This window comes from Desulfatitalea alkaliphila (genome assembly GCF_022968795.1).
GTDB lineage: Bacteria > Desulfobacterota > Desulfobacteria > Desulfobacterales > Desulfosarcinaceae > Desulfatitalea > Desulfatitalea alkaliphila.
This window is the reverse complement of the sequence record NZ_JALJRB010000011.1, coordinates 1-57506: the sequence shown is the minus strand read 5'-3', so window position 1 is coordinate 57506 and position 57506 is coordinate 1. Positions and strand designations below refer to the sequence as shown.

Below are 57506 nucleotides of genomic sequence, written 5' to 3'. Positions count from 1 at the left end.
CGGTGATTCCATTTTTGCGCTGTCGGGTGAAATTCACAATGAGTTGGAGCGCCTTTCGGGAGAGCGCTACCGTGACTACGCGGTCAGCGGCGCCCAGTTGGACGGGGGATCGTTCGTAACGCCCATTCCCGATCAATACGCCAGGGCCGTGCGGGCGGACGGCAACATCCGGACCGTCATCATGGACGGCGGCGGCAACGATGTGCAGGTGGGCGCCCGAATGTCTTGCTCCGGCGGCACGGTCAGCGCGGCCTGTCGCCGTGAGCTGGCGCCTTCCCTGGAGGCGGCCGATGCCCTGTTTGCAAAAATGCGCCGCGATGGTGTGGAAAATATCGTATATATGAACTACTTTTTCATTCTCGACACTTCCATGCGCCCGGCCTTTCTCTATATGCACGACGAGATGGAAAAGCTGGTGCAAAAACACGGCGGCGTTCTGGTGGAACCCATGCCGATCTTCAACGCCAACCCGCAATATATCGGTCCGGACAGAATCCATCCCACCGATCAAGGCTCGCGGGTGCTGGCCAACCTGATCTGGGACACCCTGCAGGCCCATTGCATCGAACAGGGGCCCGGTTGTGTGCCGGACGTGGATAACGGCAATAATGGCAACGACCCCGATCCGGGCCCCATCGGATGCAACTGAAAATCGACGGTGCCGGTTGAGGCTTGGATCTCGTCCTATCCCCCACGGTGGCTGCTACTCCAAAAGCGAATACCCCGCGGCCGGATGTCAAATAGGAAAAGGGCGCTTGCTTGGCGTAATCAAGGGAGCGCCCTTTCCGGTTTTCCCCTTTACATGGCAGCGGCGTTTGGTACATGATGGTGGTGTAAACCCTATGCTGAATCCATGTGGAAAGGAATGTGTCAATGACCACCGTTGCTCAGCAGTTGGCCGAACGTCTCAAGGCTTTCAACGATGAATTGATCCGGTTTGTCCAATCCCTCGACGCGGATGCTTGGCAAAAAACCTGTGCCGGCGAGAACTGGCCCATCAATGTGGTGGCCCGGCATATCGGCGTAACCCATTACCGGGCCGTCGATTTGGCGAAACTGGTGGCCGCCGGCCAACCTCTGCCCGACTTCACCTATGCGCAGATCGACGCCATGAACAAGGACCACGCCGCCAAGCACACCCAATGCACCAAGGAGGAGGTGTTGGACATCTTGCAAAAGCAGGGTGCCGCAATGGTGGACCATGTGTCGGGCCTGGACGATGCGGCGCTCAACCGCACGGCCACCGTGGCGGCCCTGGGCGGTACGTTCAGCGCCAAGCAGATCCTCGAAGCCATGGTGATCCAATCGGGGACGGAGCACCTGGAGAATATGAAGCGGGCCGCGGGTGCCTGATGGAGGGCTCGCGCAAAAATTACTTCCCATTTTATCCAAACCGCCATTCATCGCCGATCAAACGGCGGACGGCATAGGTTCGCACACCCCATGGATATCTGTTTCCACTCCATCGGCCATGTCCGCACCGCCACGGCGGACAGCGCCATTCCCCACCACTGGAGCGCCTCCGATATCGAAGGCACCCTGGACATCCATCCCCGCTACCGGGAAGGCGCGCGGGACATCCAGGCCGGACAGAAGATCGTCGTTCTGTTCCACTTCGACCGCAGTCCCCCGTTCAGCGACGACCTGCTGACCCAAATCCCGCGCCAACGGCGGCATCGCAAGGGGGTTTTCAGTATCTGCACCCCCAAGCGGCCCAATGCCATCGGCATGTCGGTGTTGTCGGTGCTGTCGGTGGACGGCGGCCGGATTCGCGTCAAGGGCGTGGATATGTTCGACGGCACGCCCATCTTCGATATCAAGCCTTATGTCGCGGCGGAGTACTGAGCGCCCGACCAACCCCCGAACCCTAAAAATGGTAGACGAAGCGCAGCTGGAAGCGCTCGCCTTCGGGGCGGTTTTCGGCCTGGCTTTCGAAATAGGCATTGAAGAACAGGTGGGCATCCTTGCTGATGTGCAGCAAAAGACCGGGGCCGATGCCCAACGCCTGCTCCTTGGTGCCCGGCTGTTTGTTGCCGTCGACTTTGTCGTCGCTGAGCTGTTTGAGGTAGTAGCCGCTGATGCCCAGGCGCAGCATGGGCAGCACCTGGTAGGCCGTGGCGAAGTTGAGGTGCACCGCCTGGCCGGCCTGGCTGTCATCGGCTGCGAGGCGGTGGTTGGGGTTGCCGTTTTTAGCGTTCCACAGATAGTGGATGCGCGTGGAGACGGTCCATTTGGGCGTGATGAACAATGTGCCGGCCCAATAGGGATTGAAGGAGAAGAAGTTGCTGCCCGGGTTCAACTCCTTGGTGCTGCTGTACTTGCCGGTGGGCAGGATCAGGGACAACTCGACCCGGTGCATGAACCGCGGGCCATTGGCGCCCATGACGGGGTCCCATTGCAGCAAGGGGCCGACCGTCAGGTCGCCCAGGCCCGCGCCGTTGTCTTCGGGAAATCCGGGGACCGCATATGAGGCGTCCAGCGAAACATAGGGGACGATCACATTGAGCCCCCATTTGCCGCCCGCCAGAACGGCTTGATCGGATTGATAAATAAACTGGGTCAGGCTGATCCAGGCTTCCAGATCTTCATCGGCAAAATCCGGAAAGGCGCGCTTGCCGTTTCCATCGGCAAAGTAGTCCGACGTCCAGCGTTGCACGTACTGGCTGATATAGAGTCCCGGTCCGGCCGGCGGACCGCCGTCCAGGAAACTGGTGACGCCCAGGTTCACCGAGGGCAGGTTGTAAGCATGGACCGGCGTGCCGGCCATTGAGAGCGTCAACACCATGATCACCATCGACAGCCGGAGGCAAAACCGTTGCATCTTCTTTCTCCTTGTTGTGGGATTGGGGGGTGGGGTGCCAAGGGCGAGAATATGACAAAATCAGCCGGCCGGGTCAACGTTGAATGCGCAACCCGGACGGTTTCCGTCCAAGGCCGGACGATGCGACTTTTGGACTTCGGCATCGGCGCTTTCGGTGATATGGTGGGCGCCATCTATGGAAAAGCGATCCCTGCAAACCTGGTTGCATCAACAGGCGGCGTCGCCGGTCCGGCGGCGTCTGATATTGGCCGTCGCCCTCGGGCTGAGCGCAGGGGTGCTGTTGATCGTTCAGGCCGGCTTGCTGGGCGCGGTGGTGCATGACGTGGTGTTCGACGGCCGCACCGTGGGCGATGTCGCCCACATGCTGATCCTGCTGCCGCTCCTCATGCTGTTACGTTTCGGGCTGGTGTGGTTGGCGGAAAATTTCGGCGTTCAAGCGGCGCTGCGGGTCAAGGCCGATCTGCGCATGCGACTCTACACCCATCTGCAGCGGATGGGGCCCGAGCGGTTGCGCACCCGGTCCATCGGTGCGTTGACCCACCAGGTGGTGGACGGCGTGGAGGGGCTGGAGGCCTACTACGCCCGGTTCCTGCCCCAGGCCGCCTTGGCGGCCTTGATTCCCCTGGCCGTGCTGGCCTTCGTCTTTCCGTTGGACCTGACCAGCGGTCTCATCCTGCTCGGCACCGCTCCCTTCATTCCCGTGTTCATGGTGCTCATCGGCGGTTATGCCGAAAAGCTCAATCAGCGCCAGTGGCGTCGCCTGGCGGCCCTGAGCGCGCGTTTTCTCGACAGCTTGCAGGGTTTGCCCACCATACGGGCCTTCAATGCCGTGCGCCGGGAGGCGGACATCATCGCCCGCATCACCGATGATTATCGCCGGACCACCATCGGGGTATTGCGGGTGGCCTTTCTTTCGGCGCTGGCATTGGAATTTTTGGCCACCATCAGCCTGGCCCTTGTGGCCATCTTCATCGGTTTCAAGTTGCTGGCGGGGGACCTGTTGTTTCAACACGGGTTTTTCATCCTGTTGTTGGCGCCTGAGTTCTACCTGCCCTTGCGCAACCTGGGCACGCAGTATCATGCCCGGCTGTCGGCCCTGGCCGCCGCCGAGGGGTTGATGGCCATTTTGGCGGAGCCCGCCGCACCCGCCGCACAGCGCCGGGAACATGCCCGGCCACGCTGGCGTTCCGTGGCGTTGCACCTCGATGGGGTCCGGTACCGCTACCCCGGCCGGCAGCCGGTGTTGCGCGGCCTGCAAATGACGGTGCCCGCCGGCACCCTGGCGGTGCTGGCCGGGCCCAGCGGCAGCGGCAAAACCACCGCGCTGCGCTTGCTGCTGGGCAGCCTCGTGCCCGATCGGGGCACCATTGCGGTCAACGGCGCCGATCTTGCCCGTTTGTCCAATGCGGCATGGCTGGCCCACGTGGCCTGGGTGCCCCAGAGCGCATTTCTCTTTCAGGGCACCTTGTTGGAGAACCTGCTTTTGCCCGAAAGCAGTGGCGCCGGGGCACCGGACATGGGCGCATTGGACCGCGCGGCCGCCCTGACCGGCTTGGACCGCGACCTGGCCGCACTGCCGCAAGGATGGCACACCCGGCTGGCCGAAGGGGGCGAAGGGCTCTCCGGAGGTCAGCGCCGCCGTTTGGCGTTGACCCGCGCGGTGCTCAAGGACGCCCCCCTGTTGCTCCTGGACGAACCCACGGCGCACCTGGACGCCGCCGGCCGCGGCGCCATCGTCGCCACTCTCCGCTCCCTTGCCGGCCGGCATACCATCGTTGCGGCGTCCCATGATCCCGAGCTGATCGAAGCGGCGGACAAGGTGGTGTGGATGAATCGCGATGGTGACGGTGGCGCTGCGATCACCGATCCCGGCGCCGCCGACGGTCGGTGCTGACAATGGGGTATGAACGTGAAGCGTACAGTACAATGACTTGTCTGCATTTGACATTGAACATCGGGCATTGGGCATGCGCCTGCCGGTTTGGCGACGGTACCCGGACCGCAGGTGCGCTGGGACCATCCCCGCCCGGCTTCGGTAAGTGGCAAAGGAGGGAGGCGACATGGCGGTCCTGAGGCTGTTGTTTGTCATCGCCCTGGCGCGCTGGCCCTGGTTGTTGCTGGGTCTGGGGTGTGCGGTGGTCGCGCTGCTGGCCAATGTCGCTTTGTTAAGCCTGGCCGCTTGGTTTTTGGCCTCGATGGCCCTGGCCGGCGTCCAGGGGCAGGTCTTCAACTATTTTCTGCCCGCCGCCGGCATCCGGCTGCTGGCCATATTGCGCAGCCTGGGGCGCTACGCGGAGCGGCTCTTTGCCCACGATGCCACCTTGCGCCTGTTGGCCGACCTGCGGGTGCATTTCTTCAAGCGCTTGGCGCCCCTGGTCCCCGGTGGCTTGCCCGATATGCACAGTGCGGAGCTGTTGAGCCGTTTGCGGGCGGATATCGACACCCTGGACCATTTCTACCTGCGCATGCTGCTGCCGGCCCTGGCCGCCATGGCCGTGATGCTGGTCGGCTATCTCTTCTTGAGCGCCTATGATCGCGGCATGGCGCTGACGGTTTTGGGCCTTTGGCTGGCCGCAGGCTTATTGTTGCCCCTGCTGACACTGCTGCTGGGCCAATCCGCCGGTAAGCGGCAGACCGAGACCGCCGCCCGCTTGCGGCGCCGGGTGGCGGACAGCCTGCAAGGACTTGAAGAGCTGCGGGTCTACGGTGCGGTGCGGTCGCAACGGGAGCGGGTGGCCCATTTGAACCGTACCCTGCTGCACAGCCAAGGCACCCAGGCCCGCCTGGACAGTTTCGCCCAGGGGGCCGTCGGCCTGGCCGCGGGCTTGGCCGCCTGGGCGGTGCTGCTCTTCGGAATCCCCCGCCTCGCCGTCGCATCCTGGTCCGGTGCCGCCTTGCCCATGCTGACCCTTTTCGCCCTGGCCAGTTTCGAGGCCATGCAACCCTTGCCCGGTGCATGGCGCATGTGGGGCCAAATCCGCACCGCCGCCGAGCGCATTCTGCAGGTCACCGGCGCAACGCCACCGGTGCCCGACCCGGCGATACCCGCGGCACCGCCCCAGGGCGCGGATCTGCGCATCCGGCAGCTGCGCTTCACCTATCCCGGCGCCGCCGGGCCGGTTTTCGATGGCCTGGATCTCGAACTGCCGGCCCTGTCCCGCACCGCCCTGGTGGGACCGGCCGGGGCGGGCAAAAGCACCCTGCTGCACCTGCTGTTGCGTTTCTGGGATTGCCAGGCCGGCGAGATCCTGCTGGACGGCCGTCCACTGGGACATTACACCGGAGAGCAGGTGCGCGGCCGCATGGCCGTGGTCTCCCAGCACGTCTATCTGTTCAATGCCACCATCGCCGAGAATCTGCGGCTGGCGGACCCGGACGCGGACGACGCCGCCTTGATGGAAGCCGCCCGCATCGCCCGCATCGATACTTTCATCCGATCCCTGCCCGCCGGACTCGATACCCCCGTGGGGCCCCTGGGCACCCGCCTTTCGGGGGGCCAGGCCCGGCGGCTGGCCGTGGCCCGGGCCCTGCTCAAAAACGCCCCCGTTCTGATTCTGGATGAACCCACCGAAGGCCTGGACCATTCCACGGAAGAGGCCCTTTGGGAAACCCTGGCGCCGGTGATGCGTGATCGGACCGTGCTGCTCATCACCCACCGCCCCGCAGGGCTGGAATACATGGAACGCATTGTCGAACTGAAGCCGAAGCGGTTGTGACCTTGAAAACCTCTGCCATGGTTTTCGGCCCATGCGGTTGCCCGTTCCGCTCCGGTTCCGGTTTGCGCAGCCCGGCCGCTCCATTGACACATCGCCGCCGCTTTGGCATATAAGACAGCGCCGTTTTGGCGGTGCAAGTGTCTGGTTCGCTCAACGACGGCATCCATCAACCCTCATCCGCGGAACAGTACTATGAAAACCCCATCCGTTCTTTTCGGCCCCATGAAAATTCCCTTCTTGTTGCTGACACCCGTTTGCGTATTGGTGGGTGCGGCCACCGCCTTTTATGTCCAGGGGACATTGCGCATCGATTGGCTCCTGCTGGCCCTGGCCGGCGGGCTGCTGGCCCACATCAGCGTGAACGCCATCAATGAGTACGAGGATTTCTGGTCGGGCCTCGATTTACAGACCACCCCCACCCCCTTTTCCGGGGGCAGCGGGGCCCTGCCGGCCCAACCGGACAAGACGCACTGGGCCGCGATTGTGGGCTGGGGAACCCTGGTGCTGACATTGCTGGTGGGCGCCTATTTCCTGCGGGCAAGGGGGCTCGGCCTGCTGTGGGTCGGCGTGCCGGGGGTGCTGGCCGTCGCCTTTTACACCCGCTGGGTGACCCACAGCCCCTTGCTGTGCCTGGTGGCGCCGGGCCTCGGGTTCGGCCCCTTCATGGTCATGGGCGTGGATTTCGTGCTGACCGGATCCTATGGCCTGACGGCCTTCGCGGCTTCCCTGGCGCCCTTTTTCCTGGTGAACAATTTGCTGTTGATCAATCAAATTCCCGACCTGGGGCCGGACGCCGCCGTGGGCCGGCGCCACTTGATGATCGTTTACGGCAAGCATACGGGCGTGGCCTTTTACGGACTGTTCATGGCCTGTACCTATCTTTCCGTGGTTGCCGCCTGGGCCCTGGGCCTGCTGCCCGCCCCGGCGCTGCTCGCCCTGGCCACCGCCCCCCTGGCCGCCCGCACCGCCCTGGGCCTGGAGCGCAACCGGGATGCGGCCTTGGAACATCTAATCCCTTATCTGACCAAGAATGTGATTGTGGTGCTCACGACCCCCGTCCTGCTGGCCATCGGTATCATCGTTGCCCGGTTGTTGGGTGTGTAGGTTTGCAATACAGCCGGCGGGAGCTTTTGGGGGACAGTTTTAAGTGTTAAGTGTTAAGTTTTAAGTTAATGAATTCTATCTATTTTTATGTGGGGCGTGTTGGGTTTTGGTGAAGAACCAACCCAATCAACCCAACCCCTTACCCCCGTACCGTAGGGGCAGACCTATGTGTCTGCCCGCGCGCGCTTATCCCCTGGGTGGCACCGGCAACTGGTTGCCGGTGGCCGAAGGCCAAGAGGTTTTCACTAAAAACGAAGTCAACTTCAACGGGCGCAAGGACCACGCCTTTTCATTGGCACATATGGCGGTTTTGCGGACAGCCTCTTGTTGCTGCGCAACACCCAGCCCGCCATGGCGGGCCAGTTTTAAGTGTTAGGTGTTAAGTTTTAAGTTAATGAATTCTATCGGTTATATGGATTTGAGGGAGTTAGAGAGGGTTTGAGTTGAAAGGTTACACCAATCAACTGTGATGGTGATCACGTGGAATCCCTTACTGCCGCGCCGACCACAAAGGGTATTGTTCCACCGCAAAAGTGAAATTGTCTGTTCTCGCACGGAGGCGGGTGGGTCGGGGGGCTGGGTGCTGCAATGCGTGCAGGCGCGTAGGGGCCGTTATGGGGTGGGCGTAGGGCGTTCGGCCCGCACCTGTTTGAGCGCAGCGAGTTGTGCGGGCCGCCCGGAGCCCACCCCATTATGGCCCCTTGGCGCCGAAACGCGCAGCACACAGGCCCCCGCCCCACCCGCCGGCGGTCGTTCAGCGCTCCCGACGCACCCTGCGTCCCCTATGCTCCCTACGCATCCTGAACGCCCTGCGAACCGCTTCACCATTCGCGCCTTGCAAAGACCAACGGATTGAAAATCATCGCAGAAATGAACACTTCCGGTGAAAAAAGCGTGATTCTTGGCAATGCACCTTGTTTCGTTCGATGGCATGCCCTAATAGATACCCCGACTGCGAATTTCGTTTTCTCACGGACACATTATTTGTCCGAAATGGAACATTTCCAGATGCCGTCAATTGTGGTACAGGGCAATGTGGTGTCGGGGTTGCGCTGGAAACGGTCATGCCGCAACGGTCCGCCAATGCATCCAATCAACTGAAACCGTGTATGGATACATTTTTTATAATCCACCACCAGGAGAAGGCCAATGGCTAAAAAGTATGTGAGTCGTCGCAATCTGGAATTCATGTTGTACGAGGTGTTCGATATCGTGGGGATGACCCAGTATCCCTATTACAGCGCCCACAATAAAAAGATGTTCGATATGACCCTGGATGCCGCCTTGAAGTTGAGCAAGGACCTGCTCAATCCCATCTTCGAGGAGATGGACCGCCAGGGGCCGGTGTTGGAGAACGGCAAAGTGAAGGTGCACCCCATGGTGCGCACCATCATGCAGCGCTTCGGCGAGGGGGGGTGGATTGCGGCCAAGTTCCAGGAGGAGTTCGATGGCGCCCAACTGCCCTATCTGATCGCCGACGCCTGCAACTTCATCTTCTCCGCCGCCAACTACTCGGCGCATGTCTTCCCGGGCCTGACTTCCAAGGCGGCCCGGCTGATCACCTCCTTCGGTTCACAAGAGCAGATCGACACCTATGTGCCCAAGATGCTCAACGGCGAATGGCAGGGCACCATGGCCCTGACCGAACCCCAGGCGGGCAGCTCCCTGGCCGACATCACCACCACGGCCGTGCCCACCGACAAAGGATACTACCTGTTGCAGGGGCAAAAAATCTTCATCTCGGCCGGTGATCACGACGGCGTCGACAACGTGGTGCAGATGCTGCTGGCCAAGATCGAGGGCGCGCCGGCCGGGGTCAAGGGCATCTCCATGTTCATCGTGCCCAACCAGCGCATCGCGGCGGACGGCGGACTGGAGCCCAACGACGTGACCATCACCCAGATTTACCACAAGATGGGCTACCGCGGTGCCCCCATCACCGAGCTGAGCCTGGGCGAGAAGGGTGACTGCCGGGGCTGGTTGGTGGGTGAACCCCACAACGGATTGTCCTACATGTTCCAAATGATGAACGGATCGCGCCTGGGCGTGGGCATGGGGGCCATCGGCATCTCCTCGGCCGCCTACTATGCGGCCCTCGACTATGCCCGGGAGCGTCCCCAGGGTCGCCTGGTGCCCGATCCCGCCACTGCCCAGGTGCCGATCATCGAGCACGCCGACGTGCGGCGCATGCTGCTGTTCCAACGGGCCTTCGTGGAGGGCGCCTTCTCCTTGCTGATGCAGTGTTGCCGTTACAGCGACCTGGAGCTCGCCGTGGAAGGCGAGGAGAAGGAGAAGGCCTCCTTGCTGTTGGACCTGTTGATCCCGGTGGCCAAAACCTATCCTTCCGAAACCAGCATTCTCTCCACCAGCCAGGCCATCCAGATCTTCGGCGGCTACGGTTACTGCGAGGATTTCCCGGTGGAGCAGCATTTCCGCGACACCCGGATCCACGCCATTCACGAAGGCACCACCGGCATCCAGGGCATGGACATCCTGGGCCGCAAGGTGCGCATGAAAGGCGGCAAGGCCTTTACGCTGTTCGTGCAGGAGGTTAACGCGACCATCGCCGCCGCTCGCGCTCTGGAAAAACTGGCGCCCTATGCCGACCGTCTGGCAACGGCGTTGGAAGAGTTGCAGCAGGTGACGGAGCAGTTGAAGGGTTTCGGCGAGGAGAAGGGGACCCGTGCCATGCTGGCGGATGCCACCTTGTACCTGGAATACTTCTCCCTGATCGCCATCGCCTGGCAATGGCTGCTGCAGTCGATTGCCGCCGAGAAGGCCCTGGCGGGCAAGCCGTCCCAAAGCAACCAGCAATTCTACCAGGGCAAACTGCACACGACTCGTTATTTCTTCCACTACGAGCTGCCCAAAACCGCGGGTTTGGCCCAACGGTTGAAGGAGCAAGAGGCCATCACGCTGGAAATGGAGAAAGACATTTTCAACGATTGATTGATGGCCGTCGTCAGGACGGAACCGATGCAATACCGCAGGCGTTTGAACCGTCTTCGGCCATGACCCGTTGCACCGCCCGGGACAGATCGTCCCGGGTGAACGGTTTTTTGAGGAACTGGTGGGGGCCGCCTTGCAGGATGTGCCCCCACCGGCCGTTGGGGGCTTGGCCGCTGGCCACGATCACCCGTAAGCCGGGATGAACAGCCGTCAGGCCATCGAACACATCGCGTCCGTCCATGTAGGGCATCACCATGTCCAGCAGCACCAGATCGATGGAAGCGTGGTGCTCGCTATAAAGCTTGACCGCCGCAGGCCCCTCGCCGGCCAGCAGGGGGGTGAAACCGAGGCTCTGCACCATCTCGCCCAGCAGCTCCAAAATGGTACTTTCGTCGTCCACGATGAGGATCTTGCGGCCGTTGGACGGATCCTCGCCCCCGTTCGCCGCCGCGGCGCATGGCGCCAGCGCCTTTTCGGCCGATGCGGGCAACAGCAGGGTGAAGGTCGATCCCTCGCCCTCCTTGGAATCCACCTGGATGTGCCCCTGGTGGTTTTTGACCACGCCGTACACCGAAGCCAGTCCCAGTCCCGTGCCGCGCCCGATCTCCTTGGTGGTGAAAAAGGGTTCGAAAATGCGCGCCATGGTTTCGGGATCCATTCCCTGCCCCGTATCGCGCACCGTTATCTCGATATAGTTCCCCGGCGCCAAGTCGGGCCACCGGTCGGCCGCTTCACCATGGATCACCGGTCGCGTGGCCACCTGCAGCTCGCCTCCCTTGGGCATGGCATCCACCGCATTGACAAACAGGTTGAGCAGCACCAGTTCCATCTGGCCGCGGTCGGCCTCCAGCAGGGCCGGTGAGGGGAGCGGGGTGTGGCGCACGGTGATGTGCTTGTTGGTGCGCTGGACCACCTCCAGGGCCTCTTGGATCAGGTGATGCATATCGACGGTGGTGGTCACGTATTTGCCCTTGCGGGCATAGCCGAGCAACTGACGGGTCAGGGCGGCGCCGGACTGAATCTGGTTTTCGATGCGCCGCAGCTTTTCGCGGGCGGGACCGTCGGTTGCGGCATCCAGCCGGAGCAGGGACACATTGGCCTGCATGCCCATCAGCAGGTTGTTGAAGTCGTGGGCGATGCCCCCGGCCAGGGTGCCGATGGCCTCCATTTTCTGGGATTGCAGCAACTGCTCCTGCAACCGGCTCTCTTCGGTGATGTCCCGCAACAGGACCAGGTGGCCGAGGCGGCGCCGATCATGGTGCAGCACCGATTCAGTGACCTGCATGCGCCGCTGGACACCGTCGCTTTCCAGATCGATGACCGCGGGTAAACCGAGTTTGCCGGCGGCGCCGGAAGAGGTCGAAGGCGGCCACCAGCCGAACACCCGGTTGGCCTTGTGACCGATGGGGGCCTTGTCTTTGGCGCCGGTGATGGCGAGGGCGGCTCCGTTGAGGTCGAGAATGCGCTGGTCGTCGTCCAGCACGATCAGGGCGTCGCTCATGTGCTGCACGACCACATCCCGCGCGATGGGCACCACATCCAGCAAACGATAGCGCACCAGTCCCCACATGACCGCCAGGCCGCTGATACTGAAGGCGAAGGGGGTCAGGTCGAGGTGGGGCATTGGTCCGGCGCCGGACAGAAACAGCAGGTTGAAAATCCAGGGGGTCAAGACGGCGACGATCAGGGAAACGACCTGACTGCGGTAGAGACGGGGCGCGTCGATCAAGGATTTGGCCAGAAAGACGGACCCCAGCAGCAGCAGACTGTAGGAATAAGCGGTGTGTACCCAGAACCAGGGCCCGAAGGTGCGCTGGACCAGGGTGAAATGCTCGGTCTGGTGCAGCCCCAGTGTTTCAAACATCAGGTGATGGTGGCCATTGGTGATGACCATCAGCAGGGTCACCACCGGAATGACCGACAGGGCGGCCAACAAGGCCGGACGCAAGCGGCGCAGACGGTTGGCGTAATAGAGGGCGAAAATGAAAAAGGCCACCGGCACGATGACGATGAACAGATATTTGAGGCTGCCGCTGAAGGTTTTGGTGGGCAAATCGGCGGCGATCACTTCGAACAGGGTGACGAAGGCCCACATGGCCACCGCACCCATCAGCACGGCGAAGGCGCGGGTGCCCAGGTTGGGTCGATATCGCAGCACCCCGACCACCAGCGCCATGGAGAGGCCCACGGCGGTGAGGAGCAGGATCGTATACGGTTGATGCAAATGGGGCATGAAGCCTGGATCGAGGGTCGTGTGCAATCCGTTCATCCGTTGAACACCGAAAGGTCACCCATTGCGCCCCACGGAGATTCAGTGGATCGATGATGTTTCCATTGACCGCCGGACAGGTCCCGTCCACTCCGTTGCAATTGATCCGCGGTCACCCGAACAGACCCTGATGATATGCTTTCTTGTAACGGGCGGACATGAAATTGTCAAATGATTCGTGCTGCCGGCCGACCGCCGGCGCTACGATCTTCCCCTGCATGCCCGCCCTGTAGGGGCACGGCACGCCGTGCCCTCGGCGGTGGCAATAAGAATAATGCCGTGAAAACAAGCCGGCATCATCGCAGGGCAGGCGCCTCTGCAAGATGGATCATGTTCCTGCAATCGGATGGAACGGCGGTGGCGGAATGCGAACCCGGGCACGGCATGCCGTGCCCCTACGGGGGAAACGCGAGCCCGTTCGGGGTGCGGCATGCCGGGCAATTGCAGTGGATCATCGACCGTTATGGGGTGCGGCATATCGGACCGTTGCGGGGGATACCCGGTCGTGGACAGATAGGAGGCACCCATCCTCGCTCTACGGAATGGCCCGCGTGAGCACGTCGCCCACCATGCGGGAGAAGCGGGCCGGGTTTTCCAGTTTGCCCCCTTCGGCGACCACCGCCAGGTCGTACAGCATGTGGCAGTAGTCATTGAGGGCGGGGTTGTCCCGGTCGTTTTCGTAGAGGGTTTTGATTTTGGCCATCACCGGATGGGCCATGTTGAGTTCCAGCACGCGCTGCACTTCGGGCGGTTTTTGGCCCGCGGCCTTGAGCAGCTTTTCCATGTAGGCGCTCATGTCGTAGTTGTCGCCCGAGAGGCAGGCCACCGAATCCTTCAGCCGGGCGGAGGCTTTGACTTCCTTGATTTTGGCGGCCAGTTGGCCTTTGATAAAACCGAACAGCGCGTTGTAGGCTTCCTTGTCGGTTTCGTCGGCGGCATCTTCCAGCTCCAGGTCGCCCTTTTCGGCGCTTTTGAACGGCTTGCCGTCGTATTCGGTCAGCACCTGCATGACCCATTCGTCCACCGGATCCACCATCAGCAACACTTCGTAGGACTTCTCCTTGAGTTTTTCCAAATGCGGGCTGTTGATCAGGGCGTTCATGTCATCGCCGGTGATGTAGTAGATCGCCTTCTGATCCGGCTGCATGCGCTTGATGTAGTCGTCCAGGCCGACCCAGGCGCCGTCGGAGCGGGTGGTTTTGTAGCGCGCCAGGGCGGCCAGCTTGGTGCGCTTGTTGCTGTCGCTGTAAATGCCCTCCTTGATTACGGCGCCGAACTGTTCGTAGAACTTCTCGTAATCTTCGGTGGTCATTTTGCCCAGCAGCTCCAGCAGTTTGTTGACCAGGTTGTTGCGGATGTTGATCACCAGGCGGTCCTGCTGCAGGATCTCGCGGCTGACGTTGAGGTTCAGGTCGGGCGCGTCGACCACCCCTTTGACGAAACGCAGGTATTCGGGCATCAGGGCCTTGCAATCCTCCATGATGAAAACCCGCTTGCAGTAGAGCTGAATGCCGTGGCGCCGCTCCGGCTGGAACAGGTCGAAGGGGGCCTGGGAGGGGATGTACAGCAGGGCATCGTATTCGGTGGCGCCTTCGAACTTGAGGTGCAGCCGGGCCAGGGGCGGGTTCCAGTCGTGGGCCAGGTGCTTGTAGAATTCCTCGTGGGTCTTGTCGTCCACCGTATCCTTGGGTTGGGTCCAGATGGCCTTCATGGCGTTGAGGGTCTCTTCTTCCACCACCCGGCGCGTGGTTTCGCCGATGGGCTTGCCCTCCTTGTCCTTGATTTGTTCGTTGTCCGGTATGGGCACCTCTTTTTCTACATCCATGACGATGGGGTAGGCCACGAAATCGGAGTGTTGTTTGACGATGCGGCGGATCGACCATTGATCGGTGTAATCGGGATCGTCCTTGTCCCCCTTTTTCAGCGCCAGGGTGATGGTGGTGCCGCGCTGGTCGCGGTGGGCCGGCGCAACGGTGAAGGTGCCGTCGCCGCTGGATTCCCAGCGCACCGCCTGGTCCGGCGTGGCGCCGGCGGCGCGGGTTACCAGGGTGATCTTCTCCGCCACCATGAAGGCGCTGTAGAAACCGACGCCGAACTGGCCGATCAGTTCCGGGGTGAGCACATCGGCGCTTTTGGCCTGTTCGAGCATCTCCAGAAAGCCTGCCGTGCCGCTCTTGGCGATGGTGCCGATATTCTCCATCACTTCGTCGTGGGTCATGCCGATGCCGTTGTCGCTGATCTCCAGGGTTCGGGCGATGCCGTCGGGGCGAATCTTGATTTTGAAGTCGCTGTCGCCATTGAGGATGTCCGGATCGGTTTGGGACTGGAAACGCACTTTGTCGATGGCGTCCGATGCATTGGAAATCAACTCCCGCAGAAAGATTTCCTGGTTGGAATAGAGGGAGTTGATGATCAGGTTGAGGACTTGGCGTACTTCGGTTTTGAATTCGTGGGTCTGTGGGGTGCCTTCCATGGATGCTCCTTTGCTGCCGTTTGAAAAAATGTCCTTTTTACAGTTATTTCGAGGCAATAATGGGGCATTTTTCCGATTTGTCAAGGTGTGCGCGAGTGGTTGTGTTGATTGTGTTTATCGGGTTTGTTGTGTTTGTTGGGTTGGTTGTGTTGGGAGGTTGTGATTATCCCCGGTGCGTTCGATCCACCCGTAGGGGCACGGCACGCCGTGCCCGGGTTGCCCCGAATGGCCCGTTCGAGCACGGAACGTCGTTCTCCTACCGATCCCGGTTAGCGAGGAAGGGCTGCGCCATGCGCTTGGGCCGCCTCGGCGGCGGCTTCGATGGCCATGATGTGGTTCACGACGGTGGAGGCGGAGACCAGGGTTACTTGCTCCCTGAGTTGCGGCACAAAGCTTTTGAGCACCTGGTAGGTGTTTTCGTGGGGGTGGGCGATGCCGATGGCGTGGCCCTGCTTTTCCGCCCGCTGGATCAGGCGCTCCATCTGGGCCTGGATGAAGCCCGGATCGTCCAGGTGATCGATGAAGATATCCCGCTCGGCAAAGGGCAGTTGCAGCAGGCGGGCCGATGGCTTGGCCACGGTTTTGGCCGTGGTGCGGCTGTCGATGTAAAACAAATCGCGCTTTTTGAGAATGGAGAAGATTTGGCGCAGGTGCTCCGGGGAGGTGGACAGCTTGGAGCCCATGTGGTTGTTGACGCCCGCCAGATGGTGGAATTGATCCAGGTTGGTTTCCAGTTGGGCGATCAACTGGTCCGGGGTCATGCTGCCCAGCAGCGCGCCGGGGCCGGGTTGCACCGCGGGATATTCGTCGGGCTCCATGGGCAGATGGAGCATGATTTCGATGCCCTTGTCCCGTGCGGCGGGCAGAATGGTGCGGTTGAAGGGCGCATAGGGCAGCACGGAGAAGGTCAACGGGATGTTCAGATCGAGAAACCGACGGGCCATGGGGCGATCATAGCCGATGTCATCCACGATGATGGCCACCAGCGGCGGGCTCACCCGCGGCACCCGGGGGGTGACGGGTGGTGGCTCGGCCGGCGGCGGGGTTTTGGGGAACACTTCGTAGACCGGTTTTTCCGGCGGTTGCACCGAAGGTGGCGGCGGCGGGACGGGCATCCGCTGCACCGGTGCCACGGCGCTTCGGGCGGGCGGCGCCGGGCGGTGCAACAGCTGCCGGGACAGAACGCCGGCCGCGATCACCAGCGCCAGCAGCACAAGCACGACGACAGCGGCCTTATAAAGTTGCGGTGCCGGTGAAGCCTTGCCGGTGGGCCGCTTTTTGCGCGGTGCGGGCTTGGCGGCGGAACGCTTCTTCCGTGGGGCGGACTTGCCGCTGGACTTACTCATTGCCCAGTTTGTTGAAGATGTCGTAGCCGACCAGGATGTCCAGCGCCCTTTGCACCTGGTTGTCCTTCTTCAACTGCTCGGCATCCAAGGGACCCAGCCGCGCGGAGATCGCCTTGAAAGCATCCGCCGGGGATCCGTCACCGGGGGGGTCGGCGGCATCCGAAGCCTCGTCGAGCAGGTGGTTGGCCAGATCCCGCTCCTTCACGCGGTCGGCCTGCACCACCGCCTCGGAGATGGGTTCGCGGGCGACGGCGATGTCCGGTTCCACCCCTTTGGCCTGGATGGACCGGCCGCTGGGGGTGTAGTAGCGGGCGATGGTCAACTTCAGGCCGTAGCCGTCGCGCAGGTTTTCGATGGCTTGCACCGATCCCTTGCCGAAGGAGGTGGTGCCGATGATCAGGGCCCGTTTGCTGTCTTGCAGGGCGCCGGCCACGATTTCCGAGGCGCTGGCGCTGCCGGCGTTGATCAGCACCACCATGGGATAGGTGCGCGGCGTGGCGTTGCGCGTGGCGCGGTACACTTTGGTGTGGCGGGCCAAGCGGCCCTTGCTGGTCATGATGATGCCGTCGTCCATGAAAAGATCGGAAATGCGGATCGCCTGGTCCAGCACGCCGCCGGGGTTGTCCCGCAGGTCCAGGACCAGCCCCTTCAACGGGGGCTGGGTGTTTTCCATTTGCGACAAGGCCGCCACCAGATCGTCGTAGGTGTTTTCGCGAAAGTGGGTCACCCACACGTACCCGTAGCCCGGACTGAGGATGGTCGCCTTGACGCTGTGGATGGGGATCACGTCCCGGATCAGGGTGAAGTCCAGGGGTTTGGGTTCCCCTTCGCGCACGATGGTGATGACCACCTTGGTGCCCTTGGGGCCCCGCATCCGTTTGACCGCTTCCGTCAGGTTGTCCACCGGGGTGTCATCCACTTTGACGATCCGGTCGCCGGCCGCGATCCCGGCCGTGTAGGCCGGTGTGCCGACGATGGGCGAGATGACGGTCACCAGGTTGTCCCGCATGGTCACATGGATGCCGATGCCGGAGAATTCGCCCTGGGTGTCGATCTGCAGTTCCCGCAGCGCGTCGGGGGTCAACAGGGCGGAGTGGGGGTCGAGGCCACTGACCATGCCCTGGATGGCGTTTTCGATCAGCTTTTTGGACTCCACTTCTTCCACATAGTTCTTTTGCACGATGTCCATGACATCGGAGAGCAGTTTGAGGCTCTGGTAGGTATCTTCCTTGTCGGCGGCCAGATTGTGGTAGGCGCCGGGTCCGAACAGGGCCAGGGCGATGGCGATTAGGCCGGCCAAAACCCAGCGGGCTTTATCGGGGGAGCGAAACATGACGCGTTCTCCTTGAATTCATCCTTTGTTCATCCATTCCAGCGGGTCGACGGGTTTGCCGTGATGGCGCACCTGGAAATGCAGCGCCGGTCCCATGAGCGAGCCGGTGTCGCCCACGGTGGCGATCACTTCACCCGTTTCGATGCGGTCGCCCTTGACCTTGAACACTTCCTCCAGGTGGGCGTAGACCGTGTAGTAGTGATCGCCATGGTCGATGATCAGCATGTTCCCGAAGCCTTTGAACCAGCTTGCGTAAATGGCGTATCCGTCGGCCACGGCACGGATCGGCTCTCCCCGATCGGCTTGGATGTTGATACCGCTGTGAAAATTGACCAGATCGGCCTTTTCGTCGCGGTAGGGTCCGAAAAACGTAATGATCTTACCTCTTACCGGCCAATTGAGCAACCCCTTGGATTGGGCGAAGGGGCCGCCGCCGGTGGCCGGCTGGTCCGTTGCGCGGGCCGCGGGCCGCTGCACCGATGGGGTGGGGCCCAAGGCGGCCAGGGCGCCGTCCAGGTCGCGGGTGGCCTGTTGCAGCGCTTTGTGGGCGGCCTGCTCCAGGGATTTGGCCCCGCGGACCTTGCGCAATAGGGCGCTGCGGTTCTCCTGCTCGGCAGCGAGCCGGGCGATGCGTTGATCGAGGGCCTCGTTCAGCGCGCGTTGTTCCGCCCGGGCGCTCTGGATCTGCTGCACCACGGCCGCCAGGCGGGCATGGTCATTGTTCAATTGTCGCAGCAACGCTTCGTCCTGGTCCAGGATCTGTTCCAGGGATCGTTTGCGGTCGACAAAATCGAAAAACGAATCGGCCGATGCGAGCAGATGCGCCCGGCCCACCTGCTGCAGTTTGTAGAGGGCCACCAACCGTTGGGCGGCATAGGCTTCACCGCTTCGAATCGCTTCTTGCAACGCCGTCTGCTCCTGCTGCGCGGACGCCCGTTTTTCTTCCAGGGCCGCCAGGGCCGTCCGGGTTTCGCGCACCTGGCGGCGGGCATCGTCCAGGGCCTTCTCGGCCGCGTCCACCGCATCGACCAGCGCTTGTTCCTGGTCGCTCATGGTGCCGATGCGTGCCGCCGACGCCTGCAACTTCTTTTGGAGTTCATCGGCTTTTGCGCGCAAGGCCTTGCGTTTTTCCGGATCCGGCGCAGCGGTCCGGTCGGCGGCAGGCGCCGGCGCTGCGATGACGGCGATGCGCACATAACGCTCGTCGTGCAGAATGTAGCCGCTTCGGCCGCCATGTTCGATCTTCAGCCAGCCGCTGTCGCGCCCCAGCACCCGCACCCGGGTTTCCGCGGGCAGGCGCATCACCACGCGGTGGGACCTTCCGGGGCCGCTGCGCACGTTCAGATTGGACACCAGGATGGTGCCCACCTCCGTGGCCTGCTCGGCGGCCGCGTCCTGCCGCGGCGGTGAAGCAAGCAGCAAGAGGGCAACGAGGGCGAGCATGAACAAGCGCAATGGTGTCATCACAACCCTATTTGAGAAACTGTTTCAGGGACACCCAACTGCCCAGCCAGCCCACCACCATCCCGCCCAGCACGATGCCGGCGCAGGTGAGGACCGGAAAAAAGCGGATGGTGAACATCTCCGTTGCCATTGGGTCGCCGAACTGGCGGGTGAGGTAGAGGTATCCCAGCAGGAGGCTGCCCAGACCCAAAAGCGTGCCCAGTCCGCCCTGGATCATCCCTTGCAGATAGAAGGGCACCCTGATGAAGCGGTCGGTGGCGCCCACCAGGCGCATGATTTCGATCTCTTCCCGGCGGGCGTAAAGGACCAGCCGGATGGTGTTGGCCACGATGAAGACGGTGGCCATGAAAAAAAGGCCGCCGATGGCGTAGCCGGCCAGGCTGAAGAGGTTGACGATGGCCGTGAAACGGCCGATCCACTCCTGGCCGTACTCCACATCGGCGACGGTTTCAAGATTGGCGATCCGTTCGGCCAGAAACTGGAGCGAGGTGCTGTCGCGTCGATCCGCTTGCAAGGTGATCTCGAAGGCTTCCGGCAACGGATTCCGGCGCAGGTTGTCCAGCAGGGCGTCGTGGTGCTGCATCTGGCCGCGCAGCCGTTCCAGCGCCTCTTCGCTGGAAATGTAGCGGGCTTCCTGCACCCCGGCGATGGATTGCAGTTGCGCCATGGTGTCCTGCCGCGCCGCTTCCGAGACTTGCGGCGTCAGGTAGACCATCATGCGGATCCCTTGTTGCCACATGTTGAGGATGCCGCCGGCATTGACGAAAAAGAGGGCGAAAGCAGCGGCGATCATGATGGACAAGGCGACGGTGATCACCGTGATGGCGGTCAGAAACCGATTGTCCCGGATGTCTTTGAGGGCGCGCAAGAAAAAACGTTTCATCGGTGTATCCCTGCCATCAGACCGGCGCCGGCGGCAAGAGGCGGCCGTCGCGCAGCTGCACCACCCGGGTGTCGGCCCGTTTGAGCAGCTCCTTGTCGTGGGTGGCGACGATGATGGTCGCCCCGCGGGTGTGAAAGGTGTCCAGATAGCTCATGATCAGGCCGGCGGCCTCTTCATCCAGACTGCCGGTGGGCTCGTCCGCCAAAATGATCTTGGGGTCGCCCGCCGCGGCCCTGGCCACCGCCACCCGTTGCTGTTCGCCGCCCGAGAGGCTGGGCGGGAAAGCGTTCATCCGGTCCTCCATGCCCACGATGCGCAGGACACTGCGCACTTTCTTGGGGATCACGCTCGGCTTGCGCCCGGCGGCCTCCAGGACCAGGGCCACATTTTCATATACGGTTTTGGTGGGAATCAGCTTGTAGTCCTGAAAAATGATGCCGAACTTGCGCCGCAAGGTGGGCACGCGGGCGCGGGGGATGCGCGACAGGTTCATGCCGTCCACCAGAATCTGGCCTTCGGAGACCGCCTCGCCCAGGTAGAGCAACCGCAGCAGGGTGGTTTTACCGGCGCCGCTGCGACCGGTGACGAACAGCAGTTCGTTTTTGGCGATCTCCAGGGTCACATCCTGCAACGCCGCTTTGGCGCCGTACCGCTTGTGCACATGAAACAAGCGGATGATGGCCTCGTCGCGGGTGTCCGTCATCGTCTTCCTTTGGGTTTGACCGATCCGGCCCAAGCTGTTATGAACGGCATCGAGCTCAGGGAGTGCCGTCCCCGGTTTTCCCTGCTCCGCCTCCACTGAAACCCATTCTATGGCTTCTTCCCGTCAGTGGAGGCTTTATTATCTCATAAGTCCCTTAAAATCAAGTAGTTCTTAGGAAACCACCACCCCGGAGACGACATGAAACAGGAGCTGATCGCCCTTTTGGCCCAAAAATCCTTCAAATACAGCCCCGAACCCGTTTTCAAATTGGTTTCGGGTCGCATGAGCCATTTTTATGTCAATTGCAAACCCACGGTGATGCATCCCCGGGGCATGTACCTGGTGGGCCATCTGATGTTCGCCGCCATCCGGGATTTGCAACCGGCCGGTGTGGGCGGCCTGACCTTCGGCGCCGATCCCATCGCCATGGCCACCGCCTTCGCCTCCGAGCTCGAGGGGCAGCCCATGCGCGCCTTTTCCATCCGCAAAGCCAAAAAGGATCACGGCATCGCCCGCTGGATCGAGGGTGATCTGGCCGCCGGCGACCGCGTGGTGGTGATCGACGATGTGGCCACCACCGGCGGTTCCACCATCAAGGCCGTGGAGCGGGCCCGCGAGGAGGGTTTGGAGGTGGTGCGGGCCGTGATCCTGGTGGATCGGCAGGAGGGCGGTCTGGAGAACATCCGGCAGCACGTGGCCGATGTGCGGGCCTTGATCACCCGGGACGAGTTGATGGCCGCCATCGGCGCATAGGGTTCGCGTTTCATTTATTTCGAGAGCCCCTTCGGCCACTTCGATGGAGGTCCATATGACGGCGATCCGACGCATTGGTTGGTCCCTTTTTTTACTGACGGCGCTTTTCACCGGTCTGTGCGCCGATACCTTGGCCGATGCGGGCCGCGACCGGTTCCGCTACAGCGGTGATGGCCGCTTGCACCTTTTCAATCCCAAAAGCGGCGCGGTGTTCGACGGCGTCTACCGACAGGCCGACGGTCACATCGATCCCCAAGCGCGCACTGCCATCCAGAAAGTGTTTGACGCACCATCGGAGGAGCCCCTGGCGGCGATCTCCATGCGCCTGATCGCCTTTCTCGACTATTTGGAGGACCGCCTCCGGCCGGGGGCGCGCATCGAAATCGCCTCGGGCTGGCGCAGTCCTGCCTACAACACCCGGTTGCGGGAGAGCGGCCGCCTGGCGGCCAGTGCCAGTTTGCATCAATACGGCATGGCGGCCGACATCCGCATCGAAGGTGTCGATTCCCGGCAGGTGTGGCATTTTGTGCGTGAGCTGGGCTTCGGCGGCGCCGGTTATTACCAGGGGCGGCTGGTGCACGTGGACGTGGGGCCGGCCCGCTTCTGGGACCAGGACAGCTCCGGGGTGGGCAGCGACATTTCGGTGGACAACAAATTGATCGGACTGGTCACCGATTTCGACCGTTACCGTGCCGGCGATCGGGTGGTGCTGCGTTTCATCCGCATGACCGGTTTTCCCATCGGCGTTCAGGCGGAGTGGATTCTCGAGAAGGAAATCGAAGGGGGGCGGCGGGAGATGGTGGCGCCTTTTCATCCCCGTTTTGCAGCACCGGTCGACGGCGCTTGTCCTGTTTTCAACGATATCGGCGCCATGATGGATATTCGTGGCCGTTTGCCGGAGGATCTGCCGCCCGGTCGCTACGCGCTGCGGGCACGGTTTTGCGACACCCGCTGGGAGGCCATGCCCGAGGCGGTGACGACACCGCTTTTCGAGGTGCCGGACCGGGCGATGCCCTGACAGAACCACGGCCGGCCGGCTTGCAAACGGCTCACGGCCCGTCGCCGGGCGGTGGCGCTGCGGGTGCCCAGCGGTTTTTGAGCAGCCAGGGCGCCAGACCGCGCAGGGTGACCGCCGAGATGATGGTGACGGCCCCCACCACGGCCAGGGGTCCGGGGGCTTCGCCCAGCAGCAGCAACACCCAGATGGGATTGAGGATCGGCTCCAGGATGGGAATCAGCAGCGCTTCCAGGGCGGTCACGTGGCGAATGGCGATGGAAAAGAGGGCGTAGGCCATGCCGATCTGGACAATGCCCAACAGCACCAGGCCGAGCCATCCCTTGGCGCTGGGGGCATATTCGAACATGAAGGGCAGTCCCACCAGGGCGGCCAGCAGATTGCCCAGGATCACCGAGTGGATGGGGTCGGCATCCTTTTGTTTGCGCAGGAAAAGCGCCATCCAGGCAAAACCCACTCCCGACATCAGCGCCGCCAGGTTGCCCCACAGACCGCCCAGCGTCAGATCGTCCATGAAGAAGAGGGTCATGCCCCCCAAGGCCATGGCAAGGGTCAGCCAATCCACTCGCCGTGGCCGTTCGCCCAGAAACCAGTAAGCGAAAAAGGCCACATGAATCGGCGCCGTGTATTGCAGCACGATGGCATTGGCGGCACTGGTCAGTTTGTTGGCGATCACGAAGGTGGTCACGCACACCGCATAGGCCAGCGCACCGCCCAGCAGGTAGCGGTTGACGGCCACCAAGCGCGGCCGGAACAGCACGATCAGGAACAGCGCCGCAATGGCGCTGCGCATGCCGGAGATGGCCATGGCGGGCCAGTCCACCCACTTGATCAACAACCCCCCGACACTCCAGAACAACGCGGTGGCCAGCAGCAGCAATATGGCGGTGGGGCGTCCCAAACCGGCTCCGCCTATAGCCTAAGAAAGCGGGGCGTTTGATTGTCGGCCGTCAATCCTTCCTGGATGCGCGCCAGCACCTTCGGTTTTTCATCCGGGAATTGGTAGCCTTCGTAGCTGTGGGTGAACAGCAGATCGCCGCGGCGGTCGGTCCAATAGTTGCCGGCATGATCAAAACAGACCCGTGAGGTGATCTCCAGGGCTTCGACCATCCGTTGCAGCTCCATGAGTTCCTCATGGGGTGACAAAATCTGGAAATCCCCTTGTTGGGCCGCTTCGGCCATGGGGGTGCCGGGCAACGGGCGGAAAGGGCGCGAGCGGATGTAGTGGGGATTGATGGCGTTGAGCACCCGGGCGGTTTCCTGGGCGTGGGCCTCCCAGCGATCCCGCCCCCCCAGTCCGGGCATCCAGTATTCCGAGAGTTGAAAGCCGGCCGCCATGGCCTTGCGGCCCCCCTTGATGTGGCCATCGGCGGTCACGCCCTTTTTGACCCTTTTGAGCACCGTGTCATCCCCCGATTCCAGCCCCACGTGCAAGCGGTCCAGGCCGGCCTCGCGGATGGCCGTCAGCTCTTCGTGCTTCTTGCCGGCGATGGTCTTGGACCGGGCATAGGTGGTCACCCGGTTGATGCTCGGGAAGGTGGTCCGCAGATGGCGCAGCACGGTCACCATTCGGTCGGTGGGCATGATCAGGCTGTTGGCGTCTTGAATGAAAGCGGTCTTGCCGCCGGACAGCAGCCAGTGGAACACCATGGCGAAACCGTGGTGCTGGTTGAGATCCGGGTTGCGGTTGATCAGTTCGATGGCCGCCTCGCGGGTCACTTGGCCGCCCTGGCCCCGTTGGCGAGAGATCTCTTGCAGGTCCCGCACCAGGGCCGCAACGGCGTCGATGTCGGCCATGATCTCCTCGGGCGGCCGAAGTTCGAACTTTTCGGTCTTGTACATGGCGCAGAAATCGCATCGGTTCCAGGGGCAGTTGCGGGTAAACCGCAACAGCAAGGAGTAGCTCCCTCCTTCGCTGGGGGGGCGATAGATGCCGGTTTCGAAATCGTAGGTTGCTTGTTGTGCTGGTGCCATCAATTCTCCTTCGGGGCCGGTTGCAAGGCAAAACCCAAGCCACCGGGCAGTGCCGTGGCTTTTTTTACCTGCCTGTTACCGTTTGATATCAATGGTCATGATAATCATCCGGCGCCGGGATTCAAATCTTTTTTATCAACTTCCTGTGACAACAGCCGATAATTTCAGAGGATACGTGCGCGAACAGACCTGTATGCCGTTTGCAGGGTCGGGAACTGAAAGTGGCCATGGACAATACCCTTTCCATCTATCTGCTGCCCCCCGTGCTTTCCCTGGTTTGCGCCCTCTACCTGAGCATCCTGATGATGGCCAGGGGCGGGCCGCTCACGGGCCGGCTGCTGTTCGTGGTGGTGTGCCTCTGGTACTCGCTGTTGGCGCCGATGTTCATCCTGCACCATTTCATCGCCGATGTGGACACCTTGTTGAGCATCGAACGCAAGGTCCACTTTTTCTATGTCTATCTGCCCCTGGCGATGACGGCCTATTTTCACCACATCCTCGGGATCCGGCGCAACGATATTCTGGTGGTGCTGTTCTGCATCAGTTTGCTATTCAGCCTGACCACCCAGTCCGAACACTATATCCAAGGGTTTTACCAGTACGGTTGGGGTTACATCGCCCGGGGAGGGCCGGCCTTTCAGCTCTTCGGCCTTTATGGGCTCCTGACCTTTGGTTACTGTGTCTGGCGTTTCCGGCAACGGTTGCGAGTGGAAACCGACGGGGCGTTGCGGCTCAAATTCAAGTATGTGGTTTTCGCTTTTGGTTTGGGAACCCTGCTCACCTTTTTTAATGTGCCGGCGATGCACGGCATCGATTGGTACCCGCCGGGCAATTTCAGCTTTCTGCCCATGGCCGTGCTGGCCTACGCCGTGCTCAAGTACCGTTTGGTGGAGATCGAAAGCTTTTTCCAGCGCGGCCTGTTGTATGTGTTCCAGATAGTGGCGCTGCTGTTGCCCAACCTTTTTGTTTTTCAATGGGCGGCGCCCCGTTTCAGCGCTTGGACCGCCGAGTTGCAGTTTGCCGCGCTGCTGTTCTGGTTCGGGATCAACCATCTCTATTTGAGGCGGCTGCAGCGCTACAGCGATCGTATTTTGCACAAGAACCGGGACCAATTGCAGAAGGCCGAGAACCGACTGATTGCCGAAATGCTGGTGCTGCGTGGTACCGATGAATTGGTGCAGAAAATGGCAAGTGCAGTGATGGGTGTGCTGCCCTTTGCCTGGGTGCGCATCTATGTTGTGGATGAGCAGCGGCACCAGCTGGTGGACCCGAAGGGCGACGGCCACCCCGTGGACCAACGGTTGTTGGCGGTGTTGGCTGATTTTCGGGGCGTTGTCGACGCCCGCGCCCTGGCGGTTCATCCCCGGCTGCAGTCGCTGGAGCGCCCTTTGTCGCAGTGGCTGGGAACGTTGAATGCCGCCTATGCCGTCTCCTTGATGCACAACGACAGCCTGGTGGGCGTGCTGGCCCTGCCGCGCAAACAGAACTTGCAGGCCCTGCACCCCGACGAAGCCGACTTCCTCAAGAACGTCGCCAGGCCCTTGGGCCTGGCCTTGGCCAACGCCGTCATTCACCAGCGCATCACCGCCCTGAAAGACCGCCTGGAGGCCCGCAACAGCGCCCTCAATCAGGAGATCAGCGAGCGGCAACGGGCCGAACAGCGCTTGCAGGCGATGCGGGACGAGCTGCGCAGCGCCAATGAGGCGTTGCAAAACGCCATTTTGCAGGCCAACGAAATGACGGCCAAGGCCGAGATCAGCAACCATGTGCTGACCCAGGAGGTGGAAGACCGCAAACGGATGGCGCTCATGTTGCAACAGAGCGAGGAACGGTACCGATTGGTGGCGGAAAACGCCACCGACGTGATCTGGACCATCGACATGAACGGTCGGTTCACCTTCATCAGTCCGTCGGTGTTCCAGTTGTTGGGCTACCGGCCCGAGGAGATGATGGAGATGGAGATGCCCGCCGTGTTGACCCCCGCCTCCCTGCAAATTGCCCAAACGGCCATTGCCGAAGAGTTCGACAAATTCATCCACAAAACAGGTGACGAACGCACCACGAGAACGACCGAGTTGGAACAGGTGCGCAAGGACGGCACGACGGTCTGGACCGAAGTCAACACCCGTTTTATCAAGGACGAGAACCGCCAGGTGATGGGCATCTTGGGTGTCACCCGCGATATCACCGAACGGAAAAGGACGGAGCAGGAGCTCACCTATTTGGCCCATCACGACGGGTTGACCGGTCTCTACAATCGCCAAGCCTGCATCGAGATATTGGAAACAGAGATCAAATACGCCCGGCGCCACGGATCGGGTCTGGTGCTGCTCTATTTCGACCTGGACAAGTTCAAGCCGGTCAACGACACCTACGGCCACGAAATCGGTGATCGTTTGCTGGAACAGGTGGCCGCCCGCTTAAAACGGGCCGTTCGCGAAACCGACTGCGTTGCGCGGCTCGGCGGTGACGAGTTCACCATTGTTCTGAAGCACCCGGAACAGATACAGCACGAAATGGTCATTCAGCGGATTCGGCGCGATTTGGCCCGCCCGTTCCAAATCGGTGACATACAGATCGATTTTGTCACCGCCAGCATCGGCACCGCCACCTACCCGCGGGATGGCGAGACGGTTGGGGCCTTGATGAAGTGTGCCGACATGGGCATGTATCAAGCCAAGGAGCGGCCCATCGCACAACCCTGCGCCAACGAAGCATGATCTAGAATTGACACCATCGGTCCCCTCGGCCATACTGCCCATTGTGCTTGTCGTAACTGCGCCAACCGATGGATGCCGCCGGATATGCAACTGCAAACCCTTGTCGATTTAACACCCCACAACACCTTCGGTCTTCCGGCCGTGGCCCGGGCCATGGTTCACATCGACAGCGACGCCGCCATCCCGCGGCTGCTTGACCATCCGCTATACGGCCCGATGCCCAAATGGGTGTTGGGCGGCGGTTCCAATGTGATTTTCACAGGGGATCCGGCGGAGTTGGTACTGAAGGTGGCCATCAAGGGGCGGCGTCTGCTCCCAACGCAGGCCGATGCATGGATCGTGGAAGTCGGTGCCGGCGAATCGTGGCACGACCTGGTGCGCTGGACCATCGCCAACGGCCGGCCGGGCCTGGAAAACCTGGCGCTGATTCCCGGCACCGTGGGCGCCGCCCCCGTGCAGAACATCGGCGCATACGGCGTATCGCTGCAGGAGCGCTTCGATGCATTGGACGGCATCGACCTGACAACCGGCCAACCTTTCACCCTGACGGGCGATCAGTGCCGGTTCGGCTATCGGGACAGTATTTTCAAGCATTCCCTGGCCGGCCGGTGTGTCATCACCCGTGTGCGGTTGCGTTTGCCGCGACCATGGCGGCCCGTATTGGATTATCCCGATTTGCAGCGACGGCAGAGGGAGAGCGGTAGCGGCCGGCCCGACCCGCAACAGGTCTTCGATTGGGTTTGTGCTTTGCGCCGCGCCAAGTTGCCCGATCCGGCCACGGTGGGCAATGCCGGCAGTTTTTTCAAGAATCCGGTGGTGACGGCGGATCGGTTTGCCCAACTCTTACGCCGCCATCCGGCCGCCGTGGGCTACCGTCAGCCCGACGGCCGGGTGAAGCTGGCCGCCGGATGGCTGATCGAAACCTGTGGCTGGCGGGGCCGCACCATGGGACGAGTGGGGGTCTACGCCCATCAGGCACTGGTGCTGGTCAACCAGGGCGGGGCCACGGGCATCGAAGTGCTGGCCCTGGCCCGCGCGATCCAGGAAAGCGTCAAGGGCCGCTTCGGCATCACCCTCGAAATCGAACCGACAGTGGTCTGACCGCAGACACCCGTTTCTCCGATACGCCAGGGGACCTACCGGTTTCTTCGGTATCGAAATCGCTTTTCTCGCCGCCGGCTACCTGTTGAACAGGGCGATGGCTGTACCGTTGACGCCGCTATTGTGCAAAACCTCCCGGCCTTCGGCCACCGGCAACCAGTTGCCGGTGCCACCCCCGACACACCCACCCCCGACACACCCACCCCCCCAACCACCTCTAATCGAAAGAATTCCTTCAACTTAAAACTTTAAACTTAAAACTTAAAACTGGCCCGCCAGGGCCCCGCCAGGGCCAAACAATGATTGACATACTGTTCTTTCCTTATTATTTTCAGACGTTTCAAGCTGCCGCGGTCGATGCGCGCGTTTACTCATGTCAACAGCAAAGGGGGCGATTATGGCCGTTGTTACCATAGCCCGACAATTCGGAGCGGGGGGCCGGACACTGGGCAGCCGCTTGGCCAAGGAGCTGGGGTACCGTTTTTTGGACGATGTGGTGATTCAAGAGTTGGCTCGTCGCATCAAGGTGCCCCACGAAGCGGTCCAGGATATCGAAAACATTGCCGGCGGACTCTTTTCACGCATCGTGTCCGCGATGCTCAGCCGCAGCTACATGGAACGGCTCACCGGCGAGGACTTCGGCTACATCGACGAGGTGATTTACCGCAAAATGCTGCAGGAAGTGATTCACGACCTGGCGCGCAAGGACAACGTGGTCCTGCTTGGACGCGGCGGACAATATGTGTTGGAAGACGAACCCAACACGGTGCACTTCCTCCTGGTGGCCGATAGAAGCTACCGGGTGGCTTTCATGCGGGACAATTACAAGCTCTCCCCGGCTCGGGCCGAAGAGGCGGTCACCGAGGGAGAGAAGCGCCGGCGGCAGATCTATTCCTTGTTTCGCAGGTCCGATTACAACGATCCGCTACACTACCACATGGTGCTCAATACCAGTCGTATGGGCCAGGATCAGGCACTGGCCCAAATGGTCGGTTGCGTTAAAGGTTGCGCCGAAACCACCAAAGCCTGATGCGCTTATACTTAAACCCATACGGCATCGGCGTTGGATATACGCCAAAAGGCCAATGGGAAACGGCCCGTCGGTCGTGCGACGGCCCCGTTTTCCATTGGCCTTTTGTGTGGATGGGCGCCGTTGCCCGCCGAAGCGGCTCGCGGTCCCGTCCGCCCGGGTTACGGCCGGTAGGTGGCGCAGGCGTCTTCCGATTCCCAGGTGGTCACGCGGCTGACCCGCACATCCGTTCCTTCCAGTTTCGCGGCCAGTGCCTGTGCGATATAAACGGCGATGTTTTCCGACGAGGGGTTGCCTTTGAAGAACGGTAGCTCGTTGAGGAATTTGTGGTCCAGGGTGTCGATCACTTCGGCGACATGCACCTTGAGTTCGCCGAAATCCATCAGCACGCCCCAGGAGTTGAGGGTGTCGCCGGCCACGCACACTTCCACCTTCCAGTTGTGACCATGGAGGTTCTCACACTTTTTGGCCACCATGCGCAATTGGTGAGCGGCGGCGAAATGGGTCAGGATCTTCAGTTCGAACATGGGTGCGGATTCCTTCATTGCATGGCCTTGGCGGCGGCGCCTTTGAACATCTCCTTGAGCCGCTTGCCGATTTTACCCTCTTCGATACGGGCGAACTCCTTGAGCAGCGATTCCTGTTTCTTGTTCAAGTGGGTGGGGGTTTTGATGGTCACCTGAATGATCTGGTCGCCCCGCCGGCCCGTGCGCAACGATGGGATGCCTTCCCCGCGAAAGCGAAACACGTCGCCATACTGGGTGCCTTTGGGGATCTCCAGGGACTTGTTGCCGTTGAGGGTCGGCACCTCGATGGCGTCGCCCAGGATCGCCTGGGTGAAGGAGATGGGGATTTGACAGTAGATGTGGTTCTCTTCCCGTTTGAAAAAATCGTGGGGCTGAACATGGATGAAGACATAGAGGTCGCCGGGAGGGCCTCCCATCATGCCGGCCTGGCCTTCCCCGGACAGTCGCAGCCGCGAATTGTTGTCCACGCCGGCCGGAATTTTGACCGCCACGGTTTTATGGGTCAATACCTGGCCTTGGCCGTTGCATTGGGTACAGGGGTGGGGGATGAACCGGCCCGCGCCGCGACATTGGGGACAGGTGGTGCGGATGGTGAAGAAACCCTGGCTGCGGCCGACCTGGCCCGTGCCCTGGCACTGGGGACAGGTTTCGGTCTGGGTGCCGGGGGCGACGCCCTGGCCGTCGCAGGTCTCGCAGTTGACATGTTTGTCGATGTCGATGGTGGTTTCCACGCCGAAGGCGGCATCCATGAAACCGATGGTCAGGTCGTAACGCAGATCCGCGCCGCGCTGGGCCCGGCTCCGGCCGCCGCGTCGGCTGCGAAAGCCGAAAAAGTCTTCGAAGATGTCGCCGAAGCTGGAAAAGATGTCCTCGAATCCACCGAAGCCGGAGAACCCGGAACCTTCCAAACCCTGGTGCCCGTAGTGGTCATAAAGTTGACGTTTCTGCGGGTCGCGCAGCACTTCATAGGCTTCGGCGGCTTCCTTGAAGTTGTCTTCGGCGGTTTTGTCGCCGGGGTTGCGATCCGGATGAAATTGGAGGGCGAGTTTGCGATAAGCGGCTTTGAGTTCCGCCTCGGAGGCGTTTTTTTCGACACCCAGTACTTCGTAATAGTCCCTTTTACCTCTCATATGCGCTTCCGATTGGCTCTTGTTGTGGGTCCATGTTCTGTGTTACAAACCGTCGACTTGAAAGAATTGCAAAAAACGGGCCGCCACAAGCAGTGCCGTTTGGGCCGCCCGAACGTCGCCCCCGCATTTGGATGACCGCCTCATAAAGGTGCCGTATGCCGTCCCGCGGCAGGCGATGCATCAATGGCCAAAGTTAATGCAAGAGCGTATCGTGTCAATGAAATCAACTGAATTACCATTTGTGCGTGAAATGTTCAACCACATCGCGCCACAGTACGATTTTCTCAATCGATTGTTGAGCCTGCGCCGCGATGTGCATTGGCGACGGGCATTGGTGGCGGCCCTGGGACTGAACAAGGGGGCCGTCGTGCTGGATGTGGCCTGCGGCACCGCCGATGTGCCCTTGGAGGTGGTACGCCAAGTGGGCGACCGGGTGCGGGTCGTGGGGGCCGATTTCGCGCCGCAGATGTTGCGCCTTGGCCGGCCGAAAATCAAGCGTGCCGGTCCCAAGGGCGACACCATTCACCTGGTGGCCGCCGATGCCTTTGCGCTGCCCTTTGCGGCGCAACGCTTCGATGCCGTGACCATGGCCTTCGGCATCCGCAACGTTCAGGATAAACAGACGGTGCTGCAACGGTTCCACCACTTGCTGAAACCCGGTGGCCGATTGGCCATTCTTGAACTCGGCATGCCCTCGGAGGGGCTGCTGGGTTCGCTGTTCAGAAACTATTTCAGCCGGTTGCTACCTCTGGTGGGGCGTCTTTTCTCGCGCCACGGCTTCGCGTACAGTTATCTACCCGATTCCGTGGCCCACTTTCCCCCACCGGCAGCCTTCGCCGCCCTCATGCGCGGCGCCGGTTTCGAGAACGTACGCTACCGCCCCCTGACCCTCGGGATCGCGGTGCTGTTCGTGGGTGTGAAAAGCAAGTCCTGAAGCACCGCCATCCGCGGCCCTGGCGGATTGCCCGGAATGCCGATGGAAATCCCGGCCGGATCGGCCGGCGCAGGAGAGACTTTGAATCCATCATCCGAGAAAATCGTTTTATACAACCGACGCACCGGCGTCCTGGAAGAGGAATCCGTTGCGGGCCGGGCCTGGATGGATTTTTTTTACGGTACCGCCGTCGGCCGGCGTATTACCGCACTGCTGTTGTGCCGGCCCTGGCTTTCCCGTCTCTATGGCGCCTGGCAGCAGCACCCGGCAAGCCGCGGACGAATCGTTCCTTTCGCGCGGCAATTCGGCGTGGCACTGCAAGAGGCACGGATACCCACCGGCGGCTTTGCCTCTTTCAACGACTTTTTCATCCGGCATTTACAAGCGGGGGCACGGCCCGTGGCGGCCGATCCGCGCGCGCTGATCGCTCCGGCCGACAGCCGCCTGCAGGTTTTTGATTTGACCGCCGACACTCGGCTTCAGGTCAAAGGCAGTGCCGTAACGGTGCCGGCCCTGCTCGGCCGACCCGGCCTGCCCCAGGGGTTCGAGGGGGGCTGCTGCCTGGTGTTTCGTCTGGCGCCCTGCGACTATCACCGCTTCGGCTTCGTGGACGACGGCCTTCAGGGCCCGATTCACAACGTCCCCGGCCTGCTGCACTCGGTGAACCCGCTGTCGCTCAAGCACAAACCGGATGTTCACTGCACCAATCAGCGCCAGTGGTGCTTTCTGGAAGGCCGTGCCTTGGGCACCATGATCCAGGTGGAGGTGGGGGCCATGCTGGTGGGCAGCATCGTGCAACACCAGCCCGCCGGCGGTCCTTGCCGTCGCGGCGGCGAAAAAGGCTATTTCCAGTTCGGCGGCTCCACCGTGATCCTGGTCCTGCCCCCCGGACGCGTCGTCATCGATGCCGCTATCCGGCACCACTCCGCCAAGGGCATCGAAACCCTGGTGCGTTACGGAGAGCGGATCGGAGAAGCCGTACTCGCCCAATAGGGTTCATCCAGCCCAATAAACTCAATAAACCCAACAAATTCAACCCACTCGACCCGGAGCGACCGTCAGGACCTCGCTGCAGCAATCCTGCCGGGCGACATGAAGGCGGAAGCGGCAGGCCACCGTTTCCAGGGTGCGCTCCACCGTTGCGCGGGCTTTGTCCGGAGTGTTGTTGATTTCGCTCAGGTGGGCCAGGATGACGTGGCGCAAGGCGTCGTGGGCCAGTTCGGTCAGCAACCGGCCGGCGTCCTGGTTGGAAAGATGGCCGTCGCGGCCCTTGATGCGCTGTTTGAGGGGCCAAGGGTAGGGGCCCTCGAGCAGCATTCGGGGATCGTGGTTGGCCTCGATCACCAGCAGGGCGCAACCGGCCAGGTGCTGCCGCACCATGCCGGTGGCGATGCCCAGGTCGGTGGCGATGCCGATTTTGCACCCGTTGACCGCGATGGTGAAGCCGCCCGGGTCCCGTGCGTCGTGGGAAGTGGCGAAGGGATGGATTCGCAGATCGCCGATGGCGAAGCGGCGGCCGATCCGGAAATGGGAGATTTCGGGTATGTGGCCGATGGCGCCCCGGGCCGCTTCCTCGGTACCCGGCGAGAGGTGCACCGGCAATCCGTAGCGCCGGGCCAGGACGCCCACGCCGCGCACATGGTCGCTGTGCTCATGGGACACCACGATGGCGCTGAGGTCGGCTATTGATAAATCGGCGGCCGCCATGCGGCGCTGGATTTCGATGCCCGAAAGTCCGGCGTCCACCAGGATGGCGGTGCGTCCGTCACTGACATGAATGGCGTTGCCTTTGCTGCCGCTGGCCAACACACAGACCGAAAGCGATCCGATCTTGTCCGAAGCAGGGGGGGCTTTCAGGGTTTCACAGCAGGGCTTCATCTTCCATTCCCGGTCGACGCATTCGCGTTGCTTGACATGCCGTTATTTCCCGGTGCTGCCGAAGCCGCCTTCGCCCCGCGGCGTGTCGTCCAAACTTGCAACCTCCGCCACATCCACCGTGCAGACCCGCTGGATCACCATTTGGGCGATCCGTTCGCCCCGGTGCAGGGTGTAGTCGGCCGGCCCGAGGTTGATCAGCCCCACTTGCACCTCGCCGCGGTAGTCGCTGTCGATGGTGCCCGGTGCGTTGACGACGGTGACGCCGTGGCGGATGGCCAGCCCGCTGCGAGGGCGGATCTGGGCTTCGTACCCGTCGGGCAGGGCCATTGCGAACCCCAGGGGAACAAGGGCGATGGCACCCGGCGCCAGGGTCAAGGGCGTTTCGATGGCCGCGCACAAATCCATGCCCGCGGCCCGCTCGGTCATGAAGCGGGGCAAAGGGATGTCCTGGTCCTGGTCCGGGTGGAGTCGCCGGATGCGGAGCGTGGGGTTGGCGCGGGTCATGGCGATTGAACGCCCGAGGTTTCCACCGGCCCCAACAGCGTGGTGCACAGCCGATCCTCTCGGAAGAGGTCGGTCGCCAGGGCTTGCAGATCTTCGGCGTTGACGGCATCGATGCTGCGCGCCACCTGCGCCATGGGAATGTAGTTGCCGAAGTGAATTTCGTTCTGCGCCAGGCGCACCATCTGGTTGTCCACGCTCTCGGCGGCCAACCAGAGGTTGCCCTTGGTGAACTCCTTGGCGTCGCGCAGTTCATCGGCCGATACCGGCTCGTGCCGCAGCCGATCCATCTGTTTGCGGATCAGCGCCAGGGTGCGCTCCACGTCCGAGGGGCCCACGCCTGCATAGACGCCGAACATGCCCGCGTCCACGTTGGACATCATGAAGGAGTAGACCGAATAGGCCAGGCCGCGACGCTCGCGGATCTCTTGAAACAAACGGGAGCTCATATTGCCGCCCAGCAGGGTGTTGAGCAGGGAGAAGGCGAACCGGCGTGGATCGGTGATGGCCATGCCCGGTGTGGCCAGGCATAGATGCACCTGTTCCAGATGGCGCGCGTGCGTGCGGTTGCGCGCTTCGATCCGGGGGGTGGTGCGCTCCGGCAAGGATTGGCCGTTTCGGATGGCGGCAAAGGCCGGTCCCGTCAGATCGACGAAACGGTCGTGATCCAGATTGCCGGCGACGCTGATGACGATGCGTTCCGGATGGTAGAAGCGGTGGAAAAAACCTTTGATGGTGTCGGCCGAGAAGGAGCGGATGTTTTCCCGGGTGCCCAGAATCGAACGACCCAGGGGGTGATCGCCCCAGAAGGTTTCTCCCGCCAGCAGATGCACATACTCCTCGGGGGCGTCTTCCACCATGCCGATCTCCTGCAGGATGACCGGCCGCTCCCGCTCCACCTCCAAGGGGTCGAACATGGAGTTGAGAAAAATGTCCGACAGGATCTCCACCATGGTCTCCAGGTGGGTGTCCATGACCCGGGCGTGATAGCAGGTGCTCTCGGTGGAGGTGAAGGCGTTGGTTTGACCACCGATGGCGTCGAAGGCCTTGGCGATATCGTAGGCGCTGCGCCGGGTGGTCCCCTTGAAGATCATGTGTTCGATGAAGTGGGACAAGCCGCTCTGTTCGTCGGACTCGTCGCGAGCGCCCACGTCCACCCAGACTCCCATGGAGACCGAGCGGACGTGGGGCATGTGTTGGGATACGATCTTGATGCCGTTAGGCAGGATTGTCTTCCTTGGCACCGCGTTTTTGCTCCTCTTCCAGCGCAGCCTTCAGGCTCAGGCGGATACGGCCGTCCTGGGAAACCTCCAGGACCTTGACCTTGACGATATCCCCCTCCTTGACCACGTCGGTCACCTTGGCGACGCGGCGATTGGCCAGTTGGGAGATGTGGACCAGACCGTCGGTGCCGGGGGCGATTTGCACGAAGGCGCCGAAATCGGTGGTCTTGACCACCTTGCCTTCATAGATGGCGCCCTCCTCGGGATCCATGGCGATGGCCTGCACCTGTTCCATGGCCATCTTGCCCTCTTCCTCGTTGGTGGCCGCGATTTTCACCATGCCGCTGTCATCGATTTCGATGCGGGTATTGGTCTCGGCCTGGATGGCGCGCACCACCTTGCCGCCCGGGCCGATGATGTCACGGATCTTGTCCGGGTTGATCTTGATGGTGAAGATCTTGGGCGCGAACCGGGAGATGTCGCTGCGCGGCTCGGCCAACGCTTCGAGCATTTTGTCGAGGATGTGCAGCCGTCCCCGGCGGGCCTGCTCCAGAGCCTTATCCATGATTTCGCGGGACAGTTCGTGGATCTTGATGTCCATCTGCAGGGCGGTGATGCCCTCCCGGGTACCGGCGACCTTGAAATCCATGTCGCCGAAATGGTCTTCGTCCCCCAGGATGTCGGAAAGGATCGCCACCTGCTCTCCTTCCTGAATCAGCCCCATGGCGATGCCCGATACCGGTGCCTTGATGGGCACGCCGCCGTCCATCAACGCCAGAATACCCGAGCATACGGTGCCCATGGAAGAGGAGCCGTTGGATTCCAGTACCTCGGAAACCAACCGGATGGTGTAGTCGAAGTCTTCGCGGTCGGGCAGAACCTTCTCTATGGCGCGGGTGGACAGCCCCCCATGGCCGATGTCCCGGCGGCTGGGGCCGCCGACGCGCTTGACTTCACCCACGGAAAAGGGCGGAAAGTTGTAATGCAGCATGAAGGGCCGCATCTCTTCACCGCTGAGGGTTTCCACCCGTTGCTCGTCGGGCCCCGATCCCAGCGTGAGCACCCCCAACACCTGGGTTTCGCCCCTGGTGAAAAGGGCGCTGCCGTGGGGGCGCGGCAAAATCCCGACTTCGCAGGTAATGGGCCGGATGGTGTCGAAACCGCGGTTGTCGATGCGCCGACCTTCTTCGAGGATCATGCGGCGGCAGATTTTTTTCTGCACGCCGTCCAGGATCTCGTACACCTCGCCGCGCCGTTCCGCGAATTCTTCTCCCAGACTCTCGAAAATTTCCTTTTTCAAAGCGCGCAAGGCACTGGAACGCGCAACCTTCTCCGGGATGCGCACGGCTTGGTCGATTTTGTCCGTTGCCATGTCGGCCAGCCGTTCGGCCAACGCTTCGTCCGCGACAGGCGGCGTGAAGGGCCGTTTGGGCTTGCCCAGGGCCGCTTGCAGCTGCTCTTGCAGATCGATGATCGGCTGCATCGCCTTGTGGCCGAAGAAGATGGCATCCAGGATCTCCGCTTCGGAAACCACTTGGGAGCCGCCTTCCACCATCACCACGCCGGTTTTGGAGCCGGCCACGATCAGGTTGATATCCGACACCTGGCATTGGCTGATGGTGGGATTGGCGATCAATTCGCCGTCCACCCGCCCCACGCGCACGCATGCGATGGGACCGGCAAAATGGATGTCGGACAGGGTGAGGGCCGTCGAGGCGCCCACCACCGCGAGCACATCCGGGTCGTTTTCCTGATCCATGGAGAGGACCGTGGCGATCACCTGGGTTTCGTGGCGCCACTGTTTGGGGAACAGGGGGCGGATCGGGCGGTCGATCAGGCGGGCGGTGAGGGTCTCTTTCTCGCTGGGACGACCGATTTCACGACGAAAGTAGTTGCCGGGGATGCGGCCGGCGGCGTAGATTTTTTCCTGGTATTCCACCGTGAGTGGCAGAAAGTCGGCCGGTCTTTCGTCGTGGGCGGCCACCGCCGTGACCAGGACAATGGTATCGCCGTATTGGATTTGAACGGCACCGCCGGCCTGTTTGGCCGTCTTGCCGGACTGGATGGTCAGGGTCTTGCCCCCGACCTCTGTTGTAAGGGTTATTTCCATGTGATCGTCTCCTTGTTGGTTGCCGGTGCGGCATGCCCTGCGCGGGGAGGTCGGCCGATGCCGACCAAAATCAGCGGGCAACGCGGTCCGCCGGCGTGGGTAACACCCAATGCGCCGCGAGGCGCTTGCGGCGCCTTGCACGGTTGGATGAAGGTCTGGAAACGGGGTCGTATGGCCCGCGCCGGTGCGGCATCAGGCGGCTGAGAAGCGGTTCTCGCAAAGTCGCAAAGAACGCCAAGTGATCCCAGGGCGGTGCTACGCCTTGGCGGCCTTGGCGGCTTGGCGAGAAAAGTCGGAATCTCAGCCCCTTCATACCGAATGCGCGGGCAGGGCCCGTTTCGATGATAATTGTTAAAACACCGGTGCACAGCGGGCGTCGCTTGCCGCCGCCATGCCCTTTTGGGTGGCGTGCATGGCGAGCGTTCGAGCGATACATAATCAAACCGGCGGCCTATGGCAAACTGTGGTCGCCATCGATCACCGCCGGCGGTAACGGTTTCGCCCGCTGGGATATCAGCGGCGCAACCCCATGTTTTCGAGGATGGTCCGGTAGCGCTGGACGTCGTTGTTTTTGACATAATTGAGCAACCGCCGGCGTTGGCCCACCAGCATCAGCAGCCCCCGACGGGAGTGGTGATCCTTCTTGTGGATCTTCAGGTGCTCGGTCAGGTAGTGTATGCGGTGGGTCAGCAGGCCGATTTGGACTTCCGGGCTGCCGGTGTCCGTGTCGTGCAGTTTATATTGTTCAATCAAACCCTTTTTGTCTTGCGTCGATAAAACCACTGTTCCGTTCCTCCTTTTTTTTCAACTGCTGCGGATTTTGCCCTGAATTAATTAAAAACACAACAATAATTGTAACGATCCCCCTGTTCGGCCGCTTGCACCACCGCTTTGAGGGTGCCGTGGGCATCGACCACCTTGATGGGCGTGGTGGCCGGTGCATCGGAAGCGCAGCGAAGAGCCCCGTCCAACAAGGCTTCCCGTGAAAGGGGGCGTCCCCGGGCGATATGTTCCAGCAACGCCGTCCCCGCTTCGCAAGCGGGCAGGCTGCGCAACGCTTCGGCCATGGGCACCACCAGGGCGCGCCAGGTACCGTCGTTCACGGCCGCTTCCAGACGCTCCAGGCAGACCGCCTCGGCAATGGTGAAACCGCTGCCGGCCGTGCGGCGCAAAGCGGCCAGGTGTCCCCCGCATCCCAACGCCTGGCCGATATCGTGGCACAGCGTGCGCACGTAAGTGCCGGCCGAACACGTTACGGCGAAACGCACGGTCGGCAAAGACATCTCCAGGATGCGCAAGCGGCCGATGGTGATCCGCCGTGGCGCCTTGGCCACCGGACGGCCCTGGCGCGCCAAGCGGTAAAGCGGCACGCCCTGGTGTTTCAAGGCGGCGAACACTGGCGGTTGCTGCATTTGCACGCCCTCGAAACGGGCGAACACCTCGGCCAGTGTTTCCCTATACAAAGGCGGTACCGCTTGCCGGGACACCACCTGGCCGGTGGCATCCTGGGTGTCGGTCGTCGACCCAAGGTGCAATACCGCTTCGTACCCCTTCTCGCCGTGTAAAAAAAACCTTGCCAGGCGTGTCGCCTGGTTGAGGCAACACGGCAAAACCCCGGTGGCGAAAGGGTCAAGGGTGCCGGTATGCCCCACCTTGGCGGCGCCGGTAATCTTTTTGACCCGGGCCACGACCCTGGCCGACGACAGGCCCGCCGGCTTGTCGATCACCACGATACCGTTCACGGACCGGCACATAACTCGGGATCGGTGCACGCCAGTCCCATGAGCTGTTGCTTGAGTTCGGGCAGCGTGGCTTCGATGGAAAACCCCGATGCGCTCGTATGCCCGCCGCCCCCGTACTGCGCGGCGATGCGGGCCACATCCACCGTTCCGTCGGAACGCAGACTGACGTGAAACTGTGATCGCCCCTTGCCGCGGGCGCCGTTGTCCGGACCGCCCAGTTCATGGATCAGCGCCGCCACCTTGATATCTTCGATGCGACGGGCGTAGTTGATCAATCCGTCGATATCCTCCGCCTGGGTGCGGGTTTCCCGCAACATCCGCTGGGTCAAGGTCATGACGGACACCTTGCCGTTGGGCGCGATTTCAAGGGAGTCCAGGGCCAGATTGAGCAGCTTGATGCGCCCCAGGGAGTAGGTGCCGTACACGTGTTGGGCCACTTCATAGGGGTTGGCGCCCCGGCTGATCATCGCTTCGCAAATGGCGAAGGCCGCCCGGTTGGTGTTGGAAAACCGAAACGATCCGGTATCGGTCAAAATCCCGGTGTAGATGGCGGTGGCCATGGCGCAATCGATCTTGACCGGCATGCGTTGGATGATGCGGTGGATGATCTCGGCCGTGGCGCAGGCCGCCTCGTCCACCAGACTCAGATGACCGAAGCGGGTGTTGGTCACGTGGTGATCGATATTGATCAGCAAAGGGGCCTGCCGGATGTGGGCCGCCGCCTGGCCGACCCGCTCGATGTCGCCGCAATCGAGAACGATGGCCACATCAAAAGCCATTTCCGGATCGATGTGCGGCACGATGGTGTGCACCGAGGGCAAAAAGCGGTAAACCGCTGGAATGGGGCTTTCATTGAACAGGTGGACCGTCTTGCCCATGGCCCGCAGGGCCAGCCCGGTGGCCAACAAAGAGCCGATGGCATCGCCGTCCGGATGGGTGTGCGAGGCCACCAGAAAGTTCCGGTGGCGCTCGATCTGTTCAATGATGGTCGGAATCATCCTGTTTCACCGCTTTGAGCAACTGTTCGATCCGCGTGGCGTAGTCGATGGAACCGTCGTAATAAAAACGAAGGTCCGGCATATAGCGCAAAGTGAGCCGCTGGGCAAGCTCCCGTTTGAGAAAACCGCGTGCCCGCTCGAACCCGTCCAGGGCGTCCTGGCGGGAGGCCTCGCCCGCCGGGGTGCAAAAATAGACTTTGGCCAGCCGCAGGTCGCGGCTCATCTTGACGCCGGTGATGGTGGCACCCGCCAGGCGCGGATCGCTGATCTGCTTGTGCAACAGTTCGGCCACCACTTGTTGGATCAGACCGCCGACGCGGTCAGCGCGGGAAAAAGGCTTCATGGTATTTATAAATGGAAGATCTCCATCTCCGTATCGATGATTTCGGCCAGGCCCAACCCATCCACGAAATTGATCAGCTTGTCCATCTTGGCATTGATCACCTGATGGTCCGGGCCGACCAAGGCGAACCCGATTCGGGCGCGCTGGTGGATGTCGTTGGCGCCCACTTCCGCCACTGCGGCGTTGAAGTGGTTGCGCATTTGGCCGATGATGGACCGCACGACGCTGCGTTTGGCTTTCAGCGACCGGCAGTCATGCAGCCGGAAGGTCAACACACCATAGCCCACCGCCATGTGCGGCTGGGCCGAGGATCGTTTGGGCATTACTCCACTTCCGGGCGAATCTCTTCAATGTAATAGGTTTCTATGATGTCGCCCACCTTGATGTCATTGTAGTTCTCCAGGCCGATACCGCATTCGTAACCGCTCTGGACCTCCTTGGCGTCATCCTTGTACCGTTTCAGGGAGCTGTTCTTGCCGTCGTAGATCACGACACCGTCGCGCAGCAAGCGGGTGAGCTTGCCCCGTTCGATCTTGCCGTCGGTCACATAGCAGCCGGCGATGGCACCCACCTTGGGCACATGGAACACCTCGCGCACTTCGGCACGACCGACAAAGCGCTCTTCGAAGGTGGACTTCATCAGCCCCACGATGGCATCTTTGATCTCTTTGATCACATTGTAGATGATATTGTGGTACCGGATGTCCACGTTCTCTTCATTGGCCATATCCTGGACTTTGGGGTTGGGGCGCACGTTGAAGCCGATGATGATGGCCTCGGAAACCGCCGCCAGGGAGATGTCCGATTCGGTGATGGTGCCGGTGGCCGCATGCATGACATTGATGGCCACCTCTTCGTTGGACAGCTTGACCAGCGAGTCGCGGATGGCCTCCATGGACCCGTCCACGTCGGCCTTGATGATCACGTTCAGTTCCTTGACCTCGCCCTCCTGCATCCGCTCGTACAGCTTGTCCAGGCTCAGGCGGCTGGTTTTGGCCAGCTCCTTGGCGCGCTGTTTCTGGAAACGATGCTGGCCGACCTGCTTGGCGTCCTTTTCATCCTTGAGGGCCACCATTTCGTCACCGGCCATGGGCACGCCCGACAGGCCGATCAGTTCCACCGGGTGGGACGGACCGGCCTGGTCCACTTTCCGGCCGCGATCATCGATCAGAGCGCGCACCTTGCCGTGGTGCACCCCGCAGACCACCGGGTCGCCGGTTTTCAGGGTGCCTTCCTTGACCAGCACCGTGGCCACCGGTCCGCGGCCGGAGTCCAGCTTGGCTTCCACCACATGGCCCGATGCCAGCTTGTCCGGGTTGGCTTTGAGTTCCAGCACTTCGGCCTGGAGCAGGATCATCTCCATCAATTCGTCGATGCCGGTCTCCTGCTTGGCCGATACATGCACGAAGATGGTGTCGCCGCCCCACGCTTCGGGGGTGACGCCGATTTCGGCCAGTTGCCGTTGCACGCGGTCCGGATCGGCATCCGGTTTGTCCATCTTGTTGACGGCCACGATCACCGGCACCTTGGCGGCCTTGGCATGGTTGATGGCCTCCACCGTCTGCGGCATGACCCCGTCGTCGGCCGCCACCACCAGAATGACGATGTCGGTGATGTGGGCGCCGCGGGAGCGCATGGCGGAGAAGGCTTCATGGCCCGGCGTGTCCAGAAAGGCGATGTGGCCCTTGTCGGTGGACACCAGGTAGGCACCGATGTGTTGGGTGATGCCGCCGGCTTCGCCCGCGGTCACCCGCGATTTGCGGATCACATCCAGCAGCGACGTTTTGCCGTGGTCCACGTGGCCCATGATCGTGACCACCGGCGGGCGGTGGCTCAAGTTTTCGGGATCGTCCGGTTGAGCGGTATGCAAAATGGTCTCCTCTTCGAAGGCGGCCTTTTCCACTTCGTAGCCGAATTCGGCCGCCACCAGGGTGGCGGTGTCGAAGTCGATGGTTTGGTTGACCGTCACCATCACGCCGTTGGACATCAGGCGGGCGATCATTTCACCGGCCTTGATGCCCATGCGCTTGGCCAGGTCGGACAGCACGATGGTGTCATCGATCCGTATCCGCCGTTTGATGGCTTTGGCGGTGGTGATTTGGGTTTTCTGGGTCGCGGGCATCGATTTGGCTTTGCCGCCCTTGCGGCCCTTACGACCCTTGCCCCGATCCGAATAGAGATCGGCCCCCTCGACCACCTCTTTCTTGCGAAAGGAGATTTTCTTTTTGAGGAATTTCTTGTCCTGGCTCTCCTCTTCGACCTCCGTCTTCTTTTTTCCCTTTTTCTTGGGCCGATCGGATTTGGGCGCCTCGGTTTCCACCATGGCCGCGGGCGCGGTCGGCACCTCGGGCTCGGGCTCGGACTCGGGAGGTGCCGGTGGGCGTTCGGGCAGTTTGATGATCTTGGCCGCCGCCTCTTTTTTCTTCTTCTTGGCCTTGGGCTTGGGCGCTTCTTCCTTGGCGGCCGGCACTTCGGCGGACGTCTCCGACGCCTCAGGGGATTCGACGGATTCTACGGGCGCAACGGGTTCGGTGGTCTCGGTGGGTGTCGTTTCCGAGACGGGCGCCTCCACTTCCGTTTCCGTCGGCAATGTCTCCGCAGGGGGTTCCGGCGCTTCTGCCGATGGGGTTTCGGGAGCGGCTTCAGACGGTTCCTGGACCGGTTCAGCGGCTTCGGGTACGGGGGGGCGGGCGATCACGCGCGCGGCCGTTTCTTCTTTCTTCCTACGGACCGATTTCGCGGCCGGCTTCTCGGAAGGCGTTGCTTCCTCGGTGGCCGGCGTCTCGGCCGTTTCTTCACTCGGTGCCTCGGCGGCAGCCGGGGGTTCCGCCGGCGCCTCGGCCGTGGTCTCCGTGCCGGTTGCCGTTTCCGCCGGGGCTTCGGTTTCGGCCGCAGCGGGTGTATCCGGCTCGGCTTCCATGGCTTTGCGCCGGCGTCGAATAACAGTGGGCTTGACCCGCTTTTCTTCCAAATCAGGCTCGGGGCCGCCTTGGACCAGTTGGCGGATTTTGGCCTCGTGGGTTTCGTCCAAGGCGCTCATGTGGGAGTTCAGACCCAGGTCGAGCGAGCTGATCTTTTCAAGCAGGTCCTTATTGGTCATGTTGAGCTCTCGTGCCAGCTCGTATACTCTTTTCTTGGGTTGTGTCATCCATCCCCCTTACGTGATTGGCGTGGCCGTTTCCCGGTTCCGCATGCGGCTATTCTTGGGACGGCATTGTCGTCGTGTCCGAGTCGTCCGGTGCGGGGTCGTCTTCCTCCGCGGGTGCCGCGTCAATGGCCTCCGCCGGCGCGATTGCCGTACCGTCCTCTTCGGCCGCGGCGGCGGTGTCATCGGCGGCCGGCGCCTCCTCGGCGATGACCGCTTCCGCCGCAGCCGCTTCGGCCGCGGCAGCTTCGGCTGCGGCCGCTTCCGCCTCTTCGGCCGCCGTCGTCTTGAGGGCCAATTGGGCGTTGGCGATCAGCTGGCGGGCTTTTTCGGCGCCGATGCCGCGAATCTCGACCAGATCGTCAATATCGGCATTGGCCAGCTCCTCGGCCGAGTATAAACCCTTTTCAAAAAGGGCGTCGGCCAGGCTGATGCCCACGCCGCTGATTTGCACCAGGGAGTTGTAGCCGCTCTGCATGGTCTGGTTGTATTGGGTCTCGCTGACCACATCCAGGTGCCAACCGGTCAGCTTGGAGGCCAGGCGGACATTCTGTCCCCGTTTGCCGATGGCCACCGAAAGGAATTCGTCGGGCACGATCACCTCCATGGAACGATCCTCCTCGTCGATGATCACCCTCGATATTTCGGCCGGCGCCAGGGCGTTGCACACGAACTTGGCCGCATCCACATGCCATGGAATGATGTCGATCTTCTCGCCCCGCAACTCCTGCACCACGTTCTGCACCCGGCTGCCCTTCATGCCCACGCAGGCCCCCACCGGATCGATGTCCGAATCCTGGGAAGACACGGCGATCTTGGCCCTGCTGCCGGGTTCCCTGGCCGCTCCTCTGATTTCCACGATGCCTTCGGCGATTTCGGGCACTTCGGTCTTGAACAGCATGACCAGAAAGTCGGGGTGGGTGCGGGTCAGCACCACCTGGGGTCCCCGGCTTTCGTAGAGCACGTCCAAGATCAGCGCCCGGACGCGGTCCCCCCTCCGGTAGCTTTCCCGCGGCACCTGTTCACGTACCGGCAACGCCGCCTCGGTGGCGCCCAGGTTGACGATCAGATCGCCGCGATCGAAGCGTTGCACGATGCCGTTGATGATCTCTCCCTTGCGGTCGATGAAATTGGTGTAGACCGCATCCCGCTCGGCGTCTTTGAGTTTCTGAATGATCACCTGTTTGGCGGACTGGGCGGCGATTCGACCGAAAGAGGCCGCATCCATCTTGGTGCCCAGGCTGTCGCCCACTTCGCATTCCGGATCCAGCGTGCGCCCCTCTTCCAAGGTGATCTGCAAATCGGGTTCATCGATCTGTTCCACCACCTCCTTGAACTGAAACACCTCGATTTCACCGGTTTCTTCGTTGTAGTTTGCTTCGATATCGATCTTGGCACCATATTTTTTGCGTGCGGCGGAGCGCAGAGCCTCTTCCAGGGCTTGGATCAGAATCTGCCGGTCGATTCCTTTGTCCCGGCTGACTTGATCCACAACGCGTTTAATGTCTGACATCAACATGGGTTTTCTCCATTCGGTTGTATAAGGTGCGCCTTGACGATTTCGGCAAACACAATATCCACCACTTGATTATCGACCACCATTTGGATGGCGGGCCCCCGCACGCCTTGCAGCGTGCCGGTGAAATTCTTACGCCCGTTGATCGGGCGGGCGATGCGCACCCTGGCCCGGCAGCCCTGAAAACGTTCGAAATCGCTCAATCGTCCCAGAGGCCGCTGTTCGCCGGGGGAAGAGACCTCCAACCGATAGGCGCCTTCCAGTGCCAAACCGACATCCAGCAGGTCGCTCAATTGCCGGCTGACGGTGGCGCAATCGCCCAACGTAACCCCCCCTGGCTTATCCAGATAGAGCCGCAGGGTTCGTCCGCCGGGCTCCCGCTGAAACGCCACATGCACCAATTCCATGCCTTCGGCGCGGCACAGGGGTTCGGCCAACCGCCAAACCTGCGGTATGACGGGGTTGGTGCCGCCGATTACGGTCTGCCTATCATTGTCTCGCGGGTCCGTCATGACCGTTGCGCTCCCGGCGAAAAAACAAAAACGGGCATGAAGCCCGTTCCCGTAAAGTAGATCGTTGACGACCTGAAATATGCGAATCCGCTAACTGGAACCCATCATCTGAAACATGCGCCGCAACATTTCCGGCACTGCATCTACTTTACTAAGTTCGGCTCAGATGACATTCCGGACTTAAAATGGTGGAGCGGGCAACGAGATTCGAACTCGCGACACCAAGCTTGGGAAGCTTGTACTCTACCAGCTGAGCTATGCCCGCTTACCAAGGCCCTTATATAAGGCAAGGCCAAAGGGATGTCAACAGCTATTGTACAGGGGGCAAAGGGGTTGTCTGCGGTCAAGAATCCAACAGATTCCGGAGGGCTTTGAGTTCGGCGAAGACCTGGCGCAGCAGCTCCTTGTCGGTGGGTGGCGGCGGGGCTGCTTGGTCGGTGGCGGTTTGCAGGTATTGGCGCGCGCCTTTGATGGTGAAGCGGCGGTCGTAGAGCAGATGTTTGATGGTCAGAATCAGCTCCACGTCACTTTTGCGATAGCGCCGTTGGCCGGCTTCGGTGCGCTTGGGGCGGATGCGTCCGAATTGATTTTGCCAGAAGCGCAACACGGAGGTGGGCACCCCGGTGATTCGGCTCACTTCACCGATGCGGAAAAAGAGCTTGTCGGGAATTTTGGGCGCTTCAGGGTGCATTGATCAACCCCCTCGGGTGGTTCGCAGGCGGGGCGGTCATGCCATCCGGCGGTGTGTGAGCGGCGCTATCTACCACTGGCCTTTGCGGCCCGAATCTATTGTTCTGCGTATCCCCGGGCCGCGGCAAAACGGTGATCCGCCATCGCGCAGCGCTGCCGCCGATCAATCGGCGGCCTACCTATTCAAATTGGCAGAATACCATCGCTTAACACTTAACACTTAAAACTTAAAACTGAATTTCCTCATATAACACGAAAAACGCCTCTCTGACAGCCCTGTGGTTACGTCGGCAAATCGGCCTTGAAGCGCTGCACCAGGTGGTCGGTGATGGCCTTGTGCAATTGGTTGACCGCTTCGTCGGCCAGGGTGGCTTCGGAGGAACGGTAAACGATGCGCAGCGAGAGGCTCTTGCGTCCTTCGGGAATGGGTTTGCCCGCGAACAGATCGAACAACTGCACAGCCTCCACCAGGGGCTCGTTCATCTGTCGCACCGCTTCCAGGATGCTGTCGCTTTCCAGTTCCCGATCCACGATCAGGGTGGCATCCCGGGCGGTGGCGGGGAAGCGGGGCAGGGGGCTTGCTTGCAGCCGATCGGGAATATGGGCCACCAGCGCCGGCAGATCGATCTCGAAGAGGTAGGCCGTCTGCCGCAGATCGTAGGCGTCGGCCACCGCCGGGTGCAACTGACCGATCAGGCCGATGGGCCGGTCGTTCACCATGATGCGGCCGCTGGCGCCCGGCCGGGTGAAGGTGCACCGGTCGTCGGTCAGGCGGGTGAAAGACACCGGGGCCACGTGCAAACCGGCCAACAACCCTTCCATCGCGCCCTTCAAGTCATAGAAGTCGCAGGGCTCCGGTTTGCCGTACCATCCCGGCGGGGTGCGGTCGCCGGTCCACAAACCGGCCAGCACGTCGCTCTCCTCCGGTTGGGCGCTGTCGCCGCGGCTGATGAAGATCTTACCGATTTCAAACAGTTTGAGGTTGCGCGATTGCCGTGCGAGGTTGTGCCCCATGGTTTGCAACAGTCCGGGCACCAGGCTGGTGCGCATGACGGCCTGATCCTCGGTCAGTGGATTGAGGATCCCCAAAGCGTTGCGGCGCGGGTCGTCGTCGGGCAATCGCAACCGGCGCGCGGCGTCGGCGTGGACGAAGCTGTAGGTGATGATTTCGTTGAACCCCATGCCCGTCAGCAGGCGACGGATGCGCCGGCGCCGCGTCACCAGGGACGGGGTGGGGCGCGCATCGGGCGGGATGGCGGGATAAGTGACCGGGATCCGGTCGTAGCCGGCCCGCCGCGCCACCTCCTCCATCAGGTCCTCGGGGCGGCTCACATCCACGCGGAAACTGGGGGCCGTTACCGTCAGGATATCCTGCCGGGGTCCGTTCACTTCGAATTCGATGGATGCCAACAGACCTCCCATGGTCTCGCCGTCCAGGTCGGTGCCGAGCACCCGGTTGGTGGCGGCCACGCTCAGCGAGAGGGTGGCCGAGGCGGGCAGGTCGTGGGCCGCATCGATGCAACCGTCGATCATCCGCCCGCCCCCCAACTCGGTCATCAGTTGGGCCGCGCGATCAAGGGCGTAGCGGGTGCCGTGGGGATCCACGCCCCGCTCGAAACGGTGGCTGGCTTCGGTCTTGAGCCCCAGCTGCTTGGCGGTTTTACGGATGCTGATGGGGTCGAAGTAGGCGCTTTCGATCAACACGCGTGTGGTGTGGGGTTCGATCTCCGAGTTGAGGCCGCCCATGACACCGCCTACGGCCACCGGCCCGCGACCATCGCAGATCATCAACATCTCCGGGGTCAAGGTGCGCTCTTTGCCGTCCAGGGTGGTGAAGCGCTCGCCGTCACCGGCGGTGCGCACCACGATGCGCTGTTCCGCCAAGCGGTCGAAATCAAAGGCGTGCAGCGGCTGACCGGTCTCCATCAAAATGAAATTGGTGATGTCGACGATATTGTTGATGGGCCGCAGTCCCACGGAGAGCAGCCGATCCTGCAGCCAGAAGGGGGAGGGTCCCACGGTGATCTCTTCCAGCAGCCGGGCCGCATAGCGGGGGCAGTGGTCCGGCGCCTCGATGACCACGGAGGTGAGGGTGTTGATGTCGCCCCCGGCCGTCGGCAGGGCAACGGGTGCGCGGCGCAGTGGCGCCCCCTGGATGGCGGCCACTTCACGGGCGATGCCCAGAACGCTCAGGCAGTCGGGGCGGTTGGGGGTGATGCTGATTTCGAAGACGGGATCGGCAAGCCCCAAGGCCTTGTTCAGCGGGGTTCCAGGTGTCAAGCCGGCATCCAGGGCCATCAGGCCCGACCGATCGGTACCCAGCGCCAGTTCACCGTCGCTGCACAGCATGCCCGCCGAACGCCGGCCGCGGATGGTGCTTTCGGTCACTTGCGTTCCGTCGGGCAGTTGGCTGCCGGGCAGGGCAAGGGGCGCCAGCATGCCTTCGACCACATTGGGCGCGCCGCATACCACGGCGATGGTGTCGGTGCCGGTGCCGACTTGGCAGACCTTGAGATGATCGGCATCGGGATGGGGCGCCACGGCATCGATGCGGCCCACCACCACCGAGGCCAGATAGCCATAGCGGTCCTCGACCCCTTCGACCTCCAGGCCGGCCATGGTCAATTGGTGCGCCAGGGCATCGGCCGCCAGGGTCACCGTCACATAGTCATTGAGCCAGCTGAGACTAACCTTCATGGTGTGCCTTTATCAAAACTGCGCGAGAAAGCGGATATCGTTTTCGAAATATTTGCGAATGTCGTCGATGCCGTACTTGAGCATGGCGATCCGTTCGACGCCCATGCCGAAGGCGAAGCCGGTGCAGCGCGCGGTATCGTAATGGACGTTTTCCAATACCGCCGGATGGACCATGCCGGCGCCCAGGATCTCCAACCAGCCGGTCTGGGAACAGACCCGGCATCCCTCGCCGCGGCACATGACGCAGAGCATGTCCACTTCGGCGCTGGGCTCGGTGAAGGGAAAGAAACTGGGCCGGAAGCGCAGTCGGGTGCGGGGGTCGAACATTTGGTGGATGAAAGCGGTCAAGGTGCCCTTGAGATCGCCGAAGGAGATGCCTGCGTCGACCAGCAGGCCTTCCACCTGGTGGAACATGGGGGTATGGGTCAGGTCGGAATCGCAGCGATACACCTTGCCGGGCGCGATGATGCGCACGGGCGGTTGCCGCTGCTCCATCACCCGCGGCTGGGTCGGTGAGGTGTGGGTGCGCAGCACCACATCTTCCGACACATAGAAAGTGTCTTGCATGTCCCGGGCCGGATGGTTCTTGGGAATGTTGAGGGCCTCGAAGTTGTAATAATCGGTCTCCACCTCCGGCCCCTCGACCACCTCGAAACCCATGCGGGTGAAGATGTCGCAGATCTCCTGGGTGATTTGCGTGATGGGGTGCAACGTGCCGGGTACCATGGGGCGTCCGGGCAGGGAGACATCGATGCGCTCCATCCGACCGGCGGGGTCACTTTCCAAACGTTCGAGGGCCTGCCGGCAGGCCGCGTCGATCTCCTGCTTGACCGCGTTGGCCATGCGGCCGGCCTCGGGGCGCGCCTCAGGGGGCAGTTGTGCCACGGCGCGCAGCAATTGCGTCACCACGCCCTTGCGGCCCAGGTATTGGATCGACAAAGCTTGTATCGCTTCGGGCGTTTCGGCCGCCTCGATTTCCTTCATTGCCGCCGCGCGGACTTGGTCGCTGTTCTGGTCCACTGTCGTTCCGGTTCCAATGATTGAGGGTATGATGATGCGCGGCCATCATGCCTCAAGATGGCCGCATCGTGGCTGGTGCGGACGTTCCCCGAAGGGAAGGGGCCTATTTTTGCTGGGCGGCCAGCGCGGCGACTTTGGAAAACCCGGTGGGATCGGACAGTGCCAATTCAGCCAACACTTTGCGGTCCAAGGTCACGCTGGCCTTACGCAAACCGCTCATGAACTTGCTGTAGGAAATGTCGTTCATGCGGGCGGCGGCATTGATGCGCGCGATCCATAAACGCCGGAAGTCCCGCTTGCGCTGACGGCGGTCACGGTAGGCGTAGTTCAGGGCGCGATCCACGGAGTCGGCGGCTTGGCGAAACAGATTGCCCCGGCCGCCCCGGAACCCTTTGGCCAGTTTCAGCACCTTGTTGCGGCGCCGACGGGCTTTGTATCCTCTTTTGATACGCATGGTAGTCTCCTTTATCCGTTGGGCAGCAAGCGCCGCACTTCTCGCATGTCGCTGGCTTTAATCAATTGGGCCTGCCGCAAAGTCCGTTTGCGCTTGGTACTCTTTTTGGTCAAAATGTGGCTGTGGTGGGATTTGGAAAATACAAATTTCCCGCTGCCGGTTTTGCGAAACCGCTTGGCGGCCGAGCGATTGGTTTTGATTTTGGGCATTTCACTGTCTCCTGTTGGCATTCAGCGCCAAAACGGATCCCGGTGCCAATACGGTGGCCGCCGGACCGGGCACTTTATAAATACGGATGGCGCGAGCGCTGATAACCACACCGGCTCACGCCAAAAGGGTCTCTGCAACCGGTTTCGGTAGGCGCTGTCACTGGTGCATCCGGCCGTCCCGGCGACGGCGCCCCGATTCTTCCTGTTATTTCGGAGCGAGGACCATAATCATGGTTCGCCCTTCAAACTTAGGCATCTGCTCGACCACCGCAAATTCCTCCATCTCCTTGGCGATCACTTGCAACAGGTCCCGGCCCCGATCCGATAGGGCGATTTCCCGGCCCCGAAACATGACCGTCACCTTGACCTTGTCCTTGCGTTCCAGGAATTTGCGCATGTGACCCAGCTTGGTCTGCAGATCGTGGTCGCCTGTTTTGGGCCGCACCTTGATCTCTTTCACCTGGAAAGTGGTCTGCTTTTTCTTGGCCTCTTGCTGCTTCTTGGTCTGCTCGTATTTGAAGCGACCATGATCCATGATTTTGCACACCGGCGGATTGGCGGTGGGCGATACTTCCACCAAATCCAAACCGAATTCGGCCGCCGCGGCAAGGGCATCCCGGATCGGCAAAATACCCAGCTGGTTGCCGTCCGGATCGATAACGCGGACCTCTTTGACACGAATCGCCTGGTTCATGCGCACGCGTGCCGCTTGATCGTCTTTTGCGGGTTTGAAATGAGCTATGCCGACACCTCCTGATCTGATTGTTGTGTCTTGCTGTTGTGTCTTGCTGTTGTGTCTTGCGACTGCGGTCGCCGGGAACGTCGAGCCAGCCACCTGAAATCAGTCGTTATTTAATCAACCAACCCTTCAAAATCTTTCTTCAATATAGAAACGCCCCTTAAATTGCAAGCAAAAAATATAAAGGGCGGCGATTCTCCAGTTGCCCGCCGTCCCCCTGCGCAGGGCGGCATGGGGAGCTCAGCGCGGGGATTGGGCCAGTGTGTAGTGCGCCAAAAGGCTGTCGCACCAGTACCGGTTGTGGGGGTGCCTGAAAAAGGCCTGGAACAGGGACAGGCTTTCGGCCCGCCGCACGCCGGGCACCAGCCGGATGTCGTTGTCCCGATAGAGAGGCGGCAGTTGGGCGCGGTCGCAGGCCGTGCCGCCGCCCATGACGTCTTCATAGGCATACACCACGGTACCGATGCCGCCGATCAGAATCGCACCGTAACACATCAGGCAAGGCTCCAGGGTCGCATAGAGCGTCAGCCGGCGGTGATCGAGGCCATCGCCGAGGGCTTCGAGCCGTCGCAGGGCGATCATTTCCGCGTGATCCAGTTCGCTGGGTGTTGCACCGTGGGAGTTGATGCGCGTGCCTTCGGCGATGATCTCGCCGTCTAGCACCACCACGCATCCCACGGGAAAATCATCCGCCGCCAGGGCTTTGCGGGCCAACGCCAAGGCCCGGTCCATGAAACGGGCATGTTCCATCGAGCGCTTCTCCTGTTGCATGTCGGTCCGGACCCGGCATCCGGCAGCCTTACACGGTACCCCCGGCCATCGCCTGCGGTGGGGCGCTATTGCTTCGGTGCCGCGGGCCACACGCAGACATCGGTGTCGCAGGGGCAACGGTCGTCCACTTCATAGGCCATGACGATGCGGGCGGCCATGGCGGCACGGGCCGCCGGCACGGGTCGCCACTGCCAGTTCGCCAACGCTCGTTGCAGTTGTCGGCGCGAGGGGATTTGCCCCAGTCCTTGACCCAGCAGGCGACCGGTGTCGCCCGCCAGGATGTCGGCCGTTTCGCCGTTGGTCACCACTACCCGCGGCACCTGATGAGGCGCCACCAGGCGGCCCAGTGCCAGGGCCGGCCGGTGGCGGGTGGTCAGGGAGCCCGGGCCGTAATGAATCAACATGACGGTGTGTGTTTCCCGGACCACGGTGAAGGTCAGCGGCAACTGCGCCGTACGTCCTTCCACCTCGATGCGGATGGTTCGGCCGGCACGGATTTCCGATTTGGGGTATCCCTTCTCCGTCACCAGCAGCCGGGCGATTTTCTGACGGTAACGTTCGTCGTGGGTGTCGTCCAGCATCTGTCCGGAGAGAAAATCCGCCATTTGACCCATTATGAGATGATGATCGTTCATCGCATCAAGGAAATTCAAGTTGCCTGCATTTACATAATGGGATACCGTGCGGCTCTTGGCCCATCGGTAGCCGATCCCCGCGTTCCGGCTGCCCGCGGGGGGCCTTCATGGAACGCGGGGCGCAACCGTTGGGCAAGCCGGTGACGCGGGGTCCAACTTAACACTGAACCTGTAACCCTGGAAACTTTTTTTTAAGCATGACACTGCGAGAAGAGTTCGAGCGGCGTGAAGCCAACTTCATGTCGCCCCACGGCTGTTTGAGCGCCCACACCCGCGGGCGTGTCGTTCCAGAACCGGCGTGCCCCATCCGCACCGCATTCCAGGTGGACAAGGATCGCATCCTTTTCAGTAACGCCTTTCGACGCCTCAAGCTCAAGACCCAGGTGTTTCTCAATCCCTCGGGGGACGAATACCGCACCCGCCTGACCCACACGTTGGAAGTGGCCCAGATCGCCCGCACCATCGCGCGGGCCATGTTTCTGAACGAGGATTTGGCCGAAGCCATCGCCTTGGGCCACGATCTGGGCCACACCCCCTTCGGCCACGGCGGCGAACTGGTGCTCAAGGAGATCTTTTCCGAATCGTTTTCCCATCAGGCCCAGGGCGTGCGGGTGGTCCAGGTCCTTGAAAACGGCGGCCGGGGGTTGAATCTCACCTTCGAGGTGCGCGACGGCATCGTCAAGCACTCCAAGGGGTACGGCAAGATCATGCCCGACGACCCCGACGAACTGCCGCTGACCATGGAGGGCCGGGTGGTGCGGGTGGCCGACATCATGGCCTATTTGAATCACGACCTGGACGATGCGATTCGCAGCGGCGTGATCGACGCAACCGACATTCCGCCGACCTGCGTGCGGGTGCTGGGGCCGACGCATCAAGAACGGCTCATCACCATGATGACCGATCTGATCGCCACCAGCAAACCGCGGGAGGGCCGGTTGGTTTTGGATATGGGTGAGCGGGTCTACTCCGCAATGACCGAACTGCGCCAATTTCTTTACGAAAGGGTCTACCGCTCACCCACTGTGCACAACGAGTTCATCAAGGCCAAGAAAATCATGTCCGAACTCTACGCCTTTTTGTTGCAGGATGAACCGTTGCTTTCCGAGGAGTTGGCCAAAATGGGGCTGCCGGCCCTGGACAGCAATCACTGTTCCCGGGAACGGATGGTGTGCGATCTGTTGGCCTGCATGACCGATCGCTACGCGCTCTCCCTCTATGCGCGCACCTTCTTCCCGACCCAGATGCGATAGGAAACGCTCATGCCCCACGCCCTGTCCCTGCCGTCGCCCTTGGCGGCCGAACTGGCACAATTGTTCGTCCGCATGGATGCGGCCTACGGGCAAGCCGCCAGGCAGGCGGGCTTCGCGTGCCGCGGCTGTGCGCAAAACTGCTGCCGGTCCCTTTTTTTTCATTACACCCTGGCGGAATACCTTTATTTAAAGGCCGGGCTGGAAGCCTTGCCCGCAGCGGAACGGGCGACGATCCGACAACGGGCCGAAGCGATACCCGACCCCGCGGCCCCCGCCGGGGTGATGTGCCCCCTCAACGCGGCGGATCGCTGCTTGCTCTACGCCCAGCGGCCCATGATCTGCCGCCTGCACGGCATCCCCCACCGCCTGCGACGCCCCGATGGGAAACAGCAGATCGGGCAAGGGTGTGACGATTTCTATCGCCAATGCGGTAAAGGGGTACAACCCCTGCTGGATCGGACACCCCTTTACGTGGAAATGGCCCGCTTGGAACGGGCCTTGCGTGGGCGGACGGGGTACGGGGGCCGCATCCGGATGACCGTTGCGCAGATGATTCTGGCCGTTGCAAATGGGGGGCTGTTGTGAAGGGGGATCCATGAAATATCTGGATGAGGATGCATTGCAGACCTTGCAAGGGCGGGTGTTCGGGCCGGAGGAAACCTTCTCTTTTCGCTGCCACCCGGGTGTTACCTGCTTCAATCGCTGCTGTCACAACCTGAACCTGTTTCTCTATCCATACGACGTGCTGCGACTACGACAGGCCTTGGCCATCCCGTCCGACCAATTCATCGATGGATATGTGGACGTGGTGCTGCGGCCGGGCCATTTTTTCCCCGAAGTGCTGCTGCGCATGGCCGATGGGGCGGGGCAGCCCTGTATTTTTCTGAGCGCCGAAGGATGCCGGGTTTACGGGGACCGACCCCACACATGTCGTCTGTTCCCCATGGAGCAGGGTGCCCGGCTGGATGCAACCTCGGGTCGCAGTGAACCGATGCACATTTTCCGTCCCCCCGACTTTTGCCAAGGACCCGCCGAAGATCGGGTCTGGACCGTGGATGCCTATGTGCGCGACCAGGGCGCCGAGGCCTACTACCCCCTGACCCTGGCCTGGGCCGAGCTGCACCGGCGCTTCGTCGAGAATCCCTGGGGGGCCGAAGGGCCCTCCGGCGCCAAAGGCCGGATGGCCTTCATGGCGGCCTACAATCTGGACCAGTTCCGGGATTTCGTGTTCCAGAGCAGTTTCTTGAAGCGCTACAAGGTGGCCGGGGCTTTGGTGCGCCGACTGCGAAGCGACGACCACGCACTGCTCCAATTCGGCTTCGAGTGGATCAAGGTGTTCGTTTGGGGCATGCGCTCCCAACAGATCAAACCCAAAAAATAGGTCCGGATCTTCGGGAAAAAGGCGGGCGGTCGACACGGAGACGTAAAATGCCGTGGACCGGCAAGTAGGGGGACGGGACGGCCAAGGATCGACCGCCCCGCCGGCTAAAGGAAGATATATGAGACATATATCTTTAGAGACTCCCCCGCGAAGCCTCTGACCTGTTATCGGCCGCGGCAGCACGCGACTTTAGAAAAAGATTCCTGCGCCCCACCCCCGGCCCCTGCCATCCGGAAACGGATGGCAGGGGCCGCGTGCTTCAACGGTCCGCGGGTCACCCGTTGCCGCGCCCCAGCACGATGCCCGCATAGCCGACGAAGCTGTCTCGGGGACTCAAATCATGGCTGGTGGCATAGGCCACCAATTCGGCCCGGTCGGCGCCCATCCGCTTGGCGGCGGCGATGGCGGTGGCGGCCGCCCCGGCGCAGCAGGCGTTTTGATGGGTCAGGCCTTCCTCGATGACCGCTTCGGGCGCCAGGCGCAGCATGGCATCGACGGCACGTCGATCGTTTTTGTCCCGCACCCATGACAGTGCCGCGCTGCCGGTCCCTCGGGGCGTAAAGCCGTAATCGGGGCCGTAGTGGGTCAGATCGGTGGAGCCGATGACCACCAGACGTTGACCTTGATCAGCGGCCCAATCGACCACCGCCTGGCCGATGGCCAGGGCCTCGGCCCGGGGCGGCACGCCGATGGCCAGTATGCGGCCCGGATCGAGCAAATACTTGATGAAGGGCAGTTGCAATTCGATGGTGTTGTCCCGCGCGTAACGACGAGGGGTCTCTTCCTGGAACGCGAACCGTTGCATCAAGTCGCGGGCCAGCGCTTCGGCCACCGGCAGTGGTCCGAAGGGGGTTTCCCAAGCACCCATAGGCATCATGCTACTGGTGGCCCCCGGTGGCAGGTGCATGCCGAAAAGCACCACCAGGTCGGGGGGGCGGGACCCCTTGAGGCGGGCGATTACCCGGCAGGCGATGCGGCCGCTGTAATACCAGCCGGCATGCGGAACGATACCGGCGCACCATTGCCCCTGCAAGGGGCCGGTGGCCGCTTCACCCTCCAGAAACCCCTCGATCTCCGCTTCGCAGGCCGAAGCCTCGGCCGGATACCAGCTACCGGCGAAAACCGCTTTGCGTAGTTCCATGGCGGCACCTTAGTTGTGGGTATTATCCACTATGTTAATATGGGCAGGGTCGCATTGCAAGCATGTGGGCCCTGGAGGGCAGTTTTGAGTTTAAAGTTTTAAGTTAATGAATTCTATCGATTTTATAGATATTAGGAAGTTAGAGAGTGTTTGAGTTGAAAGGTTGCATTAATCGATTGTGATGGTGATCCTGCGGGATCCCCTATCAGCCGATGGCGCGCCGACCACAAAGGGTATTTTTCCACCGTAAAAGTGAAATTGTCTGTTCTCGCACGGAGGCGGGTGGGTCGGGGGGCTGGGTGC

At 61.8% G+C, this 57506-nt stretch carries 50 protein-coding genes and 1 tRNA gene (1 of these 51 running past the window's edge); 17 read left to right on the top strand and 34 right to left on the bottom strand.

Features of this window, described 5'->3' with window-relative positions:
- The 3 genes from MRX98_RS11435 to MRX98_RS11425 form a co-directional block, all read left to right on the top strand.
- Positions 1–649 carry the 3' portion of an SGNH/GDSL hydrolase family protein gene (locus MRX98_RS11435; RefSeq protein ID WP_246907811.1) on the top strand. Its footprint begins 119 nt before the window's first position, so only the last 649 of its 768 coding nucleotides appear in the window; its start codon lies off the left edge, out of view; it ends in the stop codon at positions 647–649.
- 224 nt (positions 650–873) lie between these two features.
- Positions 874–1353 carry a DinB family protein gene (locus MRX98_RS11430; protein WP_246907808.1) on the top strand — a complete coding sequence of 160 codons (480 nt, stop codon included), beginning with the start codon at positions 874–876 and terminating at the stop codon, positions 1351–1353.
- Between the two features lie 90 nt (positions 1354–1443).
- Positions 1444–1845 carry an SAM-dependent methyltransferase gene (locus tag MRX98_RS11425; protein ID WP_246907805.1) on the top strand — a complete coding sequence of 134 codons (402 nt, stop codon included), beginning with the start codon at positions 1444–1446 and terminating at the stop codon, positions 1843–1845.
- 22 nt (positions 1846–1867) lie between these two features.
- On the opposite strand, the gene MRX98_RS11420 is transcribed toward MRX98_RS11425, so the two are convergent.
- A complete protein-coding gene (locus MRX98_RS11420; RefSeq protein ID WP_246907802.1) occupies positions 1868–2821 on the bottom strand; it encodes a SphA family protein in 954 nt (317 codons plus the stop codon).
- A gap of 175 nt (positions 2822–2996) precedes the next feature.
- Here MRX98_RS11420 and cydD point away from each other — a divergent pair, with 175 nt between their 5' ends.
- The 4 genes from cydD to MRX98_RS11400 all read left to right on the top strand — a co-directional run bounded on the left by cydD (position 2997) and on the right by MRX98_RS11400 (position 10590).
- Positions 2997–4715: a thiol reductant ABC exporter subunit CydD gene (cydD, locus tag MRX98_RS11415; RefSeq protein WP_246907789.1), complete on the top strand. Its 1719-nt coding sequence runs from the start codon at positions 2997–2999 to the stop codon at positions 4713–4715.
- 166 nt (positions 4716–4881) lie between these two features.
- Positions 4882–6537: a thiol reductant ABC exporter subunit CydC gene (gene cydC / locus MRX98_RS11410; RefSeq protein WP_246907762.1), complete on the top strand. Its 1656-nt coding sequence runs from the start codon at positions 4882–4884 to the stop codon at positions 6535–6537.
- 192 nt (positions 6538–6729) lie between these two features.
- Positions 6730–7641 carry a prenyltransferase gene (locus tag MRX98_RS11405; RefSeq protein ID WP_246907752.1) on the top strand — a complete coding sequence of 304 codons (912 nt, stop codon included), beginning with the start codon at positions 6730–6732 and terminating at the stop codon, positions 7639–7641.
- A 1149-nt stretch (positions 7642–8790) separates the two neighbouring features.
- The gene (locus tag MRX98_RS11400; RefSeq protein ID WP_246907749.1) at positions 8791–10590 is read left to right on the top strand and encodes an acyl-CoA dehydrogenase; all 1800 of its coding nucleotides are present in this window, start codon (positions 8791–8793) and stop codon (positions 10588–10590) included.
- 13 nt (positions 10591–10603) lie between these two features.
- Here MRX98_RS11400 and MRX98_RS11395 read toward each other — a convergent pair whose 3' ends face one another.
- From MRX98_RS11395 to ftsE, 7 genes are all read right to left on the bottom strand, one after another.
- A complete protein-coding gene (locus MRX98_RS11395) occupies positions 10604–12859 on the bottom strand; it encodes a histidine kinase N-terminal 7TM domain-containing protein (protein ID WP_246907739.1) in 2256 nt (751 codons plus the stop codon).
- Positions 12860–13394: 535 nt separating this feature from the next.
- Entirely contained in the window at positions 13395–15332 is a 1938-nt protein-coding gene (gene htpG, locus MRX98_RS11390) for a molecular chaperone HtpG (RefSeq protein ID WP_246907735.1), read from the bottom strand.
- A gap of 269 nt (positions 15333–15601) precedes the next feature.
- Complete coding sequence (locus MRX98_RS11385; protein ID WP_246907723.1) at positions 15602–16678, bottom strand: divergent polysaccharide deacetylase family protein; 1077 nt, start codon at positions 16676–16678, stop codon at positions 15602–15604.
- Entirely contained in the window at positions 16671–18011 is a 1341-nt protein-coding gene (locus MRX98_RS11380) for a S41 family peptidase (RefSeq protein ID WP_246907720.1), read from the bottom strand. Before MRX98_RS11380 ends, MRX98_RS11385 begins: the two co-directional genes overlap by 8 nt.
- An 18-nt stretch (positions 18012–18029) precedes the next feature.
- On the bottom strand, positions 18030–19475 hold the full coding sequence (locus MRX98_RS11375; RefSeq protein ID WP_246907709.1) for a peptidoglycan DD-metalloendopeptidase family protein: 1446 nt from the start codon (positions 19473–19475) through the stop codon (positions 18030–18032).
- A 7-nt stretch (positions 19476–19482) separates the two neighbouring features.
- Entirely contained in the window at positions 19483–20358 is an 876-nt protein-coding gene (ftsX, locus tag MRX98_RS11370) for a permease-like cell division protein FtsX (protein ID WP_246907706.1), read from the bottom strand.
- 16 nt (positions 20359–20374) lie between these two features.
- Entirely contained in the window at positions 20375–21061 is a 687-nt protein-coding gene (ftsE, locus tag MRX98_RS11365) for a cell division ATP-binding protein FtsE (RefSeq protein WP_246907703.1), read from the bottom strand.
- Positions 21062–21259: 198 nt separating this feature from the next.
- Between ftsE and pyrE the strand changes: the two genes are divergently transcribed.
- Both pyrE and MRX98_RS11355 read left to right on the top strand, forming a co-directional pair.
- Positions 21260–21814 carry an orotate phosphoribosyltransferase gene (gene pyrE / locus MRX98_RS11360; protein ID WP_246907701.1) on the top strand — a complete coding sequence of 185 codons (555 nt, stop codon included), beginning with the start codon at positions 21260–21262 and terminating at the stop codon, positions 21812–21814.
- Between the two features lie 55 nt (positions 21815–21869).
- Positions 21870–22832 (top strand): YcbK family protein, encoded by a 963-nt coding sequence (locus MRX98_RS11355; RefSeq protein ID WP_246907696.1) that lies wholly within the window; start codon positions 21870–21872, stop codon positions 22830–22832.
- Positions 22833–22863: 31 nt separating this feature from the next.
- On the opposite strand, the gene MRX98_RS11350 is transcribed toward MRX98_RS11355, so the two are convergent.
- Positions 22864–23730, bottom strand: coding sequence for a DMT family transporter (locus MRX98_RS11350; protein WP_246907693.1), 867 nt, complete (start codon positions 23728–23730; stop codon positions 22864–22866).
- Between the two features lie 11 nt (positions 23731–23741).
- Complete coding sequence (locus tag MRX98_RS11345; RefSeq protein WP_246907681.1) at positions 23742–24803, bottom strand: radical SAM protein; 1062 nt, start codon at positions 24801–24803, stop codon at positions 23742–23744.
- Positions 24804–25030: 227 nt separating this feature from the next.
- Here MRX98_RS11345 and MRX98_RS11340 point away from each other — a divergent pair, with 227 nt between their 5' ends.
- The 3 genes from MRX98_RS11340 to MRX98_RS11330 all read left to right on the top strand — a co-directional run bounded on the left by MRX98_RS11340 (position 25031) and on the right by MRX98_RS11330 (position 29654).
- Positions 25031–27523, top strand: coding sequence for a diguanylate cyclase domain-containing protein (locus MRX98_RS11340; protein ID WP_246908075.1), 2493 nt, complete (start codon positions 25031–25033; stop codon positions 27521–27523).
- Positions 27524–27607: 84 nt separating this feature from the next.
- Positions 27608–28624 carry a UDP-N-acetylmuramate dehydrogenase gene (gene murB / locus MRX98_RS11335; RefSeq protein ID WP_246907679.1) on the top strand — a complete coding sequence of 339 codons (1017 nt, stop codon included), beginning with the start codon at positions 27608–27610 and terminating at the stop codon, positions 28622–28624.
- A gap of 397 nt (positions 28625–29021) precedes the next feature.
- Entirely contained in the window at positions 29022–29654 is a 633-nt protein-coding gene (locus MRX98_RS11330; RefSeq protein ID WP_246907665.1) for a cytidylate kinase-like family protein, read from the top strand.
- Positions 29655–29815: 161 nt separating this feature from the next.
- On the opposite strand, the gene queD is transcribed toward MRX98_RS11330, so the two are convergent.
- A complete protein-coding gene (queD, locus tag MRX98_RS11325; RefSeq protein WP_246907662.1) occupies positions 29816–30181 on the bottom strand; it encodes a 6-carboxytetrahydropterin synthase QueD in 366 nt (121 codons plus the stop codon).
- A gap of 14 nt (positions 30182–30195) precedes the next feature.
- Entirely contained in the window at positions 30196–31311 is a 1116-nt protein-coding gene (gene dnaJ / locus MRX98_RS11320) for a molecular chaperone DnaJ (RefSeq protein WP_246907659.1), read from the bottom strand.
- A 217-nt stretch (positions 31312–31528) separates the two neighbouring features.
- On the opposite strand from dnaJ, the gene ubiE reads away from it, so the two are divergent.
- A complete protein-coding gene (gene ubiE, locus MRX98_RS11315; protein WP_246907656.1) occupies positions 31529–32245 on the top strand; it encodes a bifunctional demethylmenaquinone methyltransferase/2-methoxy-6-polyprenyl-1,4-benzoquinol methylase UbiE in 717 nt (238 codons plus the stop codon).
- A gap of 36 nt (positions 32246–32281) precedes the next feature.
- Positions 32282–33238 carry a phosphatidylserine decarboxylase gene (locus MRX98_RS11310; RefSeq protein ID WP_246907654.1) on the top strand — a complete coding sequence of 319 codons (957 nt, stop codon included), beginning with the start codon at positions 32282–32284 and terminating at the stop codon, positions 33236–33238.
- A 39-nt stretch (positions 33239–33277) separates the two neighbouring features.
- On the opposite strand, the gene MRX98_RS11305 is transcribed toward MRX98_RS11310, so the two are convergent.
- The 21 genes from MRX98_RS11305 to MRX98_RS11205 all read right to left on the bottom strand — a co-directional run bounded on the left by MRX98_RS11305 (position 33278) and on the right by MRX98_RS11205 (position 53407).
- Positions 33278–34123 (bottom strand): MBL fold metallo-hydrolase, encoded by an 846-nt coding sequence (locus tag MRX98_RS11305; protein WP_246907637.1) that lies wholly within the window; start codon positions 34121–34123, stop codon positions 33278–33280.
- 42 nt (positions 34124–34165) lie between these two features.
- Complete coding sequence (dut, locus tag MRX98_RS11300; RefSeq protein WP_246907633.1) at positions 34166–34627, bottom strand: dUTP diphosphatase; 462 nt, start codon at positions 34625–34627, stop codon at positions 34166–34168.
- Entirely contained in the window at positions 34624–35868 is a 1245-nt protein-coding gene (locus MRX98_RS11295) for a M16 family metallopeptidase (RefSeq protein WP_246907621.1), read from the bottom strand. The genes dut and MRX98_RS11295 overlap by 4 nt, the downstream gene beginning before the upstream one ends.
- Entirely contained in the window at positions 35843–37957 is a 2115-nt protein-coding gene (locus MRX98_RS11290) for a polyribonucleotide nucleotidyltransferase (RefSeq protein ID WP_246907618.1), read from the bottom strand. Before MRX98_RS11290 ends, MRX98_RS11295 begins: the two co-directional genes overlap by 26 nt.
- 513 nt (positions 37958–38470) lie before the next feature.
- Positions 38471–38740, bottom strand: coding sequence for a 30S ribosomal protein S15 (rpsO, locus tag MRX98_RS11285; RefSeq protein ID WP_246907607.1), 270 nt, complete (start codon positions 38738–38740; stop codon positions 38471–38473).
- 47 nt (positions 38741–38787) lie between these two features.
- The gene (gene truB / locus MRX98_RS11280; protein ID WP_246907583.1) at positions 38788–39711 is read right to left on the bottom strand and encodes a tRNA pseudouridine(55) synthase TruB; all 924 of its coding nucleotides are present in this window, start codon (positions 39709–39711) and stop codon (positions 38788–38790) included.
- Positions 39696–40697, bottom strand: a complete 1002-nt coding sequence (locus MRX98_RS11275; RefSeq protein WP_246907581.1) for a DHH family phosphoesterase — start codon at positions 40695–40697, stop codon at positions 39696–39698. The genes truB and MRX98_RS11275 overlap by 16 nt, the downstream gene beginning before the upstream one ends.
- The gene (rbfA, locus tag MRX98_RS11270) at positions 40678–41040 is read right to left on the bottom strand and encodes a 30S ribosome-binding factor RbfA (RefSeq protein ID WP_246907578.1); all 363 of its coding nucleotides are present in this window, start codon (positions 41038–41040) and stop codon (positions 40678–40680) included. Before rbfA ends, MRX98_RS11275 begins: the two co-directional genes overlap by 20 nt.
- Positions 41041–41045: 5 nt before the next feature.
- On the bottom strand, positions 41046–41363 hold the full coding sequence (locus tag MRX98_RS11265) for a DUF503 domain-containing protein (RefSeq protein WP_246907575.1): 318 nt from the start codon (positions 41361–41363) through the stop codon (positions 41046–41048).
- Positions 41363–44188 (bottom strand): translation initiation factor IF-2, encoded by a 2826-nt coding sequence (gene infB, locus MRX98_RS11260; RefSeq protein ID WP_246907572.1) that lies wholly within the window; start codon positions 44186–44188, stop codon positions 41363–41365. Before infB ends, MRX98_RS11265 begins: the two co-directional genes overlap by 1 nt.
- 49 nt (positions 44189–44237) lie before the next feature.
- Entirely contained in the window at positions 44238–45698 is a 1461-nt protein-coding gene (gene nusA, locus MRX98_RS11255) for a transcription termination factor NusA (protein ID WP_425523882.1), read from the bottom strand.
- Positions 45698–46213, bottom strand: coding sequence for a ribosome maturation factor RimP (locus MRX98_RS11250; protein ID WP_246907566.1), 516 nt, complete (start codon positions 46211–46213; stop codon positions 45698–45700). Before MRX98_RS11250 ends, nusA begins: the two co-directional genes overlap by 1 nt.
- A 189-nt stretch (positions 46214–46402) precedes the next feature.
- Positions 46403–46478 (bottom strand) — tRNA-Gly (locus MRX98_RS11245).
- A 78-nt stretch (positions 46479–46556) separates the two neighbouring features.
- Positions 46557–46904 (bottom strand): MerR family transcriptional regulator, encoded by a 348-nt coding sequence (locus MRX98_RS11240; RefSeq protein ID WP_246907553.1) that lies wholly within the window; start codon positions 46902–46904, stop codon positions 46557–46559.
- 281 nt (positions 46905–47185) lie between these two features.
- On the bottom strand, positions 47186–49600 hold the full coding sequence (gene pheT / locus MRX98_RS11235) for a phenylalanine--tRNA ligase subunit beta (RefSeq protein WP_246907550.1): 2415 nt from the start codon (positions 49598–49600) through the stop codon (positions 47186–47188).
- Positions 49601–49612: 12 nt separating this feature from the next.
- Positions 49613–50620 (bottom strand): phenylalanine--tRNA ligase subunit alpha, encoded by a 1008-nt coding sequence (pheS, locus tag MRX98_RS11230; protein WP_425523881.1) that lies wholly within the window; start codon positions 50618–50620, stop codon positions 49613–49615.
- A gap of 103 nt (positions 50621–50723) precedes the next feature.
- Positions 50724–51074 (bottom strand): 50S ribosomal protein L20, encoded by a 351-nt coding sequence (gene rplT, locus MRX98_RS11225; RefSeq protein WP_246907540.1) that lies wholly within the window; start codon positions 51072–51074, stop codon positions 50724–50726.
- 11 nt (positions 51075–51085) lie between these two features.
- Positions 51086–51283 (bottom strand): 50S ribosomal protein L35, encoded by a 198-nt coding sequence (gene rpmI / locus MRX98_RS11220; protein ID WP_246907537.1) that lies wholly within the window; start codon positions 51281–51283, stop codon positions 51086–51088.
- A gap of 205 nt (positions 51284–51488) precedes the next feature.
- On the bottom strand, positions 51489–51977 hold the full coding sequence (gene infC / locus MRX98_RS11215; protein WP_246907534.1) for a translation initiation factor IF-3: 489 nt from the start codon (positions 51975–51977) through the stop codon (positions 51489–51491).
- 285 nt (positions 51978–52262) lie between these two features.
- Entirely contained in the window at positions 52263–52772 is a 510-nt protein-coding gene (locus tag MRX98_RS11210) for a nucleoside deaminase (RefSeq protein ID WP_246907528.1), read from the bottom strand.
- An 86-nt stretch (positions 52773–52858) separates the two neighbouring features.
- Positions 52859–53407 (bottom strand): type I restriction enzyme HsdR N-terminal domain-containing protein, encoded by a 549-nt coding sequence (locus tag MRX98_RS11205; protein ID WP_246907525.1) that lies wholly within the window; start codon positions 53405–53407, stop codon positions 52859–52861.
- Positions 53408–53625: 218 nt separating this feature from the next.
- On the opposite strand from MRX98_RS11205, the gene MRX98_RS11200 reads away from it, so the two are divergent.
- Genes MRX98_RS11200 through MRX98_RS11190 form a run of 3 tightly spaced genes read left to right on the top strand, consistent with a single transcriptional unit; the run spans position 53626 to position 56062 of the window.
- On the top strand, positions 53626–54681 hold the full coding sequence (locus MRX98_RS11200; protein WP_246907522.1) for a deoxyguanosinetriphosphate triphosphohydrolase: 1056 nt from the start codon (positions 53626–53628) through the stop codon (positions 54679–54681).
- A 9-nt stretch (positions 54682–54690) separates the two neighbouring features.
- Positions 54691–55266 carry a YkgJ family cysteine cluster protein gene (locus MRX98_RS11195; protein WP_246907497.1) on the top strand — a complete coding sequence of 192 codons (576 nt, stop codon included), beginning with the start codon at positions 54691–54693 and terminating at the stop codon, positions 55264–55266.
- 10 nt (positions 55267–55276) lie between these two features.
- Positions 55277–56062 carry a YkgJ family cysteine cluster protein gene (locus tag MRX98_RS11190; RefSeq protein WP_246907483.1) on the top strand — a complete coding sequence of 262 codons (786 nt, stop codon included), beginning with the start codon at positions 55277–55279 and terminating at the stop codon, positions 56060–56062.
- A gap of 274 nt (positions 56063–56336) precedes the next feature.
- Here the strand turns inward: MRX98_RS11190 and amrB are convergent, their stop codons facing one another.
- On the bottom strand, positions 56337–57203 hold the full coding sequence (amrB, locus tag MRX98_RS11185) for an AmmeMemoRadiSam system protein B (RefSeq protein ID WP_246907480.1): 867 nt from the start codon (positions 57201–57203) through the stop codon (positions 56337–56339).
- Positions 57204–57506: the final 303 nt, after the last annotated feature.

What these genes read in the sequence shown, in the direction of transcription:
- MRX98_RS11210 (WP_246907528.1), bottom strand. Translation starts at nt 52,772, where the DNA reads ATGGAACATGCCCGTTTCATGGACCGGGCCTTGGCGTTGGCCCGCAAA.
- MRX98_RS11310 (WP_246907654.1), top strand. Translation starts at nt 32,282, where the DNA reads ATGCCGATGGAAATCCCGGCCGGATCGGCCGGCGCAGGAGAGACTTTG.
- rbfA (WP_246907578.1), bottom strand. Translation starts at nt 41,040, where the DNA reads ATGAAGCCTTTTTCCCGCGCTGACCGCGTCGGCGGTCTGATCCAACAA.
- MRX98_RS11190 (WP_246907483.1), top strand. Translation starts at nt 55,277, where the DNA reads ATGAAATATCTGGATGAGGATGCATTGCAGACCTTGCAAGGGCGGGTG.
- pheT (WP_246907550.1), bottom strand. Translation starts at nt 49,600, where the DNA reads ATGAAGGTTAGTCTCAGCTGGCTCAATGACTATGTGACGGTGACCCTG.
- truB (WP_246907583.1), bottom strand. Translation starts at nt 39,711, where the DNA reads ATGTGCCGGTCCGTGAACGGTATCGTGGTGATCGACAAGCCGGCGGGC.
- cydD (WP_246907789.1), top strand. Translation starts at nt 2,997, where the DNA reads ATGGAAAAGCGATCCCTGCAAACCTGGTTGCATCAACAGGCGGCGTCG.
- queD (WP_246907662.1), bottom strand. Translation starts at nt 30,181, where the DNA reads ATGTTCGAACTGAAGATCCTGACCCATTTCGCCGCCGCTCACCAATTG.
- ubiE (WP_246907656.1), top strand. Translation starts at nt 31,529, where the DNA reads ATGAAATCAACTGAATTACCATTTGTGCGTGAAATGTTCAACCACATC.
- rpmI (WP_246907537.1), bottom strand. Translation starts at nt 51,283, where the DNA reads ATGCCCAAAATCAAAACCAATCGCTCGGCCGCCAAGCGGTTTCGCAAA.
- MRX98_RS11400 (WP_246907749.1), top strand. Translation starts at nt 8,791, where the DNA reads ATGGCTAAAAAGTATGTGAGTCGTCGCAATCTGGAATTCATGTTGTAC.
- pyrE (WP_246907701.1), top strand. Translation starts at nt 21,260, where the DNA reads ATGAAACAGGAGCTGATCGCCCTTTTGGCCCAAAAATCCTTCAAATAC.
- infC (WP_246907534.1), bottom strand. Translation starts at nt 51,977, where the DNA reads ATGAACCAGGCGATTCGTGTCAAAGAGGTCCGCGTTATCGATCCGGAC.
- MRX98_RS11430 (WP_246907808.1), top strand. Translation starts at nt 874, where the DNA reads ATGACCACCGTTGCTCAGCAGTTGGCCGAACGTCTCAAGGCTTTCAAC.
- MRX98_RS11305 (WP_246907637.1), bottom strand. Translation starts at nt 34,123, where the DNA reads ATGAAGCCCTGCTGTGAAACCCTGAAAGCCCCCCCTGCTTCGGACAAG.
- MRX98_RS11275 (WP_246907581.1), bottom strand. Translation starts at nt 40,697, where the DNA reads ATGATTCCGACCATCATTGAACAGATCGAGCGCCACCGGAACTTTCTG.
- MRX98_RS11380 (WP_246907720.1), bottom strand. Translation starts at nt 18,011, where the DNA reads ATGTTTCGCTCCCCCGATAAAGCCCGCTGGGTTTTGGCCGGCCTAATC.
- MRX98_RS11355 (WP_246907696.1), top strand. Translation starts at nt 21,870, where the DNA reads ATGACGGCGATCCGACGCATTGGTTGGTCCCTTTTTTTACTGACGGCG.
- MRX98_RS11395 (WP_246907739.1), bottom strand. Translation starts at nt 12,859, where the DNA reads ATGAACGGATTGCACACGACCCTCGATCCAGGCTTCATGCCCCATTTG.
- MRX98_RS11265 (WP_246907575.1), bottom strand. Translation starts at nt 41,363, where the DNA reads ATGCCCAAACGATCCTCGGCCCAGCCGCACATGGCGGTGGGCTATGGT.
- MRX98_RS11200 (WP_246907522.1), top strand. Translation starts at nt 53,626, where the DNA reads ATGACACTGCGAGAAGAGTTCGAGCGGCGTGAAGCCAACTTCATGTCG.
- MRX98_RS11330 (WP_246907665.1), top strand. Translation starts at nt 29,022, where the DNA reads ATGGCCGTTGTTACCATAGCCCGACAATTCGGAGCGGGGGGCCGGACA.
- MRX98_RS11240 (WP_246907553.1), bottom strand. Translation starts at nt 46,904, where the DNA reads ATGCACCCTGAAGCGCCCAAAATTCCCGACAAGCTCTTTTTCCGCATC.
- MRX98_RS11375 (WP_246907709.1), bottom strand. Translation starts at nt 19,475, where the DNA reads ATGACACCATTGCGCTTGTTCATGCTCGCCCTCGTTGCCCTCTTGCTG.
- dut (WP_246907633.1), bottom strand. Translation starts at nt 34,627, where the DNA reads ATGACCCGCGCCAACCCCACGCTCCGCATCCGGCGACTCCACCCGGAC.
- MRX98_RS11290 (WP_246907618.1), bottom strand. Translation starts at nt 37,957, where the DNA reads ATGGAAATAACCCTTACAACAGAGGTCGGGGGCAAGACCCTGACCATC.
- ftsX (WP_246907706.1), bottom strand. Translation starts at nt 20,358, where the DNA reads ATGAAACGTTTTTTCTTGCGCGCCCTCAAAGACATCCGGGACAATCGG.
- MRX98_RS11405 (WP_246907752.1), top strand. Translation starts at nt 6,730, where the DNA reads ATGAAAACCCCATCCGTTCTTTTCGGCCCCATGAAAATTCCCTTCTTG.
- dnaJ (WP_246907659.1), bottom strand. Translation starts at nt 31,311, where the DNA reads ATGAGAGGTAAAAGGGACTATTACGAAGTACTGGGTGTCGAAAAAAAC.
- infB (WP_246907572.1), bottom strand. Translation starts at nt 44,188, where the DNA reads ATGACACAACCCAAGAAAAGAGTATACGAGCTGGCACGAGAGCTCAAC.
- MRX98_RS11195 (WP_246907497.1), top strand. Translation starts at nt 54,691, where the DNA reads ATGCCCCACGCCCTGTCCCTGCCGTCGCCCTTGGCGGCCGAACTGGCA.
- htpG (WP_246907735.1), bottom strand. Translation starts at nt 15,332, where the DNA reads ATGGAAGGCACCCCACAGACCCACGAATTCAAAACCGAAGTACGCCAA.
- MRX98_RS11205 (WP_246907525.1), bottom strand. Translation starts at nt 53,407, where the DNA reads ATGGGTCAAATGGCGGATTTTCTCTCCGGACAGATGCTGGACGACACC.
- MRX98_RS11420 (WP_246907802.1), bottom strand. Translation starts at nt 2,821, where the DNA reads ATGCAACGGTTTTGCCTCCGGCTGTCGATGGTGATCATGGTGTTGACG.
- MRX98_RS11425 (WP_246907805.1), top strand. Translation starts at nt 1,444, where the DNA reads ATGGATATCTGTTTCCACTCCATCGGCCATGTCCGCACCGCCACGGCG.
- MRX98_RS11385 (WP_246907723.1), bottom strand. Translation starts at nt 16,678, where the DNA reads ATGAGTAAGTCCAGCGGCAAGTCCGCCCCACGGAAGAAGCGTTCCGCC.
- cydC (WP_246907762.1), top strand. Translation starts at nt 4,882, where the DNA reads ATGGCGGTCCTGAGGCTGTTGTTTGTCATCGCCCTGGCGCGCTGGCCC.
- ftsE (WP_246907703.1), bottom strand. Translation starts at nt 21,061, where the DNA reads ATGACGGACACCCGCGACGAGGCCATCATCCGCTTGTTTCATGTGCAC.
- rplT (WP_246907540.1), bottom strand. Translation starts at nt 51,074, where the DNA reads ATGCGTATCAAAAGAGGATACAAAGCCCGTCGGCGCCGCAACAAGGTG.
- amrB (WP_246907480.1), bottom strand. Translation starts at nt 57,203, where the DNA reads ATGGAACTACGCAAAGCGGTTTTCGCCGGTAGCTGGTATCCGGCCGAG.
- MRX98_RS11345 (WP_246907681.1), bottom strand. Translation starts at nt 24,803, where the DNA reads ATGGCACCAGCACAACAAGCAACCTACGATTTCGAAACCGGCATCTAT.
- nusA (WP_425523882.1), bottom strand. Translation starts at nt 45,698, where the DNA reads ATGTCAGACATTAAACGCGTTGTGGATCAAGTCAGCCGGGACAAAGGA.
- MRX98_RS11250 (WP_246907566.1), bottom strand. Translation starts at nt 46,213, where the DNA reads ATGACGGACCCGCGAGACAATGATAGGCAGACCGTAATCGGCGGCACC.
- MRX98_RS11340 (WP_246908075.1), top strand. Translation starts at nt 25,031, where the DNA reads ATGGACAATACCCTTTCCATCTATCTGCTGCCCCCCGTGCTTTCCCTG.
- murB (WP_246907679.1), top strand. Translation starts at nt 27,608, where the DNA reads ATGCAACTGCAAACCCTTGTCGATTTAACACCCCACAACACCTTCGGT.